Origin of the sequence: Massilia sp. (assembly GCF_046293535.1) — a bacterium.
Classification (GTDB): Bacteria; Pseudomonadota; Gammaproteobacteria; order Burkholderiales; family Burkholderiaceae_D; genus Telluria.
Window position 1 is genome coordinate 1 of sequence record NZ_JBKBOV010000040.1, and the last position, 51904, is coordinate 51904.

Annotated in this window: 43 protein-coding genes and 3 pseudogenes; 27 read left to right on the forward strand and 19 right to left on the reverse strand. The window is 61.7% G+C overall.

Annotation, left to right across the window (positions count from 1 at the left end; all coding sequences use genetic code 11):
- Nucleotides 1-107 precede the first annotated feature (107 nt).
- The 7 genes from ACK4S9_RS18275 (at nucleotide 108) to ACK4S9_RS18305 (ending at nucleotide 6759) form a co-directional block, all read left to right on the forward strand.
- Nucleotides 108-524, forward strand: coding sequence for a GlcG/HbpS family heme-binding protein (locus tag ACK4S9_RS18275; protein WP_409728629.1), 417 nt, complete (start codon nucleotides 108-110; stop codon nucleotides 522-524).
- A gap of 43 nt (nucleotides 525-567) precedes the next feature.
- Complete coding sequence (locus ACK4S9_RS18280) at nucleotides 568-1566, forward strand: MBL fold metallo-hydrolase (RefSeq protein ID WP_273161518.1); 999 nt, start codon at nucleotides 568-570, stop codon at nucleotides 1564-1566.
- A 27-nt stretch (nucleotides 1567-1593) separates the two neighbouring features.
- Nucleotides 1594-2016 (forward strand): DsrE family protein, encoded by a 423-nt coding sequence (locus ACK4S9_RS18285; protein ID WP_273161517.1) that lies wholly within the window; start codon nucleotides 1594-1596, stop codon nucleotides 2014-2016.
- Nucleotides 2017-2185: 169 nt separating this feature from the next.
- On the forward strand, nucleotides 2186-3919 hold the full coding sequence (locus ACK4S9_RS18290) for a bifunctional metallophosphatase/5'-nucleotidase (RefSeq protein WP_273161516.1): 1734 nt from the start codon (nucleotides 2186-2188) through the stop codon (nucleotides 3917-3919).
- 331 nt (nucleotides 3920-4250) lie between these two features.
- Nucleotides 4251-5630, forward strand: a complete 1380-nt coding sequence (locus ACK4S9_RS18295) for an MBL fold metallo-hydrolase (RefSeq protein ID WP_273161515.1) — start codon at nucleotides 4251-4253, stop codon at nucleotides 5628-5630.
- Between the two features lie 18 nt (nucleotides 5631-5648).
- Nucleotides 5649-6155, forward strand: coding sequence for a YeeE/YedE thiosulfate transporter family protein (locus ACK4S9_RS18300; protein WP_409728634.1), 507 nt, complete (start codon nucleotides 5649-5651; stop codon nucleotides 6153-6155).
- Nucleotides 6148-6759 (forward strand): YeeE/YedE thiosulfate transporter family protein, encoded by a 612-nt coding sequence (locus ACK4S9_RS18305; protein WP_273161513.1) that lies wholly within the window; start codon nucleotides 6148-6150, stop codon nucleotides 6757-6759. Before ACK4S9_RS18300 ends, ACK4S9_RS18305 begins: the two co-directional genes overlap by 8 nt.
- Nucleotides 6760-6764: 5 nt before the next feature.
- Here ACK4S9_RS18305 and ACK4S9_RS18310 read toward each other — a convergent pair whose 3' ends face one another.
- A complete protein-coding gene (locus ACK4S9_RS18310; protein ID WP_370660072.1) occupies nucleotides 6765-7964 on the reverse strand; it encodes a cation:proton antiporter in 1200 nt (399 codons plus the stop codon).
- 279 nt (nucleotides 7965-8243) lie between these two features.
- On the opposite strand from ACK4S9_RS18310, the gene ACK4S9_RS18315 reads away from it, so the two are divergent.
- From ACK4S9_RS18315 to ACK4S9_RS18335, 5 genes are all read left to right on the forward strand, one after another.
- Nucleotides 8244-8933, forward strand: coding sequence for a response regulator transcription factor (locus ACK4S9_RS18315; protein WP_273161511.1), 690 nt, complete (start codon nucleotides 8244-8246; stop codon nucleotides 8931-8933).
- Nucleotides 8920-10161 carry a sensor histidine kinase gene (locus ACK4S9_RS18320; RefSeq protein ID WP_273161524.1) on the forward strand — a complete coding sequence of 414 codons (1242 nt, stop codon included), beginning with the start codon at nucleotides 8920-8922 and terminating at the stop codon, nucleotides 10159-10161. Before ACK4S9_RS18315 ends, ACK4S9_RS18320 begins: the two co-directional genes overlap by 14 nt.
- Before the next feature lie 85 nt (nucleotides 10162-10246).
- On the forward strand, nucleotides 10247-11887 hold the full coding sequence (locus ACK4S9_RS18325; RefSeq protein ID WP_273161510.1) for a phosphoethanolamine transferase: 1641 nt from the start codon (nucleotides 10247-10249) through the stop codon (nucleotides 11885-11887).
- 86 nt (nucleotides 11888-11973) lie between these two features.
- Nucleotides 11974-12696, forward strand: a complete 723-nt coding sequence (locus tag ACK4S9_RS18330) for a phosphatase PAP2 family protein (RefSeq protein WP_290419602.1) — start codon at nucleotides 11974-11976, stop codon at nucleotides 12694-12696.
- Nucleotides 12697-12751: 55 nt separating this feature from the next.
- Nucleotides 12752-13150, forward strand: coding sequence for a diacylglycerol kinase (locus ACK4S9_RS18335; RefSeq protein WP_273161508.1), 399 nt, complete (start codon nucleotides 12752-12754; stop codon nucleotides 13148-13150).
- 48 nt (nucleotides 13151-13198) lie between these two features.
- Here ACK4S9_RS18335 and ACK4S9_RS18340 read toward each other — a convergent pair whose 3' ends face one another.
- The 4 genes from ACK4S9_RS18340 to ACK4S9_RS18355 all read right to left on the reverse strand — a co-directional run bounded on the left by ACK4S9_RS18340 (nucleotide 13199) and on the right by ACK4S9_RS18355 (nucleotide 18669).
- The gene (locus ACK4S9_RS18340; protein ID WP_273161507.1) at nucleotides 13199-15205 is read right to left on the reverse strand and encodes an LTA synthase family protein; all 2007 of its coding nucleotides are present in this window, start codon (nucleotides 15203-15205) and stop codon (nucleotides 13199-13201) included.
- Nucleotides 15206-15504: 299 nt separating this feature from the next.
- A complete protein-coding gene (locus ACK4S9_RS18345; protein WP_273161506.1) occupies nucleotides 15505-17232 on the reverse strand; it encodes an ArnT family glycosyltransferase in 1728 nt (575 codons plus the stop codon).
- A complete protein-coding gene (locus tag ACK4S9_RS18350; RefSeq protein ID WP_027867978.1) occupies nucleotides 17204-17908 on the reverse strand; it encodes a TVP38/TMEM64 family protein in 705 nt (234 codons plus the stop codon). Before ACK4S9_RS18350 ends, ACK4S9_RS18345 begins: the two co-directional genes overlap by 29 nt.
- Nucleotides 17905-18669, reverse strand: a complete 765-nt coding sequence (locus ACK4S9_RS18355; RefSeq protein ID WP_156923908.1) for a glycosyltransferase family 2 protein — start codon at nucleotides 18667-18669, stop codon at nucleotides 17905-17907. The genes ACK4S9_RS18350 and ACK4S9_RS18355 overlap by 4 nt, the downstream gene beginning before the upstream one ends.
- 374 nt (nucleotides 18670-19043) lie before the next feature.
- Between ACK4S9_RS18355 and ACK4S9_RS18360 the strand changes: the two genes are divergently transcribed.
- The 5 genes from ACK4S9_RS18360 to ACK4S9_RS18380 are packed head-to-tail and all read left to right on the forward strand — an operon-like array spanning nucleotide 19044 to nucleotide 25569.
- Complete coding sequence (locus ACK4S9_RS18360) at nucleotides 19044-20651, forward strand: cbb3-type cytochrome c oxidase subunit I (RefSeq protein WP_027867976.1); 1608 nt, start codon at nucleotides 19044-19046, stop codon at nucleotides 20649-20651.
- A gap of 3 nt (nucleotides 20652-20654) precedes the next feature.
- Nucleotides 20655-21287 carry a cbb3-type cytochrome c oxidase subunit II gene (locus tag ACK4S9_RS18365; RefSeq protein WP_027867975.1) on the forward strand — a complete coding sequence of 211 codons (633 nt, stop codon included), beginning with the start codon at nucleotides 20655-20657 and terminating at the stop codon, nucleotides 21285-21287.
- Entirely contained in the window at nucleotides 21284-22165 is an 882-nt protein-coding gene (locus ACK4S9_RS18370; RefSeq protein WP_273161505.1) for a c-type cytochrome, read from the forward strand. The genes ACK4S9_RS18365 and ACK4S9_RS18370 overlap by 4 nt, the downstream gene beginning before the upstream one ends.
- Nucleotides 22166-22190: 25 nt before the next feature.
- Complete coding sequence (locus ACK4S9_RS18375) at nucleotides 22191-23348, forward strand: c-type cytochrome (RefSeq protein ID WP_027867974.1); 1158 nt, start codon at nucleotides 22191-22193, stop codon at nucleotides 23346-23348.
- Between the two features lie 25 nt (nucleotides 23349-23373).
- A complete protein-coding gene (locus ACK4S9_RS18380; protein ID WP_273161504.1) occupies nucleotides 23374-25569 on the forward strand; it encodes a heavy metal translocating P-type ATPase in 2196 nt (731 codons plus the stop codon).
- Nucleotides 25570-26189: 620 nt separating this feature from the next.
- On the opposite strand, the gene ACK4S9_RS18385 is transcribed toward ACK4S9_RS18380, so the two are convergent.
- The gene (locus ACK4S9_RS18385) at nucleotides 26190-26399 is read right to left on the reverse strand and encodes a DUF6640 family protein (protein ID WP_369094361.1); all 210 of its coding nucleotides are present in this window, start codon (nucleotides 26397-26399) and stop codon (nucleotides 26190-26192) included.
- 192 nt (nucleotides 26400-26591) lie between these two features.
- Between ACK4S9_RS18385 and ACK4S9_RS18390 the strand changes: the two genes are divergently transcribed.
- Genes ACK4S9_RS18390 through ACK4S9_RS18405 form a run of 4 tightly spaced genes read left to right on the forward strand, consistent with a single transcriptional unit; the run spans nucleotide 26592 to nucleotide 30311 of the window.
- Nucleotides 26592-26897 carry a hypothetical protein gene (locus tag ACK4S9_RS18390; protein ID WP_036216188.1) on the forward strand — a complete coding sequence of 102 codons (306 nt, stop codon included), beginning with the start codon at nucleotides 26592-26594 and terminating at the stop codon, nucleotides 26895-26897.
- Nucleotides 26894-28351, forward strand: coding sequence for an MDR family MFS transporter (locus ACK4S9_RS18395; protein ID WP_036216186.1), 1458 nt, complete (start codon nucleotides 26894-26896; stop codon nucleotides 28349-28351). Before ACK4S9_RS18390 ends, ACK4S9_RS18395 begins: the two co-directional genes overlap by 4 nt.
- Nucleotides 28352-28411: 60 nt before the next feature.
- Nucleotides 28412-28705, forward strand: a complete 294-nt coding sequence (locus ACK4S9_RS18400; RefSeq protein WP_156923906.1) for a hypothetical protein — start codon at nucleotides 28412-28414, stop codon at nucleotides 28703-28705.
- Nucleotides 28698-30311, forward strand: a complete 1614-nt coding sequence (locus ACK4S9_RS18405) for an ABC1 kinase family protein (RefSeq protein ID WP_027867973.1) — start codon at nucleotides 28698-28700, stop codon at nucleotides 30309-30311. The genes ACK4S9_RS18400 and ACK4S9_RS18405 overlap by 8 nt, the downstream gene beginning before the upstream one ends.
- A gap of 59 nt (nucleotides 30312-30370) precedes the next feature.
- On the opposite strand, the gene ACK4S9_RS18410 is transcribed toward ACK4S9_RS18405, so the two are convergent.
- The 5 genes from ACK4S9_RS18410 to ACK4S9_RS18430 all read right to left on the reverse strand — a co-directional run bounded on the left by ACK4S9_RS18410 (nucleotide 30371) and on the right by ACK4S9_RS18430 (nucleotide 36198).
- Entirely contained in the window at nucleotides 30371-31180 is an 810-nt protein-coding gene (locus ACK4S9_RS18410; protein ID WP_051306776.1) for an SDR family NAD(P)-dependent oxidoreductase, read from the reverse strand.
- A gap of 5 nt (nucleotides 31181-31185) precedes the next feature.
- Nucleotides 31186-32172, reverse strand: a complete 987-nt coding sequence (locus ACK4S9_RS18415; RefSeq protein ID WP_027867972.1) for an aldo/keto reductase — start codon at nucleotides 32170-32172, stop codon at nucleotides 31186-31188.
- A 197-nt stretch (nucleotides 32173-32369) separates the two neighbouring features.
- Complete coding sequence (locus ACK4S9_RS18420) at nucleotides 32370-33860, reverse strand: ArnT family glycosyltransferase (RefSeq protein WP_084416612.1); 1491 nt, start codon at nucleotides 33858-33860, stop codon at nucleotides 32370-32372.
- Nucleotides 33833-34834, reverse strand: coding sequence for an NAD-dependent epimerase/dehydratase family protein (locus tag ACK4S9_RS18425; RefSeq protein ID WP_273162121.1), 1002 nt, complete (start codon nucleotides 34832-34834; stop codon nucleotides 33833-33835). Before ACK4S9_RS18425 ends, ACK4S9_RS18420 begins: the two co-directional genes overlap by 28 nt.
- Nucleotides 34831-36198, reverse strand: a complete 1368-nt coding sequence (locus ACK4S9_RS18430; protein ID WP_273036606.1) for a UDP-glucose dehydrogenase family protein — start codon at nucleotides 36196-36198, stop codon at nucleotides 34831-34833. The genes ACK4S9_RS18425 and ACK4S9_RS18430 overlap by 4 nt, the downstream gene beginning before the upstream one ends.
- 528 nt (nucleotides 36199-36726) lie before the next feature.
- Here ACK4S9_RS18430 and ACK4S9_RS18435 point away from each other — a divergent pair.
- Nucleotides 36727-37101: an STAS/SEC14 domain-containing protein gene (locus tag ACK4S9_RS18435; protein ID WP_349680687.1), complete on the forward strand. Its 375-nt coding sequence runs from the start codon at nucleotides 36727-36729 to the stop codon at nucleotides 37099-37101.
- A 206-nt stretch (nucleotides 37102-37307) separates the two neighbouring features.
- On the opposite strand, the gene ACK4S9_RS18440 is transcribed toward ACK4S9_RS18435, so the two are convergent.
- Both ACK4S9_RS18440 and ACK4S9_RS18445 read right to left on the reverse strand, forming a co-directional pair.
- A complete protein-coding gene (locus ACK4S9_RS18440; protein WP_273036603.1) occupies nucleotides 37308-38630 on the reverse strand; it encodes an ATP-binding protein in 1323 nt (440 codons plus the stop codon).
- Entirely contained in the window at nucleotides 38627-39292 is a 666-nt protein-coding gene (locus ACK4S9_RS18445; protein ID WP_027868050.1) for a response regulator, read from the reverse strand. Before ACK4S9_RS18445 ends, ACK4S9_RS18440 begins: the two co-directional genes overlap by 4 nt.
- A gap of 206 nt (nucleotides 39293-39498) precedes the next feature.
- Between ACK4S9_RS18445 and ACK4S9_RS18450 the strand changes: the two genes are divergently transcribed.
- From ACK4S9_RS18450 to ACK4S9_RS18465, 4 genes are all read left to right on the forward strand, one after another.
- The gene (locus ACK4S9_RS18450; protein WP_027868051.1) at nucleotides 39499-40305 is read left to right on the forward strand and encodes a TlpA disulfide reductase family protein; all 807 of its coding nucleotides are present in this window, start codon (nucleotides 39499-39501) and stop codon (nucleotides 40303-40305) included.
- Nucleotides 40306-40382: 77 nt separating this feature from the next.
- Complete coding sequence (dsbD, locus tag ACK4S9_RS18455) at nucleotides 40383-42164, forward strand: protein-disulfide reductase DsbD (RefSeq protein ID WP_156923918.1); 1782 nt, start codon at nucleotides 40383-40385, stop codon at nucleotides 42162-42164.
- 26 nt (nucleotides 42165-42190) lie between these two features.
- Nucleotides 42191-43006 carry a thiol:disulfide interchange protein DsbG gene (dsbG, locus tag ACK4S9_RS18460; protein WP_409728652.1) on the forward strand — a complete coding sequence of 272 codons (816 nt, stop codon included), beginning with the start codon at nucleotides 42191-42193 and terminating at the stop codon, nucleotides 43004-43006.
- Nucleotides 43007-43288: 282 nt separating this feature from the next.
- The gene (locus tag ACK4S9_RS18465; RefSeq protein ID WP_084416611.1) at nucleotides 43289-44902 is read left to right on the forward strand and encodes a methyl-accepting chemotaxis protein; all 1614 of its coding nucleotides are present in this window, start codon (nucleotides 43289-43291) and stop codon (nucleotides 44900-44902) included.
- Between the two features lie 28 nt (nucleotides 44903-44930).
- Here the strand turns inward: ACK4S9_RS18465 and ACK4S9_RS18470 are convergent, their stop codons facing one another.
- A complete protein-coding gene (locus ACK4S9_RS18470) occupies nucleotides 44931-45740 on the reverse strand; it encodes a TlpA disulfide reductase family protein (RefSeq protein ID WP_036216129.1) in 810 nt (269 codons plus the stop codon).
- Nucleotides 45741-46267: 527 nt separating this feature from the next.
- On the opposite strand from ACK4S9_RS18470, the gene ACK4S9_RS18475 reads away from it, so the two are divergent.
- Entirely contained in the window at nucleotides 46268-46783 is a 516-nt protein-coding gene (locus ACK4S9_RS18475) for a hypothetical protein (protein ID WP_156923866.1), read from the forward strand.
- Between the two features lie 242 nt (nucleotides 46784-47025).
- Here the strand turns inward: ACK4S9_RS18475 and ACK4S9_RS18480 are convergent.
- From ACK4S9_RS18480 to ACK4S9_RS18500, 5 genes and pseudogenes are all read right to left on the reverse strand, one after another.
- A pseudogene (locus ACK4S9_RS18480) lies at nucleotides 47026-48283 on the reverse strand (IS3 family transposase).
- Nucleotides 48284-48350: 67 nt separating this feature from the next.
- Nucleotides 48351-48812 (reverse strand): annotated as a pseudogene (locus ACK4S9_RS18485) (transposase); the annotation flags it as partial.
- 182 nt (nucleotides 48813-48994) lie between these two features.
- Nucleotides 48995-49453 (reverse strand): hypothetical protein, encoded by a 459-nt coding sequence (locus ACK4S9_RS18490; protein ID WP_156923867.1) that lies wholly within the window; start codon nucleotides 49451-49453, stop codon nucleotides 48995-48997.
- Nucleotides 49454-49897: 444 nt separating this feature from the next.
- Nucleotides 49898-50077, reverse strand: a pseudogene (locus ACK4S9_RS18495) (transposase); the annotation flags it as partial.
- Nucleotides 50078-50680: 603 nt separating this feature from the next.
- Entirely contained in the window at nucleotides 50681-51580 is a 900-nt protein-coding gene (locus ACK4S9_RS18500; protein ID WP_273027678.1) for a hypothetical protein, read from the reverse strand.
- Nucleotides 51581-51904: the final 324 nt, after the last annotated feature.

Here is a 51904-nt window from a genome sequence, read left to right on the forward strand (position 1 = left end):
TGCCGCCATCCTCAATCGCTTCACGCGCTTGGGCACGCCCACGACCGTAGCGGTGACCATGCCGTAAATCCGTCTGGGGTTTGGGGTACTACGCGCTCAATTGATTTATGCAACAAAGCCGTCCCGAACTGGCCCTGCGCATGGCCCAGGCCGCGCTGGCTGCATGCCGCCAGGCCGGCTACCAGGTGGCGGTGGCGGTGGCCGACCGCGGCGGCCAAGTGCAGGTAGTGCTTCGCGACCGCCTGGCGGGAAGCCATACGGTGGACGCAGCGGCCGACAAGGCCTGGACCGCAGCCAGTTTCAAGATGGGCACCACGGCGCTCGCGCTGTCCACCAAGGAGGGCGCCGAGGCCAGCGGGATCCGGCACATCCGCCGCGTGCTGGCCGTCGGCGGCGGCATTCCCGTCGAGGCCAACGGTGCATTGGTGGGCGCGATTGGCGTCTCCGGCGCTCCTGGTGGCGCCGCCGACGACACCTGCGCACGCGCGGGAATCGCGGCGGTGGCCGAGGACCTGAATTTCTGACCCGTTTCTTGACATGCGCCACCGTGCGCAGAAGGACCTGAACATGCAGTCGATTCGTATCGCGGCGGCACTCCCGCACAGGGTGTGGCGCCTCCTGCTGGTGTTGTCCGCCGTGTCCTGGCTGGCGGCCGGCGCCGCCGCGGCGCCGCTTCCGGTGCTGCAGCCCATCAAGGTCAGCGCACACGCGTACATGTTCAGGGGGCACTCCGGCATGGCCGACAACGCCAACGCCGGCTTCATGTCGAACGCCGGTTTCGTGGTTACCGGGGATGGCGTGGTCGTCTTCGACGCGCTCGGCACGCCGGCCCTGGGCGAGGCGATGGTGCTGGCCATTCGCGGCGTGACGAAACAGCCGATCCGCCGCGTCATCGTTAGCCACTACCATGCTGATCATTTCTACGGACTGCAGGCATTCAAGGCGGCGGGTGCCGAGATCTGGGCGCACGAGCAGGGCCGCGCCTACCTGGCCTCGGACACGGCCGCACTGCGCCTGGCGCAGCGCAAAGAAGCTCTCAAGCCGTGGGTCGATGGCCGCACGCGCCTGCTGCCGGCGGACCGCTGGCTCTCTTTCCCGCGAGGCAAGCCGATCGCGTTTGAGATGGGCGGACTGCACTTCCAAGTGATCGACACCAGCGGCGCCCATGCACCGGACGACATCATGTTGGCCGTCGTCGAAGACCGCTTGCTCTTCGCGGGCGACCTGTTCTTCACCGGGCGGCTGCCCTTCGTGGGCGATGCCGACAGCCGCGTGTGGCTGGGCGCACTCGAGCGCATGCTGGCGCTGGCCCCGGCCGTGGTAGTGCCCGGCCACGGCGATGTGTCGCGCGATCCGGGCAAGGACCTCGCGCTGACTCGCTCCTACCTGATTTTCCTGCGCAAGGTGATGGGCGAGGCGGTCGCGGAGCTGGCGACCTTCGACGAAGCCTATGCGAAGGTCGACTGGAGCGCGTACGCAGGCTATCCTGCATTTGCGCAGGCCAACCGCATCAACGCCTACGGGACCTTCCTGCTCATGGAGCGGGAGAGCCTGCAGCAGAAGTAACGCCGCTTACCAATCAAAGGAGACGATATGAAACTGTTCCGTGTAATCGCTGCCATGCTGTTCCTGAGCCTTGCCGTGAGCGCCGGCGCCGCTGGGCGGCCTGAGAAAGTCGTGTACCACATCAGCGACGCGAGCAACGCCATGCAGGCGCTCGGCAATATCCGTAACCACTTGAACGCCAGTCCGAACGCCAGCATCGTCGTGGTCACCCATGGCGCCGGGATCGACTTCCTGCTCGAGGACGCCAAGGACAAGAACGGCAATCCCTACGACGCGGTGGTCCAGGAACTCGCGAACCGCAAGGTCCAGTTCCGGGTATGCAATAACACCCTCGAGGGGCGCAAGATCGATCGCAAGCGGGTGCTTCCGGAAGCGACCGTGGTGCCGTCCGGTGTTGCGGAAGTGGCGCGACTGCAGTCACAGGAGGGGTACGCCTACATCAAGCCTTGAAGCCCGCCGCCTCCATGGTAGTGGACACTGCCCAGTGCAGGACTGCGTTGCCGGCATATCCGTACTGCCGATAACGCTGCCTTAATCGCGGCCGCTTACGATTGGGCAGCGCTCCAGCGCAGGTCCTCATTGACCGTTGCGCGGGGCAGTGCCACTCAAGGAGCTTCGAATGAAATTGCATAAAGCAGCGACGTTTGCCCTCGCGGGCCTGGTCTTCGGCATGGGAGCGCAGGCGAGCGCCTCGGACCGTACGGGCGAGGTAACCCTGATCCACATGGGCGACCTTCACGGCCACCTGGTGCCACACGCAAGCGTGCGCAGCGACGCGGCGGGCAAGACGGAAGGCGGCGTTGCGCGCATCTACACGCTGGTGGAACAGATCCGCCACGCCAATCCCGAAAAGACCTTACTGGTCAATACAGGCGACACCTTGCATGGCGGGGCCGAAGCACTGTTCACCAAGGGGGAAGCGATGATCGAGGTGCTCAACGCCTTCCGCTTCGACGCCTATGCGCCCGGCAACTGGGATTATGTCTACGGGGCAGACAAATTCCTGTCGTACTTTACCGGTCCAAACCCGAAAGCGCGCTGGAACCCGGTGATCGCGAACCTGTACTACGATAACTATCCCGGTCTGAAAGCAAAGAATGGACAGACCGTAGCTCCTCCTTACCTCATCAAGCAGGTCGGCGGCCTTCGGGTTGGCATCATAGGCTTTACTTCGGACCGCGGCCCGCAGGCGGGTGACCAGAAGGTCACGGCAGGCCTGCGTTTCACCGATGGCAAGGAAGAATATGCGAAGTACGTACAACAAGTGCGCGCGCAGGATGTCGACCTGCTCGTCGTTATCTCGGAGCTGGGCCTGCACGGCAACCTGACGCTGGCCGATGCCATTCCTGGCGTCGATGTGATCCTTTCGTCGGACAAGCATGAGATCACGCCGAAGCCGGTAGTGTCCCGCAATGGCACCCTGATCGTGGAACAGGGCATGGACGGCCAGGTGGTGGGCGAACTGCAGGTGCGCGTGCACAAGGGCGTGGTCGCCGACAGGCGCTACGTGTCGCACAGGATCACGGAGCAGCTGGCCGAAGACAAGCGTATTGCCGCCATGGTCGCGCAGGTGCGGGCGCCGCTGGTCAGCGGCCCTGCGTTCAAACCGGGCGCCATTGCCAACCCGTTCAGCGGCGCCTTGCTGCGCTACCCGATCGACACCGTGGTCGGACAGACGGAAGTACCGCTGCACCGCAGTAACTTCAGCAACGAGCGCATGCCGGCGGTGATCGAGGGTTCGTCGCACGACTTCCTGACCGATGCCTTCCGCCGGCAGAGCGGGGCGCAGCTCGGCATGATCACGGGCTTTCGCTATGGCACGGCGGTAGCGCCCGGGCCGATCAAGCTCGAGGATCTGTACCACTTCCTGCCGATGGGAGCCCAGATCGCACGCGGCGAGCTGACCGGGATCCAGATCAAGAAAGCACTCGAGGGCAATCCCCAGAACACGCAGGCCCGGTCCGGTGAATGGATCAATGGCTGGACCGCGGGCATCAGCGGACTGACGGCGGATTTCAACCCGCAGGCGCCGCAGGGTTCGCGTGTGAGCAATATGCGCATCAATGGCAAGCCGATGCGCATGGACGCGACCTATACCGTGGCCGGACTTTGGTACAAGGAGATTCCGGCCCTCGTCAACAGGCTGCCGGCCAAAGGGGTCGTGGTGGTAAAGGACGAGAAGGGCGCACCGCTGGACGGCACCGACGTCGTGAAGATGTACCTCGACTCTTTGCCGGGGAAGAGCCTGACGAAAGGCGGGCTGGAGCTGGACCGCATCCGCTTGGTCAAGCCGCTTCCGGCCGCGCACCACGGTATCGTCGAGGTACAGCCGCTCGGCGCCGTCGCCCGGTAAGCACCAGAGGGCGGCAGGGAAAATCTGGCGGCACGACCATTTCCCGCTCGCGCCCGTTAACGTGCAGCTAATCCTGGGTGGCGACACTAGGTCAAGGGCCCATGAAGATAACGACGAAGCACTGCCCGGCCATCTTGCAGATCAGTGATCTGCACGGTTATATGGAGCCCGATTTGAGACTCGTGCGCATCGGCGACGGCGAACGATTCCACACGCACGGAGGCCCTGCGCATCGCAACATGTGCGCTGCTCGGCAGCGCATTGTGCGACAGTAAGGACGGCAATCACAGCCGTCCCGCAGGCATGACTGACTCAACGAAAGGAGCGGAACATGTTTTTTCAACGGGTTAAAACGCAGGGATTAGGCCACAACGCCTATGTGCTCGGATGCGGCAACGGGCTTGCAGTGGTCGTCGATCCGCGGCGGGACGTGGCAGAGTATCTGCAACTGGCACGCGACAATGACTTGAGCATTGCCTATTGCATCGAAACGCATCGCCAAGAGGATTTCGAGTTCGGGTCCGCAAGCCTGGCAGAACTCACCGGCGCCAAGATTCTGGCGGGCAAACATCCCCTGTTCGGCCGCGTCGATGTGCAGGTAGCGGATGGCGAGGAATTCACGGTGGGAACGACGCGCTTCGTCGCGCTGGCTACCCCAGGACACACGCCCGAGAGCATGTCCTATGCGGTCTATCCCAATGACGCCGGCGACCAGTGCTGGGGCGTGTTTACCGGAGATGCCCTGTTCGTGGGTGATACCGGAAGGACTGACCTTTCGGACCCGGAAAAAACCGCAGAAAATGCGGGACTGCTCTACGATTCGGTGCACCAGAAACTGGCACCGCTTGGTGACCAGGCGATCCTCTTGCCGGCGCACGGCGCGGGATCTGCATGTGGGGGGAACATTTCCGAGCGCGACGAGTCAACGCTGGGCATCGAACGTGCGACCAATCCTGTATTCAAGAAAACCCGCGCGGAATTCATGGCGCAGAAGGACGGTGAACATCTGCCGCGGCCACCGTATTTCTCGCACATGGAAGTGGTCAACCTGGAGGCAGGACGGCCCGTGCCCTCATCCCCCGCCGATCGCGTGCTGTTGCCAAAGGCATTCCAGGAGCGCGCCAGGGACGGGGTAGTGATCGATACCCGATCGCCTGATGCCTTCGCAGGCGCACACATTCCGGGCTCGTACAACGTATGGCTGGAGGGGCTGTCCACCTTCGGCGGCTGGCTCGCAGACGAACAGACACCGATCTTCCTGATCGTGGAACATCCCTCCAAGGCGCCTGTAGCAATCGCACAGCTTGCACGCATCGGCCTCGACCGCGTCGAGGGAGTGCTTGTGAACGGGGTCGAGGCATGGCGCGAAGCGGGCCTGCCCATCGAAGCATCGGGCACGACGAGCGCCAGCGAGGCTGCGCGCTGGAACGAGGAAGGGGACCTGACTATCCTGGACGTGCGCGACGACATGGAGTGGAAGGAGAAACACATACCGGGCGCGCACCATAGCTTCGTGGGCCATCTCGAAGAAAACCTTCCCGCGATTCCCAAGGATCGCCGGATCGTCGCCCACTGCAGCGTGGGGCATCGCTCCGGGCTTGCGGTCAGTATCCTTCGGCGTAACGAGTATACGAACGTCTTTAACATGCTTGGCGGTATAACGGCATGGGACAAGCTCGGACTGCCATTAAACAGGAATCAGGTCGAATAACGCGCGAAGGAGACGGACATGAACACGGCTGGCGGCGCATGGAATCCGTATGTGGTCGGCGCCCTTATCGGCGTCCTCTCGATGGCGACATTTTACTTTTCTAGCAAACCGCTGGGCGTGTCGACTGCTTTCGCACGCATGGCCGGCCTGCTGGGCTACCTGGTCGCCAGGGAACACACCGACTCCCTGGCGTTTTATCAGGATAAGACTCCCAAAATCGAGTGGGAAGTCATGCTCGCATTCGGCATTGTCGTCGGGGCATTCTTCGCCGCCTTGTCGGGTGGCGAATTCCATGCCAGCGTTATCCCCCCGCTGTGGGAGGCGCATTTCGGAGACTCTGTACCGCTGCGTCTGTCTGTCGCTTTCGTTGGCGGAGTGATCATGGCGTTCGGGGCGCGGGTTGCAGGCGGGTGCACAAGTGGCCATGGAATCAGCGGCGCACTGCAATTGTCGGTCGGGTCGTGGATTGCGCTGGCATGCTTCTTCGCAGGCGGTTCCCTGGTAGCGCAGGTGATGTATGGATAACACATCCGCAAAGCCCGGCGTTGACCACGGCAAGCCACCAGGAAGCACGGATGGCGGGGCCGGGAAAAGCGACGCGCCAAGGCAGCTCGCATTGGGTCTATTCTTCGGGATTATCTTCGGTTTCCTGTTGCAGAAAGGCGGCGTTGCCAAGTACGAGGTTCTGCTTGGGGCGCTTCTGCTGACCGATTTCACGGTCATGAAAATCATGCTGGCGGCTATTCTTGTCGGGATGATCGGCATTTTCGCCATGCACGCTCTCGGACTCGTCAAGCTGCAGCTCAAACCCACGAAGTATGCGGCCAATGTGCTTGGCGGCCTGGTCTTCGGAGCAGGGTTTGCCTTGATCGGATATTGCCCAGGAACAGGCGCCGCAGCCTTGGGACAAGGGAATCTGGATGCCGTCGCCGGGATCGCCGGACTCCTGGCGGGCAGCTATCTCTACGCCGAATTGTCCAGAAGCCTCAGCTCGAACGTGCTGGCCTGGGGTGACCGCGGGTGCATCCAGCTGCCCGATCTGATAGGAGTGCGCACCACGCCCTTCCTGATCGTGTTCGCGCCCTTGCTGGGCGTGGCATTGTGGCTGCTGTACCTGTATTTTCCGTAGCAAATTCAGCTGGCTTTGAACACCAGGGCGGCAACGCGCCGCAGCCTTGGGTAGACCATGGGAACGGTGAGCATGGTACTGCCCACGGCCATCAGGAGCAGGGCCGTGAAGGTTTCGCTGGTGATGATCCCCTTGTCCAGCAGGATATTGACGAAGATGATCATGATCAGTGCCTTGGTCTGCAACAGCCAGCCGATGATGGATGCCTCGCCCCCACCCCACTTGAGGATCTTCCCGGCGATGTGGGTGCCGGCCAACTTGCCGCTCACCGAGGCGAGCAGGAGCACGGCGGCGACAAGGAACACGGCCGGTCCACCCATCGCCCAGTTGGTGCGCAAGCCGGTGGACAGGAAGAACACCGGCATGAAGGCCAGCAGCACATGGTGACGCATCAGATCCATCTTCTTCTGGTCGAACCAGTGCGCGTCCATTACCGCACCGGCCAGGAAGGCGCCAACCATGTAGTGCAGGCCGGCCCAGTCGGCTGCGAAGGAACAGGCCGCCAACCAGACCAGGCTGACGTACCAGCGGTCGGTCTCCTGCAATTTGGCCATCAGCTTGCGGAACAACACGGTGGCCAGTGCGAACACCGCCAGGAACCCGAGCTGACGTCCGACACGGTCCCAATCGAGCAGGATCAGGGCCAGCACACCCCAGATCGCAATATCGTCCAGGCTGGCATAGCGCAGGATGCGCTGCCCGATCGGCTGGCGCAGGATCTCCAGTTTCTCCATTAGCAATATCAGGATAGGCAAGGCCGTGACAGCGCAGGCCATGCCTACGGCCAGTACGAATTGCCAGCTCTCGGCCTTCGGACCGATCCAGCCGGCATAGCCCAGCATGCCGAGCGCGGCGATACAGCCAAACACCAGCGGCGTCCCCAGCGCGAGCGACGCGGTGATCATGCTCTCGCGGCGGTGCGCCCAGGCCGCTTTCAGGTCGAGTTCGATGCCCGCGACCATTACGAAGATCATCACGGCCCACCAAGCAATGCCGTTGAGCGACTGGATTACCTCGGGATTGAACACGAAGCCATAGTATTCCGGATAAACGCTGCCGAGAATGCCTGGTCCGAGCAGGATGCCGGTAATAATCTGCACTACCACCAGCGGGGCGTAATAGTCCGTGTCGCCCAAGCGCCAGATCAGGTAGGGAATACTGAAAATGATCGCCATGGCGATCAGGAAAATCTCGGTCGTGCCCATTGCTGCGTGCATATCGTCTCTGCGTGATCTTGTATCTCGAATACGTGAGCGGCGAGTATCGCCCGACTGTTCAAATGCTTGCAAGAACAATTGCACTGGTGGGCGAGCGCAATGCCGTACAGCTACGGCCAGGGCGGGTCGAGGGGCCCGTGCGTCCGGGCCGGCGTCACGTCTGCTGCTGCCGTACGCGCACTGCATGGCGTTCGTCATGCCTTCCTGCAACAAATTTAGCGGGCCGGACCCTGCTCGACAAGGACTGTTTCGCCTTACAATGCATGGATGCGTATCCTCATCGTAGAAGACAATCCGGATATCCTGGCAAATTTGTACGGCTTCCTGGAACCAAAGGGATATACGGTCGATTCCGCCCGCAACGGCTACGGCGGGCTTGCCCTGGCTTCCGAAAGCCTGTATGACGTGATCATCCTGGACGTGATGCTTCCCGGCTTGAATGGCCTGGAACTGTGCCGGAAACTGCGCTCCGAGCTCCGTGCACCGACACCGGTCCTGATGCTGACGGCGCGCGACAGCCTGCCCGACAAGGTTGCCGGCTTCGACAGCGGCGCGGACGACTACCTGGTCAAGCCTTATTCCCTGGTGGAGCTCGAGGTCCGGCTGAGAGCCCTGGTGCGTCGTTCCGGCGGATCGGTGCTGGTGGGGCGCGCGCTGCGCTTTGGCGGACTGGTCTTCGATCCCGATGTGCTCGATGCTTCCCGCGACGGCAAGAAAGTCGTGCTTACCAGGACAGGCTATGTCTTGCTGCGCTGCCTGATGAGTGCCGCTCCGCGGATCGTCCCGCGCGATGACCTCGAGCAGGCTGTCTGGGGCGATGACCGACCTGACAGCGATGCTTTGCGTACGCACATCCACGCGCTTCGCCAGGCGCTCGACAAACCTTTTGCCCTCCCCATGGTCCATACTGTTCCCGGCGTTGGCTACCGGCTTGTTCTTCCCGATGCGCCAGGCTGATTCCTTGAGCCGGCCGATCGTCGCCGCCTTCCTCCTATTCGGCATCGTCCTGTCCGTATTCTTTGCGGTGCTGGCTGCATTGGCTGTCGAAGGAATCGAGGTCTACCTGGTCGACAACCGGCTGGCCGAAGTCGAGAATTGGGCGCGTCCACGAGAAGCTGCGGGGCTGGCGGCGGACCTGCCGGCTGGCTTGCGTTTCCACCGTGGCGAAGAGATCCCGTTATCGCTGCGCGGGCTGCCAGCCGGCGTGTCGGACGCAATCGTGGATGGCATCGGCCTGCATGTGCTGTCGGGTGCGGACGCGCGTGGCCCCTATGTCGTCGTCGATCATGAAAGCGACTACGAGAAGGTCGAGCTGCTGGTGTATTCGGTATTTGCGGGATTTTTTGCAGGTTTTGTGCTGCTGGCGGTCTTCCTTGGCCGTTTTGTCGGGCGCAGGATCGTTGGGCCGGTTCGCGCGCTCGTCGAAGCGGTCGAGCGCGGAGCGTCGACCTTGCCGCTCACCGAACGCCGGGACGAGCTTGGCGTACTTGCGCGGGCGCTGGCCGCACATACGACCGAGTTGCGGGAGGTTCTCGACCGGGAGCGCTTCTTTACGGGCGACGTCAGTCACGAGTTGCGTACGCCCCTCACCGTGATCATGGGGGCGGCCGAGATCCTGCTGGAAGCAAGCCAGGACACGGCAATCCAGGCACCGGCACAGCGCATCTATCGCGCGGCACAAGAGGCCACGGAATGCGTCGGTGTCATGCTCATGCTGGCCCGTGCACCGGAAGTCGGCTTGCTCGCACCAGTGTCCGTGAGCGAGATTGCGCGACGCGAGGTTGAACGTTACCAGCCCATGCTGGCACACAAGCCTGTCAAGCTGCTGTGTGTGGGTAGTGCTGAGATCAGCGTGCGTGCGCCTTCTGAATTATGCAAGTCTGCAATAGCGAACCTGATACGCAATGCATGCCAGTACACGGAGCAGGGTTCGGTAACGGTCGTGCTCGAGCCCGGGCGCGTGATCGTGGAAGATACCGGACCGGGATTGCCGGATGCGGTGCGACAAACCTTGGGGCAGGGCGCCACTGCCATTCCCTCCAGTGGCTCGGCCGGGACAGGCCTTGGCTTGTCGCTGGTGAGACGTATTTGCGGATACCTGGGTGCATCGCTCGACTACGCGAACCGTCCGGACGGCGGCAGCCGCTTCTCGATCATCTTTCCTCCCGGTTTCACGCAAACCTAACGCGACCTTGACGATGCCCTCATAGGCGCGTCTCTATCCTTCAAGCAAGCTGCCCTGTGGGCGGCAGCTTTGAATGGATACGAGAGTGGAAAAACTATTTGCACGGCGGGTTGATGCGCCGGTTCTCACGCTGGCGGTTGCACTGTTGCTGGCAAGCGCCAGCAACCAGACATTCTGGTCGACCTTTACACAGGCTACAGGCGGCGCCTCGCTGGACAGGCTGCCCTTGCTGACAGGGGCATTCCTCATGCTTGTCCTGTTCTTCAACGCGTGCCTGACCATGGCGAGCTTCCGCTATGTCGCGAAACCGGTATTGATCGCATTGATACTGACGGCATCGGCTGCCAGCTATTTCATGGCGTCCTATGGGATCGTCATCGATAAGGCCATGGTCCAGAATGTCTTCGAGACGGATGCGCGCGAAGCGATGGAGCTGATCAGCTGGCATTTGGCGGCGACGGTCTGCCTGCTCGGCGTGCTGCCGTCGCTGCTGATTGCGCGTGCCAGGATCCATTTCCCGCAAGGACCAAAGGGACTCATGCAGCGCTTCGGCATTGCGGCGGGATCGCTGGCGCTGGCGGCCTTGCTGCTCATCCTGTGTTTCAAGAGCCTGGCGCCAGTACTGCGCGAGCATCGGGAGCTGCGTTTTCTCGTGACTCCCACCAATTTTATCCAGGCGACGCATGGCTATCTGCGCAAGCGATTGGCTGCCAGCCTCGTCGTGGCTCCCCTTGGCCGCGACGCGGTCAAGGGCGCGACCTGGACCGGCCAGGAGCGCAGAACGCTCACCGTCATCGTGGTCGGCGAAACGGCACGTGCCGCGAACTTTTCGCTCAACGGATATGCTCGCGAGACAAATCCCTTGTTGGCGCGGCAAGCGGGGCTGATCAATTTTTCGAACGTGCGTTCTTGCGGTACAGCGACCGCGGTGTCAGTACCGTGCGTGTTTTCGGCACTCGGCCGGGATGGGTACAGCCAGTCGAAGGCCACCAGCCAGGAAGGATTGCTCGACGTACTCACGCACGCCGGCTTCGACGTCATCTGGCGCGATAACAACTCCGGATGCAAGGGTGTGTGCGCCCGTGTGAAGTACGAAGATCTGTCGAAGCCGGCGGGGCCTGACAGCCATTGTGGCGCTAAGGAGTGCTACGACGAGCGTTTGCTCGAAGGTTTGCCTGAGCTGATCCGCAACAGCACCAGGGATCTCGTCATTGTGCTGCACCAGAAGGGGAGCCACGGCCCTGCTTATGCGAACCGTTACCCACGCGAGTTCTCAAGGTTCGGGCCGGTGTGCACGTCCAACCGGTTCGAAGAGTGTTCGCGTGAATCCATCCAGGCCGCGTATGACAACACGATCGTCTACACCGATTACTTTCTGAGCAAGACCATCGATATGTTGCGCGGCATCGCGGGACGCGGGGGCATCGATACGGCCATGCTGTATTTTTCCGACCATGGAGAGTCTCTTGGAGAAAACAACATGTACCTCCATGGCGCCCCGTATTTCCTGGCGCCGCGCGAGCAGACCGAAGTGCCCATGATGCTGTGGATGTCGCCGGGCTTCAGCGAGCGCTTTCGTGTCGATCGACGCTGCCTGAACGAACGGCGCCAGCAACCGCTCTCGCATGACAATGTGTTTCATTCCGTCCTCGGGATGCTCGATGTGAATACCGCAGTACTCAATCCACGGCTCGACATGTTCCATTCCTGTGTCAGGGGAGGCTGATGCGTCGGCCTGGTCACCTTGCTTGCCCGACACTGTTGGGCTATCGCGCGGCGCGAAGGATCGCTGTCGCACTCATCGCCGGAGCCGTGTCCACGCTGTGGATCGGACGTTACTCCGATATTGATCTGCTGCTCGCCGATGCGGTATTCGACGCCGCCAGCAATACTTTTCCCTGGCGCGATGCATGGCTCACCGAGACTTTCGGACACGTCATCTTGAAGCGGGTGCTGACGCTCGCGGCGCTGGCCTTTATCGGGTGTGCGGCGGTCGATGCGTTCCGGCCCTTGCCACGACTGTGTGTCCTGGGCCGGCTACGCCTGCGTATCGTCGCATCGTCCGCGATATTGGTCCCGGCCGTGATCAGCTTGCTGAAGCAGCTCAGTTCATCGCACTGCCCATGGGACCTTTCTCGTTACGGAGGGGAGCAGCCTTATGTCCGGATCTTCGACATACTGCCGGACGGCGCGATTCCTGGCCAATGCCTTCCTGCTGGCCACGCCTCGAGCGCACTGTGGCTGTTGTCGCTGGCGGTCTACTGGCTACCTGCTCAGGCTCGCGCAGCCCGGATAGCGGCCTTTTCGGGTATCGCTGCCGGCAGCTTTCTCGGGCTTTTGCAGCAACTGCGCGGTGCCCATTTCCTCACCCACAGCCTTTGGTCGATCTGGATCGCAAGCGCGACCGTGGTCCTCGTCATCCTTGTTCTTCAGGGGAGGCAAGCCGGCGCTGCCGTGATTTCCCCGTCGGCTTCCGCCGCAACGCAGAAGCGGCACAGGCTCGACCCTGAAACGGACATTTCCGAATCCAACTGATTAACCCGGCTCGCTTACAAATCGCGAAGCCGACTATTCCAAAAGGTCTACAACCATGCTTCAGGACAAGCAAGAGGTCAGTGAATTCAAGAGCACCAGCGGTCTGGCTCGCATCGTGGCCGCGTCAGCTTATTCCGCCCGGGGTCTCAGAATCGCGTGGAAGTACGAACACGCGTTCAGGCAGGAATTGCTCGTCTCGGTTCCGGCGCTGTTCGTCGCATTGCTCCTTCCCGTGTCGGTCTTGGAAAAGCTGGCCCTGGTACTGGTGCTGGCGCTGGTATTGATTGTCGAGCTGCTCAACTCCGCGATCGAAGCCGTCGTCGACCGCATTTCTCTGGAACGGCACCCTCTATCCAGGAACGCGAAGGATCTGGGCAGCGCGGCGGTATTCCTGTCGGTGGCCGTTGCGGCAGTCACCTGGACCGTGATCGTGGCGCCGGTTTTGCTGAAGTAAGCACAATGGTCCTCCGATGGAGGACCATTGCCATCGAGCGAGCGCTATTCAAGGCCCTCGTTCGGGCAAGGTGTACTTGCGCTCGCGGTAGAGTAGCGAGGGCAGAACAACGTGAGCCATTGCCTTGCTCACTTGCAGTTTGTCGGGCGCACCCGCCTGAAGATCCAGTTTTCCGCTCTGGGCATCATAGTTTCCAAGCAGTGGATGCTGGCGCGGACGCAGGATCGTCGCCGACCCGTCTTCGAGCCAGGCGAAATAATTATCGAACTGGAGCATGGCGCGGCCAGGGGTGCTGCTGTCTCTTGCAAAGTCCCGGCCGATCATCGGATGCATGCTCGAAACGCCCATCAATGACAGCAGGGTCGGTCCAAGATCGATCTGGCTGGCGATCGTTCCAATCCGTTTCGGTGCAATGTCCGCCCCCAGGATGAGTCCCGGGATATGGAACTTCTTGACGGGCACCAGACTATTGCCGTAGACGCGGTTGTCATGATCGGCAACGACGAGAAACAGGGTGTCTTTCCAGTACGCCTGCTTCTTCGCTTCGGCGATAAATTTCCCGAGCGAGTAGTCCGCATATTTGACGGCGTTGTTCACCGTTTGCTTGACCGGATCGTGAAGCGTAATTTTTCCGTCCGGAAATTCAAACGGTTCGTGATTCGATGAGGTGAAAATCAGGCTGAAGAACGGTTTCTCCTGGGCATGAAGTTCCTTCAGGCGTTCCAGCGACTTGTTGAACAAGTCCTCGTCGGACGCTCCCCAGCTTCCCGTGAAGGCCGGACGCATTTCCCGTATGTCGACCACGCGCTGGAATCCGTTCCCGGTGAAGAAGCTGCGCATATTGTCGAAATGCGCTTCGCCGCCATACACGAATTCAGTATGATAGCCCTGCTGTTTCAGTCCTGCCGCAATCGTGTAAAAGCCTTGCTGCGCGAGCGAGAGTTTGACCACGCTGCGGGCGGGCGTCGGTGCGTAGCCGGCCACGACCGCTTCGATGCCTCGCACCGAACGGGTGCCGGTCGCATAGAGCTGCTCGAACCACCAGCCTTCGCTCTTGAGCTTTTCCAGCTCCGGCGTCACTGGCAGTCCGCCCAGCGACTCGACGAAGGTCGCGCCCAGACTTTCTTGCAGGACGATTACCAGGTTAAGCGGCCGGTTTCGCGCGATGGCGGCTTGCTGGAAATGTAGAGTCGGAGTGTCGGTATTGCTGAACGTATAGCCGTGCAGCCAGGGCGCTGATTTAACTTCTCGAAAAACTTGTTCCCGCGGGAATGCCCCATAGATGTCGGAGGAGACTGCTTCTTTCTTCAGGGAGTTGAGCGCGTCCAGCACCGACCATGCCGAGTTGATGATGAGCGAATTGACCATCGCGTCACCGGTCAGCGCAAAGAAGGCCGGGTTGGCTGGGCGGTGCCCCGTGGTCGACCGGATCTGCATCAGTACGATCAGGCACAGAACCGGCCATACGAGCAGCAGTTTCCTTGCGGGCCACATGCTTATGCCGGGCGAAGCACGCCTGAGCAGATCGAAAATCAACAGGCCGAGGCCGATCGTCAATCCGACGCCGGTCACCACCGCGATGCGAAAACCATTCCACAGCGTCGCGAACACTTCCTTCGGGTAGGCAAGGTACTCGATGAACAGGCGGTTCGGCCTGACGTCGTATTGCATCAGGAATTGAGGCGAGGACAATTCCATAAACAAGATGAAAATAAGAGCAACAGTGCCCCAGGCAATGCTCACAGTCCTCCACACGCGTGCGAACGAGCGGTAGGCGAGCAAGGGGGCCAGCAACAGGGGAAGCACCTCGAAGTACCCCAGCAGGATCAGGTCCGCGCGCAGGCCCTGGACGAACAGCGAAGCCGGGATCGCGGCCGCTTCGACGCGGTCCCACTGCCATGCGACCAGCGCGAACCTGGATAGCGACAGGATGACCAGGCCGATGAGCAGCATCTGGAGCGTGCCGGCAAAGGGGCCTGCCCAGCTGCTTGACCGTGCAAGACGGTGCGCACAGTGATGAAAGATCGAGGTTTTACCAGGCAATGCATTGCTCATAGATATTTGCGGATGGGGTTGTCAGTCGCTCAAAAATACTGCCGCACTCCAGGCAGGCGCGGTTGACGTGGACCGCCGCTAAGACAGGAAGTCTCCCATCGCAGGGGAAGCGAATAGTGCATAGGGGAAAGTGGAGGGCGATCTTAGGACAAGCGCCGTTAGGACGGCGTTAAGGCGCCGTTAAGATCGCGTTAAACCAAATCGAATGCAAGCGGCCGATAGCGTCTAATTATCCCAGCAGCCGATGAAGCCTGGCGGCGCCGTCGACCAGCACCCGGCACCCGTCGTTCCGCCCTGATTCACTGAAGGATATCCTTCTTCACCGGTACGTAGCGGTAGGGGGCGTGATCGGCAGCCGCATCGCAGCTTTCACGTGCGGACGAGGCATCGAGCAGAACCCAGTTGCGGCGATGGGCTTCGCCAAGAACGCGTTTCTTCGCCAGGTCGAAGCAGCGCAAGGCCAGGCCATCGGGGAGGAGGAGCACGCGCGTCGGGTCTGCGCGCATCCAGCGCCAGGCATTCCATTCCTGCCGCGGCAGCGGCGCCAGATAGCTGAAGTGGACCAGAGGCCGGTCTGCGAACAACAGGAACTGTTCCTTGAACTCGAGCATGCCCACTTCCGCTTCCGGGGCAAGGCGTCGTTCGAGTTCCTGCATGATGGCGCGCGGCGTCCGAAGTGGGTTGAGGATGGGCCATAGCCAGAAAGAGACGAACAGCCAGGTCAGCACGCTGGCCAGGGCGAGCTGTTCGAACAATGCGCGTTTGCGCAACAGCCAGACAATGCCCGACAGCGCCAGTCCGAGGACGAGCAAGCCCGGAGCCAGCGCCGCGACGGCGTCGGCATAGTCGTCCGCCCGGGACGGGAGGTGCTCGGGGGCAAACAGCGCGACCGCCGCAAGCAGGATCAGCAGCAGCCCCATGATCGCGAGCGCCGCACGCAACACGACAGCCGTGCCGCGGCGCCCTTCTGCCGGCGCCTGTTCCCAGACGTAGGCGAGCGCCAGGGCGAACATCGGCAGCGCGGGCAGGATGTAGACCTCGCGCTTGCCGGGGCTGATGGAAAAGAAGAGCAACACCAGTGCAACCCAGCTCAGCAGTACGCGCAGCGCGGCGCTGGAGGGCCACAGCTTCCTGATGCTGCGCAGCCGCAGCAGGAACAGCACGGCCAGCGGAAACCACATGCTCGGCAGCGCAATCGTCAGGTAGTAGTGCCAGGGCTTGATGTGATGCCAGGCATTGGCATAGCGTTCAGCGGTTTGCCTGAGCAGGATGTTGTCGCGGTAGGCCAGCAGTTCCGGACTCTGGATGCGTTCGACCGCGATCCACATCGGCACCAGCCACAGCGCCAGTGTGCCCAGCAACAGGGCCGGTCCCCACCACGCGCGCATGGACCAGACCTGCCGCCCGGACGCGGTGGCGGGGCGGCCCCAGATCGCCAGCGGTATCAGCATCAGTGCGGGAAGGAAACCGACGCCCTTGGTCACGATGCCCAGGGCCATCGCCACCCAACTGGCGGCATACCAGCCCCAGGCCGGACCGAGCAGAAAGTGACGGAGCAGTCCGTAGCAGCCGAGGGTGATCCAGAAGCAGACCAGCGCATCGATTTGCGCGCCCTTGGCCTGCAGCAGGAACTGCGGCGTGAACGCGAGCGCAAGCACAGCCGAACGCGCGACCTTCTCTCCCCACAGGCGCCGCCCGAGGTCGAATACCAGCCACAGCGTCCCCAGGCCCGCCAGCGCACTGGGCAGCAGAAATGCGATCTTCAGTTGTCCGGTCAGTTGGTAGAAGAGCGCGATGAGCCACATGAAGACGGGCGGCTTGTCCGGATAGAACTCGCCGCCGCGCGTGGGGAAGAGCCAACGGCCCGATTCCACCATTTCGCGGGCGACCTGGGCAAAGCGCGGCTCGTCGGCAGGCCAGGGGTCGCGCAGCCCGATGCCGGCGAACAGGACCACGATCAGCAGGGCAGCGATCCACGGCCACCAGCTTGCGTCTTGCCTAGCACTGGGATTGGATGGGAGTTGCATGCGTTTGTCCTCGGATTTCCTGTAGCCGCTGCTTGAAGCCATGATGGTAGAGATAGAGCACGAGCGCCGTGGACAGCACCAGCATCAGCAGGCTGATCCAGAGCTGCTGCTCGTCCTGCAAGGCCAGGCCTGCGCCGGCAAAGCTGAACAGCAGCATTTGCGGCAGGTAGCCCAGCAGGCTGCCCCAGAACACCGCCGGTATGCTCAGCCTGGCAAGCGCCACCGCGATATTGGTCGCCAGGTTGCTGCCGACCGGCATCAGGCGTACCGTGCAGATCCACAGCCAGGTGTCCTCCGCCAGCAGCCTGCGGATGAAGGCGACGCGTTCGCCATGGCGCCTGAGCATGCGCTCCATGCCGATATTGCGCACCCAGTAGATCGCCAGCAGGGCGCCGAATCCGGTAAGAAGGGTGCTCAGCAGCGCACCCGCCAAGCCCCCCATCAAGTAACCGCAACTGAAGGCGAGCAGCTGGCGCGGGCCCCCGAGCGCGGTGTACACGACGCCGATGATCACGAAAACAGGCCAGGCAATCGTCCAATGTCGTTCGAACAGCCGGTCCAGCAGGTCCATTTCGGTGAAGGATCCCCACCACTGGAAATGGAGGGAGGCAAAGCCCAGCGCCAGCAGGCAGCTCAGCAGCAGCGGCTTGAACAGCAGTTTCAGTTCGGCTTTCATTGCCGCACTTCCATGCGTTCGATCAGCGGCAGCTTGCTGCGCCGGATCAGCCAGCTGACCCCCCACATGTCGACGATGCCGACCCACAGCCGGTTCCAGGCGGTATATTTCGATACGCCGGCGGTACGGTGCCGATGGTGCACCGGCACTACCGCGATAACGCCGCCCAGGCGCTTGACCAGCGCCGGCACGAAGCGGTGCATGTGGTCGAAATAGGGCAGGCCAAGCCAGGTTTCGCGCGGCACCAGCTTGAGGCCGCAGCCGGTATCGGGTACGCCGTCGTCGAGTATGCTGCGGCGCACCGCATTGGCGATGCGCGACTGGAGTTTCTTCCAGCGCGTGTCGCGCCGGTTCTTGCGGAAGCCGGCAATGCAGAAATGCGGGTGCTTCTCTTCCAGGGTCAGCCCCTGTGCCACCAGTGCCGGAATGTCGGCCGGGTCGTTCTGGCCGTCACCGTCTATCGTGACGAAAAAACGCCCGGCGGCGTGGCGCGCGGCGGTCCACAGTGCCGTACTCTGCCCGGCACTGCGCGCATGGCGGATCAGCCGCGCCGGCGTGCCCGATTGCTGGCAATGCCGCAGGAACACAGCGCCGGTGTCGTCGCTGCTACCATCGTCGACCAGGACTACCTCATGCGAATAGCGGCCGGCGAGGGCGCGATGAACCTCGTCCACCAGGTTCCCGATGTTGCCGGCCTCGTCCTTTGCCGGAATCAGCACCGATACCAGGAATGCTTGCTTGTCGTTTGTTTCCTCAGACATGTTGTTCAATCATTTATGAAGACGTTTATTGTGGCGTTCGATGAGCGGACAGCGTGCACGACTTGATATGTCTTGCCCAACATCATTCTGCACCAGTCGACGTTAAATTCCCGTTAAACAATAATGCGGACGCAGGTCGTGGCAGCGCCCGCGCCATTCCCGGTCACGGACGACAGTCCGGTACGACGGCATTCCTTAATCCTGCCTTAATCGGCGCCGCGTAGCATCCCACTCCGCAACGAAGAATTGCCCGTAATCAATACACGGCACACGTCGATGACGTGACCTGTTCGACAATCAGCGCGGTTCCGAGTTTGCGAACCCGTGAACAGGGCAGTGTCCAGCCTGGCGCAGCCCGCTACCATTTCAAGGCCATGCCCATTACCATTGGACTACTGCTCGCGCTGAGCTTCGGCGCGTCGCTTGCCGCGCTCGGCTTCCTGATCTGGGCCATCGCCCGCCGCCAGTTCGCACTGTCGCAAAGCGATGCCTCCACGATCTTCGAGCCGGGCGAGACCGCCGCGCCCGACGACACCACCGCTTTCGGCCGTGCGCCGCAAGGCTCCCATGCCCACCGCTTCGACGTGATCCGTGAACGGATCGACGTCGCCGGGCGCCGCACCGTGTTGCTGATGGCGGCCGTGGCGGCGTTCTGGCTGGTGCTGGGCTCGGTGTTCGGCGTGATCGCTTCGCTCAAGCTGCACCTGCCGGACTGGCTCGTAGGCCACGCGCCGCTCACTTTCGGACGCATGCGCAGCATGCACCTGAACCTGGTCGCCTACGGCTGGCTGTCGGTCGCCGGCATCGCCTCGGCCTTGTGGATCGTACCGCGCATCTTCCACACGCCACTGCGTCACCCGGGCGTCGCCATGTTCGGCGCCATGGTCTGGACCATCGGCGTCGGCATGGGTGTGACTGCCATCGGCCTGGGCTACACCCAAGGCGTCGAATGGCTCGAGATCCCCTGGCAGATCGGCTTGCTGCTCGCGGTGGGCGGTGCCTGCCTGGCCTTCCCGCTGGTGATGACGGCACGCCACCGCAAGTCGCACCACATCTACGTGTCGGGCTGGTACTTCCTGGGCGGCCTGGTGTGGTTCCCGGTGCTGTACCTCATCGCCAACCTGCCTGGCCTGCATGCCGGGGTGCAGCACGCCACGGTGAACTGGTGGTTCGCGCACAACGTGCTCGGCCTGTGGCTGACCCCGCTCGGCGTGGGAACCGCCTATTACATGATCCCGAAGATCGTGGGCCAGCCGGTCTATTCGTACAGCCTGTCGCTGCTCGGCTTCTGGGGCCTGGCGCTGTTCTACAGCCAGGTCGGCATCCATCACCTGATCGGCGCCCCGGTGCCGACCTGGCTGGTGACGCTGTCGATCGTCCATAGCGTGATGATGTTCATCCCGGTGATCGCGGTCGCGATCAACCAGCACACCACGGTTGCCCGCAACGCCTGGGCCTTGAAGCAGTCGGTGGCCTTGCGCTTCGTGGCCTTGGGCGCGCTGATGTACACGCTGTCCTCGTTCCAGGGCTCGCTACAGGCGCTGCGCCCGGTGAACTCGGTCACCCACTTCACGCACTATACGGTCGGCCATGCCCATCTGGGTGCCTACGGATTCACCAGCATGGTGCTGTTCGGCGCCTTCTACTACATGCTGCCCTACCTGACCGGGCGCGACTGGCCATGGCCGCGCCTGCTCAAGCTGCATTTCTGGCTGGTGGTCGGCGGCTTCGCGGTGTATTTCCTGGCGGTCTCCGCGGGCGGATGGCTGCAGGGCGTGGGGCTGCTCGACACGGGCCGTTCGTTCGAGTCCGTCACACGGGCGACCATCCCCTACCTGCAGGCGCGCTCGCTTGGCGGCAGCCTGATGACACTGGGCCACCTGGTGTTCGCCTTCCACATCGCCGCCCTGTTGATGGGCAAGGGCACCCTGCGCACGGCCATCGCCGGCGAGGCGCCCGCCGCTGCCAACGCTGGAGCCTGATCCATGAACCGCCTCATTCCGATTTTCGTCGGCGCCATCGCCATCCTCGCTTTCGCGACCCTGATGCTGGTGGTGATCCCCGGCGCCCAGATCCGTGACCAGGCGCCGGCGCCCGGCCTGGCCGACTACACGCCGCAGCAACTGGCGGGACGCCAGCAGTACATCAACCAGGGCTGCGTCTATTGCCACAGCCAGCAGCCGCGCGCGGCGGGGCAGACCCTGGCCGACCTGTCGAAAGGCTGGGGGCGGCCTCCGACCGCGGCCGACTTCGCCCATGACCGCCCGCACCAGCTGGGCACCATGCGAACCGGTCCCGACCTTCTCAATGTCGGCGCGCGCCTGCCGAGCCGCGACTGGCACCTGACCCACCTGTACCAGCCGCGTGCGATCTTCGACTGGAGCATCATGCCCGCCTACCCCTACCTGTTCGAGCGCAAGAAGCACGCCGCGCCGGGCGATGTCGTCGTCAAGCTGCCCCCAGAGTTCCAGCCGAAGGGCGAGGTCGTGGTGGCGCGCCAGGAAGCGCTCGACCTGGCGGCCTACCTGCAGGGACTGAACCGAACCTATCCGGCGGCGCCGGCGGGCGAAGCCGTCCGCGACGAAGGCTACGCCTTGTCCAAGGGAGAACAGCGATGAACGAGAACGATCCAGGCAAGCGCCCGGCAGCGCCGCAAGTTGACGAGGCCTTCGATCCATGGGAGCGCACGCGCCCGGTTCCCCTGTTCGTGGTGGCGCTCGTGTTCGCGCTGGCCTTCTGGGGCCTGCTGACCTATGTGTCCGAGTACCAGGCGCAGCGGCGGGCGCTGCAGGCCAAACAACAGCAGGCCCCGGCCGCGGTGCGGGCTGCGCTTGCGCCGCCGGCAGCGGCACGCGGCCTGGGCGAGGCCGATGCGGCAACGCTGCAGATCGTCGCCGCCGGCAAGGGCCAGGCCTGGAGCTGCGCCTCCTGCCACGGTGCGGCCGGCGAGGGAAGCCTCAGCACGCCGCGCCTGGCCGGCCAGCCGGCCGCCTACCTGGCCAAGCAGCTGGAGGACTTCCGTTCGGGCCTGCGCCACAACGAGTCGATGGCCTTCGTGGCACGCGCACTGACCGATCAGGATATCGAGAAGCTGGCGCGCTATTACGCCGGCATCGAGCTGCGCACCACGCTGGCGCCCAGCCTGGGCGGCAACCTGGAACGCGGCAGGCTGATCGCCGAAAAAGGCGACTGGAAATCCAACGTCCCGGCCTGCTTCTCTTGCCACGGCATGAGCGGCGAGGGCGTCGCGCCCGGCTTCCCGGCCTTGGCCGGCCAACAGCCCGACTACATCTTCGCCCAGCTGGCGGCATGGCATGCGGGCGAGCGCAAGAACTCGCCGCAGAAGCTGATGGATGACATCGCGCGCCGCATGAACCCCGACGACATGCGCGCCGTTGCGGACTACCTCGGCTCGATGCCGCCGGCCGCGATACCTCCCGCCACGCCGCCCGCCACGGTGGCGCAAGGCGCTGCGCGCTCCGCCTCCACGCTGTGATGCCAACGCTTGAACCCGACAGAATATGAACGACCCGAAAAAAACCACGACGCAGTCTCCCTACGCCCTGGGCAGTACCGCCCGCCGCCTGGCCGCCGCGGCCGGCGGCGGCCTGGTGCTGTTCGCCTTTGGCGCCCTGGTGGTCCAGACCGGCGCCTGGCGCAGTTTCCAGACCGCTGCGGGCTTCACGCCCGAGACGCCGGCGCCGGCCGTTTCGCGCGAAGCCGCGGGGGCGGAAGCGCGCAAGGCGATGCTCGCCGCGCGTGCCGAGCGCAAGAAGGACAAGGAAGGCAAGGTGGCCGCGCCGCTGCAGCCGACCGGCCCGGACGGCTACTTCGTGCCGCCATCCGAGAGCGAGATGCCCGACGGTGCGGAAGGCGACGCGATCCGGCGCGGCCGCGACATCTTCATCCACACGCCGCAGTATGCCCAGCGCTATGTCGGCAACAGCATGGCCTGTGCCCAGTGCCACCTCGACGCGGGACGGCGCGAGAATTCGGCGCCGATGTGGGCGGCCTACGTGCAGTACCCGAAATACCGGGCCAAGAACAACAAGGTCAATACGCTGGAAGAGCGGATCAACGGCTGCTTCAACTATTCGATGAACGCGCAGGCTTCCGAGGCCGGCAAGGCGCCGCCGCCGGGCGACGACATCTACAAGGACCTGATGATCTACATGTACTGGCTTGCCGATGGCGCGCCTACCGGCGAGAAGATGCGCGGCGGCGGCTACATCAAGGTCAAGGAAACGCCGCAGGGCTACGACCACGCGCGCGGCGCCAGGGTCTACGCGCAGAATTGCGCACTGTGCCACGGCGCCGACGGCCAGGGCCGCAAGGACGAGAGCGGCAAGCTGCGCTTCCCGCCGCTGTGGGGGCCGGAAGCCTACAACTGGGGCGCCGGCATGTCGCGCATCGATACCGCGGCGGGCTTTATCAAGGCCAACATGCCGCTCGGTAAGCCGTACAGCCTGTCGGACCAGGACGCCTGGGACGCGGCGGCCTACATCAACAGCCACGAGCGGCCGAAGGATCCGCGCCAGACCGGGACGATCGAGGAGGCGCGGGTGCGTTTCCACAACAAGGAAAAGAGCTACTACGGCAAGGAAGTGAACGGCAGGATCCTCGGCGTCGGCGTGGCCCGCGCCACCTCGGCCAGCGCGGCCAGTCCGGCCAAGGGTTAAGCAGGTGGAGGCGGCCTTCGCCGGCATGGACCGCGAGGCGCTGCGCCGCGCCGGGCGCATGGTGGTCAGCATCGAGGGCATGTGGTGCGCCAGTTGCGCGCTGGCCGTCGAGCGCACGATCGCGCGCGCGCCCGGCGTGACCGCGGCCAGCACCAGTTTTGCGGGCGGTTCGGCGCTGGTGCGCTGGGACCCGGAGCGCGTCGACCTCGATGAAGTCTTCTCACGCGTCGAGCGGCTCGGCTACGGCATCGTCCCGCTGGTCGAATCCCAGGAACTGGAGCGGCAGATCGATGCCCAGGCGCGCGCGGTCTGGATGCGGCTGGCGGTGGCCGGCTTTTTCGGGATGTGGAGCATGCTCGGATCGGTGGCGCTGTACCTGGACGCCGGGCTGGCCGCCTCGCCCCAGGGTTGGTGGGTCGCGCTCGCCGCCTGCCTGGCCGCGCTGCCAGTGGTGAGCTGGTCGGCCCTGTCCTTCTATCGCGCCGGCTGGCGCACCCTGCGCGCCGGCGTGCCCGGCATGGATGCGCTGGTGTCGACCGGCGTGCTGGCGTCCTGCCTGCTCTCGGCATGGTCGCTGCTGCGCGGCAGCGCCGATGTGTACGCGGACACCGCGACGATGCTCGTGAGTTTTCTGCTGTGCGGCCGCCTGATCGAACTGCACGCACGGCGGCGCAACTCGGTGGCGGTGAATGCGTTGCGCCAGGCGGTGCCGGAAACGGTACGCCGGATCGGCGCCGACGGCGTCCCGACGGAGGAAGCCGCGGACCGGGTCGGTCCGGGCGACCTGGTGCTGGTGCACGCGGGCGAGCGCGTCGCGGTCGATGGCACGGTCGTCGAAGGTGAAGGCGAGGTCGATGCGGCGATCGTGAACGGCGAGTCGGCTCCCTTGCCGGTCGCGCCCGGCGACAGCATCGTTGCCGGCTCCATCAACGTGTCGTCGCGGCTGGTACTGCGCGTCGAGCAGCCCTGGGGCCAACGTTTCATCGACCGCATCGGCGTGCGCATGCTCGAATTGCTCGGTACGAAAAGCGCCGCCGCCATGCAGGCGGAACGGTTCGCGCGCTGGCTGGTGCCGGGTGCGCTGGTGCTGGCGGCGGCCAGTTTCGCACTGGCCTGGGGCGCGAGCGGAGATCCGGTGCAGGCGGCGCTGCGTGCCCTGTCGGTATTGGTAGCGGCCTGTCCTTGTGCAGTCGGGCTGGCGCTGCCGCTGGCGTATGCCGCGTCGACCGCAAGTGGGGCGCGCCAGGGTATCCTGCTGCGCGATCCTGCTTCGCTCGAAGCGCTTGCCGGTGCGCGCGAAATCCTGTTCGACAAGACCGGCACGCTGACCGAAGGCATGCTTGAAGTACGCGAGGTGATCGGTTCGCAGCGCGCCGCTTCCGCCGAGGTACTGGCCCTGGCGGCGCGGGCGGAAGCTGACATTGCGCACCCGGTGGCGCGCGCGATCCGCACGGCGGCCGAGGCCGCAGGCATGGGCAGCGCCGGGGAGGGGCTGGCGCAACGCCATTCGCGCGGCTGCACCTGGCGCAGCAAGGACGGAAATCAGACGGTACTCGTGGGCAGCGCGGGTTTTGTCGAAGAGCAGGGCGTGGCCCTGCCGGCAAGTGCGCCGCCAGGCTGCACCAGGGTCGAAGTCGCGCGGAACGGAACATGGATCGGCGCCATCCTGTTGCAGGACCGCATACGGGAAAGCGCCGCCGAGGCCCTGCGCACGTTTGCAGATGCGGGCATCCGCACCCGCCTGGTCACCGGCGACAGTGCGGCCGCCGCGGCCCAGGTTGCGCAAGCCGTCGGTCTTGGGCCTGAGCATGTCCACGCGCACTGTCTGCCCGAGGACAAGGTGAAGGTCCTCGAACGGGCCGGCAGACCCGCGGTGTTCGTCGGCGACGGTGTCAATGACGCGCTTGCCCTGGCCGCAGCCGACTGCGGCATCGCGGTTCAGGGTGCCGCGCCAGCGGCGGTCGCCACGGCAGGGGTGGTCATCGCGAGCGGCGGCGTCGAGCAGGTTGCCGCCGCCTGGCGGCATGCACGGCGCACCGTCCGGGTGGTGCGCCAGAACCTGGCGTTCTCCATGGTCTATAACGTGGCCGTGCTGGGGCTGGCCTCCAGCGGCATGGTGACCCCGGTTGCCGCTGCCTGCGCCATGCTGGCCAGCAGTCTGAGCGTGGTGCTGAATTCGGGAAGGCTGCTGTCCGGAATGAGCGCGGAGCATCGCGTCTGAACGCGACTGTACAGGTCACGCGCTATACTGCGATAGCCGACGCAGGCCCATTCGTTGCGGTTGCGTACGAGCCGGCCTGTTTCCTGATCCAATGGGAGGTCCTTTTTGGCGCCATGGCAAATAGGCGTACCATGGCCGGGTTCTCCTTACGTTCGCAATTTTTTTTAGCAGGTCGCCTTGGCGCATGCCGCCTCGGGGCGAGTCGCTGCGGACGGGAATCACGCCGAGTCGGATCTACGTGATGTGCGACGCGCCGCCGCGCGGCGCGGAGGTCGTCTTGGAGCCTCCCGAACGCGTATCCCCGCAGATGCGCGGCTCGATAAGGCAGGACAATGTTTCGGCAACAAAACTGGTTCCGGCGGCACACCGATATCCGAGCTAGCCGCGACTTTTTATGGTCAAGAAATAACCGATGCCTGGTAGTGCGAGCCCGAGGAGCGCAACTGGCAGCTCATTCTTCCGGACGCCCGCGACTTCGGGTGCCATCGTGGGGTTTTCAGTTCCAACCCCTTTTCACCAGAATAGAGAAAAGCAGTTGCCTGCGCGCCAAAGATTATCGCAGGCAATAAGGCAGCGATCGCAGTATTGACGCGGTGATCGAACGGCCGACCTGCCAGGGACTAAAGACCGGATACGCCCGCCAAACTTGCGGCACTGATTGACATAGCATCGTGGAACTTCGCGTGCGGCGTCCACTTCGGATTGAACATGTGGGTCTTGTTCATATCGGCTATCCAACCGCCTGTCATTGCGGCGATGTTAGCGACATAAAGTATTTTAACCCCAAGGTTGGGTCTTTTTTTCGACGAGGCCGATATACTTGAGCTCATGGTTCCTCCATATAACTAGGTACAATGTGCACGCCCGCTCCACAATCGATTCGCTGTGCTGGTATAGGCCATAGACGGGTACATAACCATCTTGTCTGAGGATTCGGCGTGAGCGTTTGCCTAGACAGCGAACCGAAGTAACAAAAAATTCTGATTTGTAGTCGTGAGAATAAGGATCGATTACTTAACGCGATGCTTGCGCACGTTTGCGGCGTGCTTCGCCTCAGCGTTGCTGGGTTCGGCACAGCAGCGACGCACGCGGTAGCTTTGCGGAAGCTGCAAGGCTGGGCTATCATAGTTGCTGGGCTGACCAATTCATCAAACATGAGTGTTCATACCGCCGGCAACGACGACAACATTGCAGAATCAGCCTCGGAACTGCTGCATGGCATTGGCCTGCAAGCAGGCATTGACACCCCCAAGCTGGCGCCGTATGCCGCAGTGACTACGCCAGTCCCCGTGCGGGCATTCCTCTTTCTCGCCGCGATCTGTAAATGACGCGGCACTCCCCGGAAACTGGAGCCGGAACCGAGTCCGCGACGTCATCGAAACAGATCGGCGCGATCTATTTTGCCTTGGTCACGATGATGGCGCTTGCAGGGCTGGACCAAAGCATCGTTGCCACTGCCTTGCCGCGTATCGGCGCAGAGTTCGGCAACATGTCGGACCTGGCGTGGGTGGTGACGGCCTATGCTTTGGCTTCGACCGCGGTCATGCCTCTTTACGGCAAGCTCAGCGACCAGTACGGACGCAAGCCGCTGCTCTATTTCGCGATCATCAGCTTTTTGATCGGATCGATCCTGTGCGGCCTGGCGCAAGACCTGCCGCAGCTGATCGGATTTCGTGCGATCCAGGGCATTGGCGCGGGCGGCTTCCTGCCGCTGGCACAAATCGTCATTGGGGATTTGGTGCCGCCTGCCGAGCGCGGACGGCGCCATGGGCGCATCGTGGCGATCTACGCTTCCACGACCGTCATCGGTCCCGTGTTGGGCGGGATCTTGACGGACCTGCTATCCTGGCACTGGATTTTCTATATCAATATGCCGGTCGGCGTGCTTGCGCTGTTTCTCATCGCTAGGGCGATGCCCGCGGCTACCCGGACCATCCGGCACAGTATCGACTACCTCGGCTCCGTTTTGCTGATCGGTTCGGTGACCTCAGCACTGCTCGTACTGGCTCTCGGGGGGAGTGAGTGGCCATGGGAGTCTCCGCCGGTAGCTTACCTGACGCTCGCGGCGATCGGCATGCTTGCGCTGCTGATGTTCCACGTGCATCGCGTGCCAGAGCCGGTCCTGCCGCCGGACCTTTTTCACAGCCGGGTATTCAACGTCGGCAGTGTGGTCATGGCCTTCACCTTTGTCGGCATGATGGGCGCGAGCATGTTTTTCCCGATACTTTTTCAGCTGGTTATGGGGGCCAGTCCGGCCAATTCCGGATTGCTCACGATGCCGCTGATGGTAGGCATGGTGCTCGCGTCGTTGGTCAACGGACGCCTGATGAGCCGCGACAGCTTCGACTACAAGCGAATGCAGGTCATCGGACTGGGCATGGCGCTCGCCGCGTTCGCTGTTCTTTCATGGGCGATCGCGCAGTCGCTTGGCTTCATCGTTATCGAACCCGCCATGTTCGTGCTCGGGGCGGGCCTGGGGTTGGTGTCGCCCAATATGACCATTCTGGTTCAGACCGCATTGGCGGCGCCGCGCCGCGGTATTGGAACGGCAATGCTGAGTTTTTTCCGCTCCCTAGGTGGCCTGGTCGGCGTCGCCGGTTCCGGCGCCATCCTGGCGCAGCACCTGCATGGTCGGGCACCGACCCCGGTCATCTACCGGCAAGCGATTGCCGACATGTTCATAGCGGGTACCATCATGGTCGCGATCGCGTTGGCCGTCATGATGTTCATGCCGTCGAGCGTTGGGGAGAAGGCGAAAGAAGGGGATCGGGTGCGCGCTTGATGTTCTGGTTCACTCGACCCCAACCATTTGGCCACGGATACTATTGGTTCGGCTAACCCTATGGCCACAGAAAACCCAAATAATTTCCCGATGCCCGAACGCTACCTGCAAATGTATCCGTTGCACTGCCACATCGCCGACGAATTCATCAAGGGTCTCTGGGCGCACCCCGGACAGGCACCTTCCTCGGCACCCGCATCGACAATCAAGGTGCAGCGCTTGTCGGAAGCGGCCAGTTCAATGGCTGTTGCGCTTCCCCGGCGGCGCCAGCGTGACCGCCGCACTGAGACCGAAGAGCCCGCCGGATTGTGGAGCGCTCGTTTTGTTACCTCAAGAAAGAAGAACCATGGCTGATCCAGTACTGAACGACGGCTCCGAGGTCGCCGCGTTGAAAGAGCGCGAGCGGTTTGCGCAAATCCTCGTCCTGTTCGGACGACATGGCCTGAAGGGACTGTCTGCCAGGCTCGGCCTAGGAAGCGGCGGAGACGAGACGCTCGACAGCGCCCGCCCGGAGGCGGTCGTCGCGCTGTTGCGCGACATCGGCCCGGTTGCCGTCAAGTTCGGCCAGATCCTTGCGATGCGCAGCGATCTGCTTGATCCGGAATGGATCGAGGCGCTCACCAGCCTGCAGGACCGGGTTCCACCGCTTCCTTTCCAGACCATGCGGCCGCTGATCGAAGACGCCATTGGCGGGTCGATCGAGAGCTGTTTCAGCAGTTTCGACGAGAAAGCGATCGCAGCCGGGTCCATCGCCCAGGTCCACGCCGCGACCTTGCTCGACGGCCGTGACGTCATCGTCAAGGTCCGTCGTCCCGGGATCGAGCGGATCGTCGACGCCGACCTGCGGATTCTGCGGCGCCTGGCCCGTATCGCCGAGCGCACCATACCGGAAGTCGCACGGCTCAAGCCGGACGAGTTGCTGCGCTACTTCGCCGAAAGCCTCGACCGCGAAATGGATCTCGGGGCGGAAGCGCGCGCCAGCAATGCGATCGGCGCCTTCCTCAAGGATCTCGGTGTTCGAACCGCCCGGTTCGACTGGGAGCTTTCCGGCAGGCGGGTAAATATCCAGGAGCGGCTGCGCGGCATTCCGGCGAGCGACCTGGAGACGGCGCGCCGGAGCCAGCTCGATCTCAGTGCGCTGGCCAGCACCTATGCACAGGCGGTGCTGCGCATGATCCTTATCAACGGTCACTTCCATGCCGACCCGCACCCCGGGAACGTATTTTTCCTCGAGGACGGAACGCTTGGGCTCATCGATTTTGGCGCGGTCGGGACGCTCCTGCCGAAGCGCCGGGAGGAACTGGTTCGGCTCGGTCTCGCGATTGCGTCGCAGGACACGGGCGGCGTGGTCGACATTCTCATGCTATGGGCCGGGGAGCCCAGTGTCGACCGGACCAGGCTGGAAGAGGCGCTGGCCGACCTGATCGACCGCTTCAGCAACGTCCTGCTCGAGCAGATCGACCTTGGCGACATCTTCCAGCGCGTCTTTGCCCTATTGCGCGAATTCCATCTCACCCTTCCACCCGATCTGGCCCTGGTGCTCCGGACGCTGCTCACGGCCGAGGGTTTTGTTCGACGGATCGATCCCTATTTCAACATCGCCAGCGAACTGGCTCCGATCGCCAAGGATTTGATTCGGGAGCGCATCCGACCCGCACGACTGCGCGGCGAAGCGGGCAAGCTGCTGGCATCGCTGGGAAGGGCGGTGCTATCGACCCCGAACTTGGTCAGGCAAATCGAGAAGGTAGCCCGAACCGGGGCGATCACAGTCAGCATCGCCCCCGCGGACCTTGAGCGACTGCGCGACAAGGCGCGTGGCGGCGCGGCCACTCCCCCGGTTTATCCCGCTGCGCTCGCTGTCTGCGCCGCGATCGTCTCCTCCTCCGAACCGCAGCTGGCGGCCCTGCTGGCGTTGCTTTCCGTGGCACTGGCCATTGTGGGCTGGCTAAAGCAGCGATGACGCTGGCATCTGGCAGCCTGAACTCGCGGAAGCACGGGCGCACGTTCGCTTTGTCCGGGTCAGGAGCGCGGCCATCCGGCGTCCTCGATCGCAAGCGCCGGATCGGCACCGTCCCAGCGGTTGGCGAGCAGGCGGCGGCCATTGATGCCATCCGCATCGGCCGAGACCAGCCACAATAGCGGCGCCACGATGATTTCCGGTTCCAGCAGCGTGGCGCGCACCGCATCGGGCAGGCCCGGCGGGATCATGCCGGTCGCGGTCGCTCCTCCCGGAAGCAGCGCATTGACCGTTACACCAGTGCCTTCCAGGTCCTGCGCCCAGATGATGGTTTCGGATTCCAGCGCGGCCTTCGACGGACCATAAGGCGAGAAGCCCCGCCGGCGCATGGTGTCGTGGTTCATCGAGATGTTGACGATGCGCCCCCGGCCTGCCCGGAGCAGGTGTGGAACGGCGGCGCGCGCCATCAGGAAAGGGCCGTTGACGTTGGTATCCATGACCATGCGCCAGGTCTCCGGCTCCACTTCCCAGAACCTGGGGGGCTCGACAAGAAAACGCTCGCTGGCGTACTTCATGCCGCGTCCGGCATTGTTCACCAGAATGTCGAGTCGCTGCCACTGCGCCAGCGCGGCGTTCACGACCCGTTCGCAATCTTCGGCATTGCGCACATCCGCCATCAGCGGCAGCACACGCTGCTCGCCGCACTCTGCATGCATCTCGGCGGCCACCTGTTCCAATTCCGCGCTTTCCCGTGCGGCCGTGGCGATTACACGCGCTCCCGCCCGCGCTAGCCCCAGGGTCATCGCACGTCCCAGTCCGCGTCCACCGCCGGTGACGATCGCGACGCGCCCGTCCAATGTTTTCCAATCCATGGCGCTCAACCGTTCAAGGCCTGCATCTGCGAATCGTCATACCGCTCCCCAGCGGCAGCGCCGGGTGGCAGGATGCGATCGATACGGGCAAGGTCCTCGTCGCTCAGCCGGACATCCAGCGCACGGACGTTGTCCTCCAGATGCGGCCGTCTCTTGCTGCCGGGGATCGCCACGATATCCTCGCCCTGCGCCAAGACCCAGGCCAGCGCAAGCTGGGCCGGGGTACAGCCCTTCTCTGCGGCGATGCGCCCGACTTCGGTGACCAGGTCCAGATTGCGCTGGAAGTTCTCCCCCTGGAAGCGCGGCGAATGGCGCCGGTAGTCACGCTCTTCGAGGTCCTCGATCCGCTTGATCTGGCCGGTCAGGAACCCGCGTCCGAGCGGACTGTACGCGACATAGCCGATGCCGAGTTCGCGCACGGCAGGCAGGATGGCGTGCTCGGGATCGCGGCTCCAGAGCGAATACTCGGTCTGCAGCGCACTGATGGGATGAACTTGATGGGCGCGCCGGATCGTTTCCGGCGCGGCTTCAGACATGCCGAGAAAGCGCACCTTGCCGGCACGCACCAGGTCCGCCATTGCACCAATGGTTTCCTCGATCGGCACGCCGGGATCGACCCGATGCTGGTAATACAGGTCAATATGGTCGACACCCAGCCGCTGCAGGGAGGCATCGCAGGCCTGCCTCACATACTCCGGATCGCCGCGTACCCCGAGAAACTCTCCGTTGTCGCCGCGCACGTTGGCGAATTTCGTTGCCAGGATCACCTGATCGCGCCGGTCGCGGATCGCCTTGCCGACCAGTTTCTCATTGGTGAACGGCCCGTACATGTCGGCCGTATCGAGCAAGTTGATCCCGCATTCCAGGGCGCGGTGAATGGTGGCGATTGACTCTGCTTCGTCAGGCTGGCCATAGAATTCCGACATGCCCATGCAGCCCAGGCCGAGCGCGGAAACCGTCAAGCCTTGTTGCCCTAATGTTCGCATCTTCATGTGAATTCTCCCGTGGTTCGTAGTTAAGAAATGCTATCGACGTCGCGGCGATTCCGGGCAGCTGCCGACAATGATTAAAAAAGAGGAAAATCATCGTAAGCGTTCATAAGCCTGTCACCAATAGGACGATCCTATTTCGATATGTAGGATGTTTCCGTCCGTCGGAAACCTGTTGCGAATGGCAGGCGATATCGCATTTACTCTTTCCTTATCGCTACAAGTGCATATTCCACTGACATCGCGCCTTGCCGCTCCTGCGGGTTTCCGACCGCGAGTCGTCCCCGCTCGAGGACGGCGCTCGACGGATACGCACGAAGAAATTTATGCATCCAATCGGATTGACCGCTGTCGGAATCGATCAGCAGGACCTTGCCGCCGATGTCCGGCCGTTGTTGTAAAGTATTGGACAGCAGCATTGTTGGCCGTGTTGGATTCTGCAGATACAGGTTTCCGGCATCCGTCAGTTCGTTAGCGATCAGGGTTTTTGCTTCCGGAAAGCAATGCAGGAGCGTGGCCGACAGTTCGACATACGGTGCGCGCGTGTTCTTGCCAAGGTAAGCGCGTGCCGACAGTCCCACCAGAACGATCATGGCAAACATGCCCGCTATTTGAAGTATCTCCCGGCACACTGTCCGACGTGCGAGCGAGGGAAAGATGACGAAGCATGCAAGCGGCAGCAGGAACAGGATCGGCTGCATCCAGCGATCCTTGAAGCTCGTTAGCTCGCCGCTGAGCACCAGGGCCGTGATGCCGCCGTAGGCCGCCAGGTAAAACCGGAGAAAAAAACGGGCATGCGGGTCATCGACCTTTGCCTCGGCCTGGGCACGGCGCCGCCAGAAGACCCAGGCGTACACCATCCACAACGGTGTCACGAACAGAAATGTCGCGCTCACCATACTGCCGAGGCCACGCACGACATTGCCGATATAGCCGGCATCACTGCCATTCATTTTCTCCAGAGTAGAGCGGGTGGCCGCATCCAGATGGTTAAGCAGCCATAACCCGTGTGGAGCAACGGCAATTGCTATCACTGCAAGTGAAATCCAGGCCCTGCGACTCCACAGTCGCTCACGGTGTTCCCGAACCAGCAGGCTGGCCATCGTCAGGGCGAGCGCAAACAGGGCAAAGTTATATTTCGATTGCAGCCCGAGCCCGATCAGCAGACCGAAGAGCGCATGGCGCATCTTGCCCGGATGATGAAGCAAAGCGAAGTAGCACCATAGCGTGAGCGCCGCCATGCAGGTCATTAACACCGAGTGCGTCAGATCGCGCTGCGATTCCCAGCCAATCTGCGGGAACAGCACCAGCGAGGCGGCGACGATGATGCCACCGGTAATGCCGACGAGCGACCTGGCTGCATGAAACATCGCCAGGTAGGTACCGAACAGCAGCAGATTCTTGAGAAAGGAGAGGGCAAAACGATTGACGCCAAACACCGAGAACATGAGCCATTGCAGCCAGGCATACAAGGGCGGCTGGCTGCCATAGCCCAGCTGCAGGTGCTGGAACGCCAGCACCTGTTCCGATTCGTCCAGGTCGAGCACTGCTGGCGAACTTGTCCGCAGGATGATCTGCAGCACGAAGTAAGCCCCGAGCGCCAGGAGGAAATTGGTGCCGGCGCGCTTCGGGTACGCACTCGCGATCCCATCGTTCTGCATGGCTAATTCATCTTGTTGTGCTCCATCCATCCAGCCAGCCACTCCCGGAAACAAAGCAGCCCCTCGCGAAGCGGCGTTGCAGGTGCGAACTCGACCCAGTCCCGCAATTTGCTGGTATCGGCATACGTGATCGTCACGTCACCCGGCTGCATCGGCAAGAATTGCATCTTTGCCTTGACGCCCAGAGCTTCTTCCAGGGCTGCAATAAAATCCAGTACCCGCACGGGTTGGTGATTACCGATATTAAATACCATGTGCGGGGCCGCGCCGGCGCCCGCGTCGGCAGGCTTCGCCAACACCCGCACGATACCTTCAACGATGTCATCGATATAGGTAAAGTCCCGTTTCAGTTCACCTTGCGCGAAGACGGGAATCGCCTCGCCTTTTAGCATTTTTTGCGCGAAACTGAAATACGCCATGTCGGGGCGGCCCCACGGACCATATACGGTGAAAAAGCGCAAACCGGACGCCGGCAGTCCAAACAGGTGACTATAGGAATATGCCATTGCCTCGTTCGCTTTCTTGGTCGCCGCGTAGAAGGAGACAGGCTCATCGGTTATATCTCTCTCCTTGAAGGGAGCTTTCTGGCTTGCACCGTAGACGCTGCTGCTGCTCGCATAGACCAGATGGCGTGGCTTGAATTGCCGGCAAGCTTCTAGGATATTGGCGAACGCGACCAGGTTCGACTGCACGTAGGCGGCAGGATCCTCGATCGAATAACGCACGCCCGCCTGCGCCGCAAGGTGGACGACAAAGGCGGGTCGAACGCGTTCGAACAACTGCCTGACTTGCAGCGCATCGGCAAGCTCTACCGCTTCGCACCTGATTCCCTGCGGTGCAAGCAAGGCCTCGACGCGTGCGTGCTTCAAATCGGTCGAGTAATAGCCATTGAAGTTGTCGCACGCGGTAACGGCCATGCCCATCCGGGCAAGGCGCGACGCGACGAAACTCCCGATGAAGCCGGCGGCGCCAGTGACCAGGACAGGCGAGTTGGCAGGAATCATCGCTGCGCCACCAGTACGGGTCTGCCGATGCTGAAATAGCTCAGCCCGAACGACGCAACAAGCTCCGGAGCATACAGGTTGCGGCCATCAAAGATCGCCCGGTGCCGAAGCGATGCAGCCAGGTAGCCGAAGTCAGGCGAGCGAAACTCCTTCCACTCCGTCGCGATGGCGAGCACATCGGCGCCTTCCACTGCGGCTACTGCGGAATCAACGATGTTGAGCAGCTCATGGCAACGTGCTTCGCCATGCTCGCTGATCAGCACGTTTTTTGCCTCTTCGCTGGCGGCCGGGTCGTATGCCTGGACCCGGCAATTCGCAGCAAAAAGCGCCCTGATCAGTGCAAGACTCGGCGCCTCGCGCACATCATCCGTGTTGGGCTTGAAAGACAAGCCCCAAAGTGCGACGGTTTTTCCTGCCAGCCTGTCGGTCCCATTGAAGTACTGCGCAATTTTTTTGAACAGAATATTTTTTTGCGTCGCATTCACCGCTTCAATGGCAGCCAGGATGCGCAGTTTCTGCCCATGGTCGGCCGACGTTTTTAAGAGCGCCCGGACATCCTTGGGGAAGCAGGAGCCGCCATAGCCTATTCCCGGATACAAAAAATCCGGGCCAATGCGCGGGTCCGAGCCTATGCCGCGCCGCACCAGCTCGATGTCGGCGCCCAGCGTCTCCGCCAGGTTCGCTAGTTCGTTCATGAAGCTGATGCGCGTTGCCAGCATGGCATTGGCGCCGTATTTCGTCAGCTCGGCGCTGCGCGCATCCATCTCCAGCAGCTTTTCATGATTACGGCTGAACGGTGCATAAAGGTTCCGCATGATTTTCGTCGCCTGCGGATTGTCGCTGCCCACGATGATCCGGGCGGGGCGCATGAAATCCTCGATTGCCGCCCCCTCCTTGAGAAACTCGGGATTGCTGACGACAGAAAAGTCGATACAGACACCGCGGGCCCGGAGTTGTTCGGCAATCACGCTTCTTACCCGGTCGGCAGTGCCCACCGGGACGGTAGATTTGTTGACCAGGGTAATCGGCCGTTGCATGAGCTGGCCGATGCTGTGCGCCGCCGAAAGAACGTGCGTCAGGTCGGCACTGCCATCTTCATCCGGCGGCGTACCCACGGCCAGGAAAATGATGTCTGCATCCGCGACCGCTTCGTCATAATTCGTGGTGAAAAGCAATCTGCGGGCCGCCGTGTTATGGGCGATCAGGGCATCAAGGCCTGGCTCGAAGATAGGGCTCCGGCCAGCGTTGAGCATCGCGATTTTGTGTTGGTCCAGGTCCATACACAGGACGGTATTGCCGACATCGGCAAAGCACGCGCCTGAAACTAGTCCGACGTAACCGGTGCCAATAACTGATATTTTCATGTGCAGTAAAATGTATAAAAAAGAACCAAATCGGGACAATATAAAGTGACCCGTCGGTGAGACAATTCTTCGGGGTTAAGGCTGCGGTGTTTTCTGTCACTGCAGTTGGCCGGCGTTGGCCCAGCACTTGCGTACTGTCTATTTGCCGACCATCAGCGCGCCACTGCCACTGCCACTGCCACTGCCACTGCCACTGCCACTACGCTTGCCGCTCGCTGGCTCATTGTAATTGAGCGCCTGTTACGTGTTGGCGAAAGCGGCCAGATATACGTCCTCCTGTTTGACATTGCGCCACTGGCGTTCGGCCAAGATATTGCCTTGAGCCCGATCGCTCCTATCCATGAATGCTTGGCAAACCGGGGGGGAATCCATAGACGCCAGAAAAAACCGTCCTTGTGCTGATAGCAACAAGACCGTACACTTGTCGGTCCCGACCTCTGCCATCGGATCAGAGGGCACAGTCAAGTATCGGTGGCCTCGGGTGATTGTAGCCAACATATAGGTTTCAAACTATTTTAACTGTATAAGATGCCGAATACTCAACTGTGGATCGAACCTCTCGGCCATGTCATAGTGGCGCGATTGAGAGGTGAATTAAGCGAAAGCATGCTTGAGGAAACCCACAAGCGGGTCGTCCAGCTGCTACAGGATACCGGACACACGCGCGTTCTCTACGACGGCTTGGAAATCGAGTCGCCCAATGTCGAGCATGCACTGTTGCAGGAAAAACTCGAAAAAGAAGCCAGTCAACTGTTCCACGACCGGCCCCTGCGTAAAGCCATTTTGGTGGCGAATACTCGGTTGGCCTACTTTGCACGGATCGCATTCGGACAATTTGGTGAAGGCGAATACCGTGTTTTCTATAACGACCTTAGCCAGGCCTTGCACTGGCTTGAAGAGTAAAAGCAACGTCCGCTTTTCGTGTCAGCGGCCCTGCATGACCGCAGTCCGGACGCTAAAGTTGTCTGGCAGAGCGCCCGTGACGGAGTCCCGCAGCGGCGCATCGAATACGACTGCGCGCGCCAGCAGAAAACCGGTGGCGGCGCTGCACGTACGCATAGGCAGGTGCCTTTACCAAGGCACCGACGGCGAGGCATGTCGTTCGAAGCTCATGCGGCAGGGAAGGCCAGGTGTGCGGCCAGCCCGCCTCCCGCGCGGCGTTCGAGCTTCCAGCTGCCGTCGTAGCGCGCGACGATCGCCATGACGATCGAGAGGCCGAGGCCGCTGCCCTGGCCGCCGCCCTTGCGCCAGAAGCGCTGCCCGGCCTTGCCGATGTCCGCATCGCTCATGCCGCTGCCCTGGTCTTCCACCGTAAAGCCCGCCGTCCCGCCATGCTGCACGATCCGCAGCACGACAGTGGCCTCGGCATCGCTGTAGCGCAGCGCATTGTCGAGGATATTGCGCAGCGCCGTCACGGCGAGGGATGCGGGTATGCGGAGAACGCGTGCTGCGCCGCCTTCGTCGTGAACGCACACCCTGGCGGCCTGCTGCGCCGGAAGGTGCATGAGGACCTGCTCCGCGATTGCGGCTGCGTGCAGGCGCTCGTCATCCTCGAATGCCATCGAACCCTCGACGCGCGCCAGCATCAGGAGCTGGTTGATGATGCCCTGCAGGCGTCCTACCCCGCGTTCGGCCTGCTGGAGAGCTACCGCCGTGTCCGGCCCATCGCCACTCATGCGGGCGACCTGGAGATGGGTCTTGACGGCGGTGAGTGGTGTGCGCAATTCGTGCGCGGCGTCGCCGGTGAAGCGCCGTTCACGCTCGATGGTGCGTTCGATCCTGGCCAGCAGGCCGTTGACGGTCGTGACCAGCGGGGCGATCTCGCGCGGCAGGTCCTCCTCGGGCAGCGGGTGGAGCGCACCGGGTTCGCGGGCTTCGAGGGCAACGCGGATCCGTTCCAGTGGCCGCAGGCCATGGCGTACGGCGAACCATAGCGCGATCAGGGTCGCCGCCATGGCGACAAGGAAGGGCACGAAGGTGGCGAAGGCGATATTGCGGAACAGCTGCTGGCGGCGCTCGGTCTTGTCGGCGGTGGTGATGCGCATACCGTTGTGCTCGATGGTGTAGCTGCGCCAGGTAACGCCGTCGATGACGCGGGTGCGGTAGCCGGGTGACACCAGGCCGAGGCGTTCCGGGCTGTTCTCGGTGCGGCCCACGATGCCGCCCCGCACCAGCCGGATCTCGCAGGCCACGTTGTCGGTGCGTACCAGGTAGGGGATCGGGCTGGCCCCGCGCGAACCCGGCTGCACCGAAAGATGGGGCGAGTCGGCAATCAGCGCGGCGACCATGCGCGCCGATGCCGCCAGCCGTTCGTCGAGTGCGTCGCGGAACTCGTCGCGCAGGTCGACCAGCGTCCACAGCGACGACAGGGTCCAGAACAGTGCGAACGAGGCGCCGATGGTGACCAACAGGCGCAGGCGCAGCGTCTTCATGCCCCCGCCTTGCCAAGCCGGTACCCGAGGCCACGCACGGTTTCGACGATATTCGGCCCGAGCTTGCGACGCAGGTGGTGGATGTGGACGTTCAGGGCATTGCTTTCGACGCCGTCGCCCAGCCCATACAGGCTATCCTTGACCTGGTCGGTGCTGAGGATGCGCTGGCCGCTGTTGAGCAATGCCTGGAGCAGGGCCAGTTCGCGCCGCGACAGCTCGACCGGGTTCCCATCCAGCGTCACCACCTGGGTGGCGGGATCGAAGGCGAGCGGACCATGCTCGATGCGGTCGACGCTGCGGCCGGCACTACGCCGTTGCAAGGCATGCAGCCGTGCTACCAGTTCGTCGAGTTCGAAGGGTTTCACCAGATAATCGTCGGCGCCGCTGCGCAGGCCAGCCACCTTGTCCTGCACGTCGTCGCGCGCTGTCAGGACCAGTACCGGCCAGTCCTTGCCGGCGCCGCGCCAGCGCCTGAGAAGCGTGAGCCCGTCGGTGTCCGGCAGGCCGAGATCGAGGAGGAGGACGTCGAAGCGGCCGGTCTGCACGGCCATTTCCGCTTGCGAGGCATTGGCGACATGGTCGGCCCCGATTCCGGACAGGCGCAGGCCGGCAAGAATGCCGCTGGCGACCAGTTCGTCGTCTTCGATGACGAGTACACGCATGGCTAACCCGAGTAGTAGATGCAGGAAGCGCGATCTTACCGCTTTACGGTTATCCCGTGATTAACGGCGGCGGCGAAACCGGTGCCTCCCGGTAATTCGACAGAATTCTTAATGTGGTGCTAATCGTCAGGCAATAGGATGGCTGTATTCGCCAGGCGTCGAACCGGCCCGTCGGGCCGGCGCCATGCGCAGGAAAGCACACCACCATGATTGTCACACTCGGCCCGCTTGCCTTGCCCGCGCAACTGCTGGTCGCATTCGCAACGATCATCCTCGGTTCCGCCATCGGCAATAGGGTGGCGGCCAGGCGCGGCGTGAAGGCCGAGGGCTCGCTCTGGCTGATCATCGCCGGGGCGATCCTGGTGGCGCGCATCGTCTTTGTCGCCCGTTACTGGCCGCTGTACGCGGAAGAACCCTGGCGGCTGCCGGACCTGCGCGACGGCGGGCTGGCGCCGGTCGCGGGCTTCACGGCCGCTGTCATCATCGGCGCCATCCTGGCATGGCGCAGGGCCGAGCAGCGCGCCGCGATCGTCATTGCCTTATGGGCCGGCATCTTCATCTGGATCGCCGGGAACGGGCTGATCCGCATGGCCACCGAGCGCCAGGCCCTGCCCGAGGTGATGCTGACGGATCTTGACGGACGCGCCGTTCCATTGTCCGCATTTGCCGGCAAGCCCATGGTGGTCAACCTGTGGGCCAGTTGGTGCCCGCCTTGCAGGAGAGAAATGCCCGCCCTTGGCAAGGCGCAGCGCGAAGCGAACGACCTGAACTTCGTATTCGTCAACCAGGGCGAGGACAGCGCCACGGTACGTGCCTACCTGAAGGCCGAGGGCCTGCCGCTGCGGAACGTGGTGCTCGACCCCGGCGGAGCATTGGCCAAGGCAGCCGGCGCCCCGGGCCTGCCGACCACGCTGTTTGTCGACGCGAACGGAATACTCGTCGACAAGCGGATGGGCGAGGTATCGAGCGCCACGCTGGCCGAACACCTGGCGGTCCTGCGCAGCAAGCGCTGAACCGGAAACGCGAGAGAGCGACATTAATGAAAGACAGGAGAGAGCGTATGGTCTTCTTATCACGAACGCTACCCGGAATGGGCCGGTGGCTGCTTGCGCTGCTGCTGGTTCCGCTTGCCGCGGTGCTGCTTGCAGCATCCGGCAACGCGGCGGCCGCTGAAGACGATTTCCTGCCGCCCGAGCAGGCGTTCCGCTTCGCCGCCTACATGGTCGACGGACAGACCGCTGAAGTGCGCTTTGACATTGCGCCCGGCTATTACATGTACCGCGAGCGCTTCGCATTCGAAGCCGGGGAGACCCGGCTCGGACAGCCTGTGTTCCCGGCTGGCGAGAAGCATTTCGACGAGACCTTCCAGAAGGAAATGGAAACCTATCGCGGCGTGGTCAGGGTGCGCATTCCCGTGGACGGGACGGGAAGCTTCACATTGAAGACCACCTCGCAGGGCTGCTCCGACAAGGGCTTGTGCTATCCGCCGATGGCATCGAGCGCGGTCCTGGAGGCCGCCGGGCCATCGGGGCTGCGCCCGGCCGCTGCTGCGCAACCGGCAGCAGCCGCCCTCGAAGGTACGCTGACCGACGACAACGATAGTGGACGCATCGAACGGGCCTTGAGCAGCCGCGAGCTGGCGGTCATCGTCCCGATGTTCCTGCTGCTGGGTCTGGGCCTCTCGTTCACGCCCTGCGTGCTGCCGATGCTGCCGATCCTCTCCTCGATCATCGTCGGCGACAAGGGTTCCGCGTCGCGCTTGCGGGGCCTTGCCCTGTCGGTGTCGTATTCGCTCGGCATGGCGATCGTGTATACCGCGATGGGCGTGGCGGCCGGCCTGGCGGGCGAAGGACTGGCAGCGGCGCTGCAGAACGCCTGGGTGCTGGGCGCGTTCGCCCTCTTGATGGTCGTGCTGGCGCTACCGATGTTCGGCGTGTTCGAGCTGCAGGTGCCGGCGGCGATCCAGTCGCGCCTGGCGGGAGCCTCCAACCGGCAGGGGACAGGCACGCACGCGGGGGTGTTTGCAATGGGAGCCATCTCGGCACTGATCGTCGGTCCCTGCGTCGCCGCACCGCTCGCGGGCGCGCTCGTGTACATCAGCCAGACCAAGGATGCCTTCATCGGCGGCAGCGCATTGTTCGCGATGGCCGCCGGAATGAGCGTGCCGCTGCTGCTGGTCGGCGCCTCGGCGGGCACCCTGCTGCCGCGCGCGGGCGCCTGGATGACGGGTGTCAAGCGCTTCTTCGGCGTGCTGATGCTGGGCACCGCATTGTGGATCGCGGCGCCGGTCCTGCCGCCCCAGGCGCTGATGCTGGGCTGGGGCTTGCTGGGAACGGGCTATGCCGCGTCGCTACTGCTGCCGCGTCCACGCCGGCCGCTTGGTGTGGCCGCCGGCCTCGTCGTCGGGGTGCTGGGCGCGGCGCAGCTGGCCGGCCTGGCCGCTGGCGGGACCGATCCGCTGGCGCCTTTCGCCACGGCGGAGGCGCACCAGGAGACCCGGTTCCAGAGAATCCGCTCGATCGAGGAGCTCGATGCCGTCCTGGCCCGGAGCCCGGGCAAGACCGTCATGCTCGACTTCTACGCGGACTGGTGCGTGTCATGCAAGGAAATGGAGCGTTTCACGTTCTCCGATCCGCGCGTACAGTCACGCTTCGACCAGATGCTGCTGCTCCAGGCCGACGTCACTGCCAACAACGCGGCCGACCAGGCCTTGCTCAAGCGCTTTGGCCTGTTCGGCCCACCCGGGATCATCTTTTTCGGCGCCGACGGCCGTGAACTCGGCGGCACACGAGTCATCGGCTACGAGGATGCCGATTCCTTCCTCGCTTCGCTTCGCAAGGCGGAAGCCGCGCAACCCCCCCCCCAATCTTAATCAACGCCTTCACTATCGGAGTCGACATGCAGGCTTTCAAATACGCGGTGCCAACCGCACTCGCAGCAGCACTCATCAATACGGCCGCCTTCGCCACCGAGCAGACCCCACCGGTCCTGGAGCGCGCCGTAAGCGCCGGCGTCAAGGTGGTCAGGCAGTTCCCGGCCGGCTCGGGGCTCACCGGCTGGGTGCTTTCCCAGGGGGGGCGCCATTCGCTGGTATACACCACGGCGGACGGAAAGACGCTGGTGGCGGGAGCGCTGATCGATGAACGTGGCCAGAACCTCTCGGCCCAGCACGAAGACATGTACATCCCCAAGCCGGATTTCGCAGCCGCATTCGCGCAGCTCGAGAAATCGGCATTCATCGCCGAGGGAAGCACCAAGAATCCGAAAAGCATCATCTACGCCTTCGTCGATCCGAACTGCCCTTATTGCCACTTCATGTGGCGTGCAGTCCAGCCGTACGAGGCGGCTGGACTGCAGGTGCGCTGGATCCCCGTCGCAACGCTTGGCCCGACCAGCATGCCGAAAGCGATCGAGGTGCTGGCAGCGCCGGACAAGACCGCGGCGTTCCGGCGCATGGAGCAGAACCATGGGAAGCCGTGGAAGCCACAAGCTGGCAAGACCGAGCAGAACCAGCCCGTAGTGGCGTCGTCGATCCGCACGAATGGCGAGCTGATGGAGCAGTTCGGCATCGCCGGTACTCCTGGCGTGGTCTGGCGCGACACCCAGGGCAAGGTCCAGGTGAAAAGCGGCATGCCGCGTCTGTCGGAACTGCCGGCCATGACTGGCCTGCCTGAGCAACGGATCACTGATCCGGCGCTGGCCAAATTCAAGTGATGAGATTGATGGCGCCGAGTGACACGTGTCGCGAACGAGAGCAGGGGCGTTACATGAGCTAAGCCATCCCCATGCAGTAGCCGATGCCTCATCGGCCGGTTCAGCCTGTTTCTTCTGATGAAGACACGGGCTGAATGCGTTCGCCAGTGCATGTGAAGGAGCGTTGCGCAGCAGCGACACACCTTAGGCCATCAGCCCGGGATTTAGCAAAATTTCCGCTTGGAATCATTTATTTCTTTAGATAATCTCTGCTTCGATCCCTGCGATTTTTGAAAGAAACAAATGAAATTACGAAACAAGATGGCCTGGTGCATGGCCATTGTCTTTGTGTTGTTCACGGTAGCATTGGCTGTCGCCCTGTCGGGCATGCGCGATGCAAGCGCGCGCTTCGGCAGCTTCGTGGACCACGACCAGGCCTTCCTGGGTGATGCGAACACCATGTATTCGCAGGGCCTGCAGATGGGGCAGGCCCTGCGCAACATCATCCTCGCGCCGGACAACGGGATCGGCTACAAGAACCTGGCGGCGGCCCGCAAGGATTTCGACGAGGCCCTCAAGTCCGCCCGTACACTTGCGGCCGCCGATCCCGCAACGCAGGCGGCACTGGGGAGGCTGGAAACCCTGCAGCGGCGCCGCGCCGCGGTACAGGACCGGATCCTTGAGCTGGTGAAGTCCGGTACCGATACCGCATCCAGCGGGACCGTCCTGAACGCCGAGGAAACCCCGGTATGGCGCGACATGCGCGCTGAGTTGCTGAAGATACTGAAGGAGAAGAAGGCGCTGGCTGAGCAGGACAAGACGGAGCTGATCGCCCGTACCCAGACCATGCTGGCGCTGAGCCTGACTGTCGGCGCCTTCGCCATCGTCGCCGGCGGCGCCGTCGCGTTCTGGCTCACCCGCAGCATCACCCGCCAGCTTGGCGGCGAGCCTGCCTATGCGGCGAGCATCGCCGGTGCGATCGCGGCAGGGGACCTCACCGTGCAGATCGACCTCGACGACGAGCGCAACCAGGCCAGCCTGATGTTTGCCATGCGCCAGATGCAGCGCAGCCTGGCAACGCTGGTGCACAAGGTACGTGTCGGCACCGATACGATCACGACCGCGTCAAGCGAGATCGCAGCGGGCAATCTCGACTTGTCTGCGCGTACCGAGGAGCAGGCGAGCTCGCTCGAGGAGACCGCTGCGTCAATGGAAGAGCTGACCAGCACGGTGCAGCAGAATTCGGAAAGCGTCCGTCATGCCAACATGCTGGCTGGAAGCGCATCGGAAGTTGCGCTGAAGGGCGGCCAGGTGGTCGAGGAGGTCGTCGGGACCATGGGCGCGATCAGCGAGGCTGCAAGGCGTATCGCCGACATCATCGGCGTCATCGACGGTATCGCGTTCCAGACCAATATCCTGGCCCTGAATGCGGCGGTTGAAGCGGCACGCGCGGGGGAGCAGGGGCGTGGCTTCGCTGTCGTGGCGTCCGAAGTCCGCAACCTTGCGCAGCGCAGCGCCGCCGCGGCCAAGGAAATCAAGACCTTGATTGGCGACTCCGTAGGCAAGGTCGAGGCAGGCAGCAAGCTTGTCAACGTGGCCGGAGAAACGATGACCGAGGTCGTCGCCAGCGTGAAGCGCGTCACCGACATCATGGCCGGAATCGCACTTGCCGGGCAGGAGCAGAGCGCCGGGATCGCCCAGGTGAACCAGGCCATCGCACAGATGGACCAGGTTACGCAGCAGAATGCGGCGCTCGTCGAAGAGGCCGCTGCTGCGGCCGATTCCATGCAGGCGCAAGCTCAGGAGCTATTGGCAGTGGTCAGCACTTTCAAGCTCGCGTCGGCGCAGGTCGCGCATCGGCCGCGTATACAGGATGCCCAGGCGCTTCGTCGCGCGCTGCCAGCGGCCGTCAGTTAAGCCGATTCGGCGAGGTCCTTTTGGATGTTCAGCGCTTGAATCCGGTTGCCGGCGCCGCCAGCATCTCGAGGCGCCTGTCGAGGCCATCACGGTCGAGCTCCCCCATGTGACGCAGGAAGAGGCGTCCATCCCTGCCGTAGAACAAGGTTGTCGGCATGGCAAACGATCCGGTCCGGCGTCCCACTTCCCGGGCACGGTCGGTAAATACATTGTCGAGTTTGAGTTTTTGCTGCGCCATGAAGGCATGAATTGTCGCCGCGTCCTCACCCTGGTTGACGAAGACAAAGGTGATGCCGGGGTGGCGCCGCTGGGCTTCCTCAAGCGCTGGCATCTCGCGTCGGCATGGTGGACACCACGTCGCCCACAGGTTGACCACCATCGGCTTGTTCGTCAGGGTCCGCAACTGGACCGGCGTGCCATCAAGACGCCGTAGTTCGACCAGAGGTACTGGCGTACTGGGCGGCCCGAAATTGAGCGTGGCGATCGCGCCACTTATCCAGACGACGGCACCGGCTAGGATCGCGGCAAGGACCGGACGGCGCGGCGTGCCGGTCCGGGCCGTGAGGTGTGCGCCCAAAGCGAATGCCGTCAGGATGCCAGCGGTATCGGAGAAGCCGCCGTCGCTGAAGTTGACCATCAAGAGCGGGTCGGACGCATATTCCGGGGCATTCTGCAATACGAAGACGATGCGTGCCATCGCCAGGCTGCCGAGAATCGTTTTCCAAATCACTGGCCAGCTATGCCAGCCGCGCCTGTGCCGGTACCACCAGCTCACGGCAGCACTGGCGGAGATCGCCAGCGCCGGTATTGCCCATCTACCCACGTCAAATTCGTCCACTACGCGCTCCTAACGGACAGCCGACATGGCTGTCATCCACGGCAAGTCCGTTCTGCGGAGCCGCTTAGGAAAGAATGCTAAGGGACAGGGGTTAACGGAGTATTAGTACTGCGATAAGTTGGCCCGATGGACGGGTGTCAGCATAACCGAAGCTGACAAGGTACGCGCGGGCGCAGTCCTGCGCATGCGCCATTACTGCGTGAAGCCTTTGCAGCATCGCCTGGAATGGGTAGCTAGCTTGATCGGACATTATAGAAGTAATGTCATCTACGCAATTATTTTACCGAAATCGTTCGAAGGCCGCCGCCTAGAGAAGCCCAAAACCGCAAGCAAGTCCGCATAGCGCTATCCAAAAGCGCGGGCTGCGATGGCCGACAGCGCGCGAATAAAGGCATTTTGGACGATGGTAATCACGTGTTTGGTTTCTCCTGTAAAGTTAGGAGATTTTGGTATAAAACGTGAACGCGTAGAGCATACCGAAAGGTTATCGAAAAGAGCAAGTAGAGCTAAGGAAAAAGGAGGTATCGATGAGCACGGATAACGCTAAAAGCATCATGATGCAGACTCAAATTGAAGATGCATTCGAGCGCGCTGTTGTCAAGGCACGGGAACGCGTGTCACCGGTATACTCGACCCCTGAATCAATTCGGCAGGGCGAGGAGATCCTTGCGCAGGCTCGGATTGACGCCGCGAATAACCTTGCCAAACGCATCAAGAATGGCGATTTCATTTCCTTGGGACAGTTACGGGCAGCCTGGTCTGTAGAGCGCGCGGAGCTCGACGAAGCGCTAGTTGCCGACCGTATATTCGCCGTAACTGGTCCGTCAGGCGAAAACTATTATCCAGCCTTCTATACTGAACAGTCACTTGATCGATCTGCGATTGAGAAGGTGTCGAAAGCGTTAGGGTCCTTGCCGGGCGTAGTTAAACACTATTTCTTTACTACCAAGTCAACATTTTTAGGCGAGACCCCGCTTGAGGCGCTGCGGCGTCGAAAGGTCGAGCAAGTACTTGTTGCAGCAGCCGGCTACGCTGAGAGATAAAAAAGAGGAATTGAAAAATACGAAGTCATCTAGGAAACTATGAGTAACTAACAAAAACTGTTGGTGTTGCTACAACAGATGAGTGAGCAGGCAAGCAAGAGAAAGGCCTGGTGAGCGTCGGCGCGATGTTCATGACGGATGCGTAGCCTCCGAAAACGATGAAGCCATCCAAGTGTCCACTCAACAAGCCACGCCATCGACCGAGTAATCTTGCCCCGCTATTCCCGGACGCAGTCTGATGCTTAGTTAGCGTCAGTTTCCAGAGCCTGACACGGTCGCTCTTTTCTAAACATACGCGGCGATTTATAGCCCAGCGCCGAGTGAGGATGCACCTCGTTAAAATGCCGGAATGCGTCGGGCAGTTGGGCCAGTACGACGGTGCCGGTGCTGCGGTCCATGCTGCCCACGTAATCGCGTTTAAAGGTGTTCACGAAGCTCTCGGCCATGCCATTCGATTGCGGGCTGTTGACAGGCGTATGCACCGGCTTGATGCCCAGTTCATGGGCCAAGGCGTGCGTTTCGATTGCCCGGAAAGCGCCGCCATTGTCGCTCAGGAATTCAAGCGTAACCGCCCGCTCGTCCGTGCTTCCAAAGCGTGTTTCCACCGCCTCGATCATCATGTCGCGCACCGGTTCGCCGGGCAGCCCACGGCCGATCCAGGCACGCCAGGCGATGATCTCGCGGTCACAGCAATCCTTCATGAATACGCCCGTCACGACGTCGCCGTTGTCGCAGGCGATCTCGAAGCCGTCCGAGCACCAGCGCTGGTTCGATTCCTCGACGGCTACCTTGCCATCATGCGCGCGGCCGCTGTCCCGGCGCTTGGGCGACTTCGGCAGCAGCAAACCCAGGGCCTTCATCACGCGATACATGCGCTTGTGATTGACTGGTCGCAGGCCCATCAGGCTGCGCGTGCGGTTCACCAAGGCGCCGGCGCGGCGATAGCCGTACGTCGGCAATGCCGTGATCTCGGCACGCACGGCGTCGGCAATCATTGCGTCAGCGGCTGGATCAAGCCTGGCCAACGCACGACCATCGATCCAGTCTGCAGGACGCGCAAGGCGATCGATAACGTTCGAGCGCGCTACACCAAGGACAGCGCAGACTGGCTTCACTGGCCGTCCTTGTCCAATAAGGGTGAGCGCGCAATCCACTTTTTTTCGCGGGCTACCTCGATCGCTTCGCGCAAGATTTCCGCTTCCATCGTCTTCTTGCCGAGCATGCGCTGCAGTTGTGCGATCTGGGCGCGCGCGGCAGCCAGTTCGCTTGCCGGCACCACCGATTCGCCGGACTGGACGGCCACCAGGGCGTCTTCGCGCTCGAGCTTGCGCCAATTGAACAGCTGGCTGGCACTGATGCCGTGCTTGCGCGCTACCAGCGAAACGCTCATCCCCGGCTCGTACGTTTCCTTGACAGCGCAGCCTTTTCCTGCACTGACCAGCGACGGCGCCGCTCCTCCGACACCGTCACGACTTCGATGGTTTGCTTGTTCCTAGTCATATTCACAGTCGTATTCCTATCGGTAAGGATACCGCATCGACTGTGTTTGGTGAATCAGGGGGCTATCTTACGAGCCGTTTGCGTGACTCCACGTTGTAGCGTGCAATTCGTGCTGAGATTTCACGCCGGCGGAGCCAGGCCCGATGTGTTCGAGAAGCATATGCTCGATCAGCGTGCAGCTTCTGGACCTTTGCAGGCACGGCCTACCAGCACTTTTACTGCCGGGATTGACTCGACCAGCGGGATAACGAATCGAAGTCATGTACTTGTGCGTCAAGATCTGGGCCACTAGAGGAAGCCCACGCTCAGCCACCAGCAAATGATGTTTGCAGCCGAGTCGCGATTGGAGCCGTCGTAGCACCGCCTTGTGAATACGCGGCCAAATGCCGCCTCGCATCCATTCGTGAGGGCGACGCCAGCATGTTATATCACTGCCGCAGCCGAGTTCGCGCGGCAAGTACTCCAACAGTATTTCAGTTTTGAGAACAAACAGTATGCCGGTCAGGACTGCGCGATAATCGATCTGTGGCCGTCCGCCTTTCGGTGATCAACAATCGGCAGGAAGGTGAACTGCTATAAGCCTCTAGAGGCCTTTAGGAAGAAGTGCTCGGGTCATGGCACCAGTTCGTCTACTAATACGGACACCATTTTAGTGACCGAACTGAGCCTTCGCACGTCCACTATCGACCATTGCAAACCGTCACCGGATCGCTAAGTGCGACGCGCTACTGCCCATGCTGCTGCCAGGGCTCTTGCATCATCAAGAGCATGATGTCGACGAAGACCGCTTGCAAACGCTTTCTCACGAGTAAGTTCGAAAAGACCCTCACACGCAGCATCTTCAAAGGATGGAACCGCGAAGTCCCAATGCAGCCCGCTCGGTAGGAACGGGGTTAGCAACGTAATATCGTAACGTGGCGCATCACAAAAAAAGGTGACTTCAGGACCGCACAATGACAGGAAGGCAGCCAACCGTTCAGCACCTTCCATTGGTTTCAGCACAGGGCCGGTAAGCAGAGGTAGGACGTTGACCTGAACGAAAGGCGCACAAATTTCATATGACACTCCACCAAGTTCAAAATAAAGCTCATTTTCGCCAGCAACAAGACCAATCGATATTAGATATGGTTCTTCGAAGCTTGTAAACTCTGTGTCAAGAAAAATTATCAAGAATTGGCCTGGTTTCGAAAGACTAGTATGTGTAGTCTGTGATCGATGTCTAGAACTGGTTAGCTTAAGTGCACGGCGCCATAAAAACTATTAGCTTGAAGGCCTAATAATCTAGCGCATTGGTGAAAAAGTGCCTTCTCAGTTGAATCGTAGCAATATTCGGCAACGTCTCCTCTTGGCTTATTGTGTTGAAAAACTCCGTTCTAGTGTTAGCCTGAAAAGAAAGATCGGTAACTCGACTGTGCAGAACGGCCACCATGGCACGAACGCGGGTCAGTTGGACCTGCGATGCCAACGAAAACTGGCCATAAAAGCTGCTGCCCGACTTTTTCAACACATAGGCTGATTGCGGACGGTCGGCACGGCTAAGTGTACTCGCCTGTTGCCCACAAAGCACCTAGGCGGAATTGAATAATACAACGTCATCTAGGAAACTAAGAGCAACTAACAAAACCTCTTGATGCGCCTACAACAGATGAGTGAGCAGGCAAGCGAGAGAAAGGCTTGGTAAGCGTCGACGCGATGTTCATGACGAATGCGCAACCCTCGGAAACGATGAAACCATCCAAGTGTCCGCTCAACAATCCAACGCCACTGACCGAGCCGTTCGCGTGACTCCATACCTAGCGGAAAAACTGCGAAACCTAAAGCATTCTTTTTTCTCCGGAAGTATGTAACGACCAAAGTACTTCAAGCAATTTTGGGTCAAAAGTTCGCCTAGATATTTCAAATGAGATTGTACAAGCGCTGCTGCCGATATAATCGAAAACAGGCCAGCTTATACTAGGCCAATCTTCAGAATCGGATGAGTTCGCATCGATTACCTCTGCAATGGCAAGTGCTTTCCGAGCTTCGCTCAGCAAAGCTCGAAGCTGTAAGGTTGATAGCTCAGGAAGGTCTGACATTTGGCGAAGACAATCAATTGAGAGTGTATGACGCTTCGAGTTCGGCTTTTGGAGCGCATACGCTACTGCAGTTTTCAAAATGCGCAGTGCCGGCGCGGTCATACCATGAATGTCGAAACCAATATATAAAATTTCGCTTATCTTGTTCTCCAGACCTTGTAAGGAAGAAGGCTACAACACTTCAATTGTCTTCTAACTTTGGCTCAAATTAAAATCATACTCACAGATACTTTTGATCGAGCGAATACGTTATCAAAGAATTTGCTAACAAAGAATACTTAGCCTGGCCGGAGTGTTAATAGCTATCGACCATATAGCTGTGCTAGACCGCGGAATCGATAAAGTATTGAAGTTCTCGGGCCATTATCGATGTACTGCTTTTCGGATATTCATTGTCGTTGGCATCGTAGGCTATATCTGGCAGTGCCATACTTTGCATACGTTCTTCTATGGTCTCCGAAATTTTTTTACAAAATGTTTGTTCAGAGGCATGACGTAAGGCTCTCTTGAATGCACTACTCTCATGTGCAATTCCTTTAAGAACCTGAGTCAGTAATCTTGGTCGTGAGCCTATGTACTTTTCAATCATTATGAATAATTGGGCTATTTGAGCGTCGTTAGCAACTTCTTTAAAGCCACATGTCTCATTCAATAGCTTATGCGCGTATTCGTGGATGCGTAATAACGTATGGACAGGTGCCCATTCATCTCTTTTGCATCCTATGAGAGAAGTTCTTAAGTGAGTGCTAAGGTTTGCAATTGAGAATCCCAAGATGTCTCTCGTTAGACTCCAATGTACTCGACTGCTATCGAAAGTGATTGTTGCTGTTTCTTCGCTTGCAATATTAAAAGCTGATATAGGAGAGTGCAAATTTGGTATCAGCAATCGCTTTTTATGCAATTCAGAATAGACCTCTCGCGTCAAGACCATGGTCGGCGCTAACGGAACTTGCATCGATGCAGCACTTGGTAACTCAAAATCATCTTCGTCGTTTTCTGAGGCAACCAGCACGCAGTAAACATAAAACCGATCGGTTACGCTTAAGCTTAAGTAATTCGTTGGTTCGCAGTCGTTGCGAATCTGTTGAAGCGTTCGTTCTATGTGGTCAACACGGCGGTTTAGCAACTGTGCTGTCGCAACAAGATCGGTCGGCTTATCGCATCTCGTCAGTTCTTTCGACTGTGAGGAGGTAGTCAGAATATTTAAGCTCTTGCGCAACATAAGCTAATCAGTTTTCGAAAACTGTATCTTTCGATGATAAAATAAAGAAGGTGCAGGTGCAGGTGCAGGTGCAGGTGCAGGTGCAGGTGCAGGTGCAGGTGCAGGTAATCTAATTTTCCTACTCTCTTGTCGATATGGCGCAATCGAATCTAAATAGCCGTTTTGATTTCGATCTCACTTGCGATGCTTTGTGAATTGCGGAAGGCTTTGTTGCACAAATCGGCCCATCAGCGGCCGAGGCGCAGCACGGGTAAACTGACGGCATGATTGCTCCCGTAAAGCTGAAGTACCGAACGACCAACTGGAAAGACTACAACGCGGCAT

What these genes read in the sequence shown, in the direction of transcription:
- ACK4S9_RS18275 (WP_409728629.1), top strand. Translation starts at nt 108, where the DNA reads ATGCAACAAAGCCGTCCCGAACTGGCCCTGCGCATGGCCCAGGCCGCG.
- ACK4S9_RS18280 (WP_273161518.1), top strand. Translation starts at nt 568, where the DNA reads ATGCAGTCGATTCGTATCGCGGCGGCACTCCCGCACAGGGTGTGGCGC.
- ACK4S9_RS18285 (WP_273161517.1), top strand. Translation starts at nt 1,594, where the DNA reads ATGAAACTGTTCCGTGTAATCGCTGCCATGCTGTTCCTGAGCCTTGCC.
- ACK4S9_RS18290 (WP_273161516.1), top strand. Translation starts at nt 2,186, where the DNA reads ATGAAATTGCATAAAGCAGCGACGTTTGCCCTCGCGGGCCTGGTCTTC.
- ACK4S9_RS18295 (WP_273161515.1), top strand. Translation starts at nt 4,251, where the DNA reads ATGTTTTTTCAACGGGTTAAAACGCAGGGATTAGGCCACAACGCCTAT.
- ACK4S9_RS18300 (WP_409728634.1), top strand. Translation starts at nt 5,649, where the DNA reads ATGAACACGGCTGGCGGCGCATGGAATCCGTATGTGGTCGGCGCCCTT.
- ACK4S9_RS18305 (WP_273161513.1), top strand. Translation starts at nt 6,148, where the DNA reads ATGGATAACACATCCGCAAAGCCCGGCGTTGACCACGGCAAGCCACCA.
- ACK4S9_RS18310 (WP_370660072.1), bottom strand. Translation starts at nt 7,964, where the DNA reads ATGGGCACGACCGAGATTTTCCTGATCGCCATGGCGATCATTTTCAGT.
- ACK4S9_RS18315 (WP_273161511.1), top strand. Translation starts at nt 8,244, where the DNA reads ATGCGTATCCTCATCGTAGAAGACAATCCGGATATCCTGGCAAATTTG.
- ACK4S9_RS18320 (WP_273161524.1), top strand. Translation starts at nt 8,920, where the DNA reads ATGCGCCAGGCTGATTCCTTGAGCCGGCCGATCGTCGCCGCCTTCCTC.
- ACK4S9_RS18335 (WP_273161508.1), top strand. Translation starts at nt 12,752, where the DNA reads ATGCTTCAGGACAAGCAAGAGGTCAGTGAATTCAAGAGCACCAGCGGT.
- ACK4S9_RS18340 (WP_273161507.1), bottom strand. Translation starts at nt 15,205, where the DNA reads ATGAGCAATGCATTGCCTGGTAAAACCTCGATCTTTCATCACTGTGCG.
- ACK4S9_RS18345 (WP_273161506.1), bottom strand. Translation starts at nt 17,232, where the DNA reads ATGCAACTCCCATCCAATCCCAGTGCTAGGCAAGACGCAAGCTGGTGG.
- ACK4S9_RS18350 (WP_027867978.1), bottom strand. Translation starts at nt 17,908, where the DNA reads ATGAAAGCCGAACTGAAACTGCTGTTCAAGCCGCTGCTGCTGAGCTGC.
- ACK4S9_RS18355 (WP_156923908.1), bottom strand. Translation starts at nt 18,669, where the DNA reads ATGTCTGAGGAAACAAACGACAAGCAAGCATTCCTGGTATCGGTGCTG.
- ACK4S9_RS18360 (WP_027867976.1), top strand. Translation starts at nt 19,044, where the DNA reads ATGCCCATTACCATTGGACTACTGCTCGCGCTGAGCTTCGGCGCGTCG.
- ACK4S9_RS18365 (WP_027867975.1), top strand. Translation starts at nt 20,655, where the DNA reads ATGAACCGCCTCATTCCGATTTTCGTCGGCGCCATCGCCATCCTCGCT.
- ACK4S9_RS18370 (WP_273161505.1), top strand. Translation starts at nt 21,284, where the DNA reads ATGAACGAGAACGATCCAGGCAAGCGCCCGGCAGCGCCGCAAGTTGAC.
- ACK4S9_RS18375 (WP_027867974.1), top strand. Translation starts at nt 22,191, where the DNA reads ATGAACGACCCGAAAAAAACCACGACGCAGTCTCCCTACGCCCTGGGC.
- ACK4S9_RS18380 (WP_273161504.1), top strand. Translation starts at nt 23,374, where the DNA reads ATGGACCGCGAGGCGCTGCGCCGCGCCGGGCGCATGGTGGTCAGCATC.
- ACK4S9_RS18385 (WP_369094361.1), bottom strand. Translation starts at nt 26,399, where the DNA reads ATGAGCTCAAGTATATCGGCCTCGTCGAAAAAAAGACCCAACCTTGGG.
- ACK4S9_RS18390 (WP_036216188.1), top strand. Translation starts at nt 26,592, where the DNA reads ATGCTTGCGCACGTTTGCGGCGTGCTTCGCCTCAGCGTTGCTGGGTTC.
- ACK4S9_RS18395 (WP_036216186.1), top strand. Translation starts at nt 26,894, where the DNA reads ATGACGCGGCACTCCCCGGAAACTGGAGCCGGAACCGAGTCCGCGACG.
- ACK4S9_RS18400 (WP_156923906.1), top strand. Translation starts at nt 28,412, where the DNA reads ATGGCCACAGAAAACCCAAATAATTTCCCGATGCCCGAACGCTACCTG.
- ACK4S9_RS18405 (WP_027867973.1), top strand. Translation starts at nt 28,698, where the DNA reads ATGGCTGATCCAGTACTGAACGACGGCTCCGAGGTCGCCGCGTTGAAA.
- ACK4S9_RS18410 (WP_051306776.1), bottom strand. Translation starts at nt 31,180, where the DNA reads ATGGATTGGAAAACATTGGACGGGCGCGTCGCGATCGTCACCGGCGGT.
- ACK4S9_RS18415 (WP_027867972.1), bottom strand. Translation starts at nt 32,172, where the DNA reads ATGAAGATGCGAACATTAGGGCAACAAGGCTTGACGGTTTCCGCGCTC.
- ACK4S9_RS18420 (WP_084416612.1), bottom strand. Translation starts at nt 33,860, where the DNA reads ATGGATGGAGCACAACAAGATGAATTAGCCATGCAGAACGATGGGATC.
- ACK4S9_RS18425 (WP_273162121.1), bottom strand. Translation starts at nt 34,834, where the DNA reads ATGATTCCTGCCAACTCGCCTGTCCTGGTCACTGGCGCCGCCGGCTTC.
- ACK4S9_RS18430 (WP_273036606.1), bottom strand. Translation starts at nt 36,198, where the DNA reads ATGAAAATATCAGTTATTGGCACCGGTTACGTCGGACTAGTTTCAGGC.
- ACK4S9_RS18435 (WP_349680687.1), top strand. Translation starts at nt 36,727, where the DNA reads ATGCCGAATACTCAACTGTGGATCGAACCTCTCGGCCATGTCATAGTG.
- ACK4S9_RS18440 (WP_273036603.1), bottom strand. Translation starts at nt 38,630, where the DNA reads ATGAAGACGCTGCGCCTGCGCCTGTTGGTCACCATCGGCGCCTCGTTC.
- ACK4S9_RS18445 (WP_027868050.1), bottom strand. Translation starts at nt 39,292, where the DNA reads ATGCGTGTACTCGTCATCGAAGACGACGAACTGGTCGCCAGCGGCATT.
- ACK4S9_RS18450 (WP_027868051.1), top strand. Translation starts at nt 39,499, where the DNA reads ATGATTGTCACACTCGGCCCGCTTGCCTTGCCCGCGCAACTGCTGGTC.
- dsbD (WP_156923918.1), top strand. Translation starts at nt 40,383, where the DNA reads ATGGGCCGGTGGCTGCTTGCGCTGCTGCTGGTTCCGCTTGCCGCGGTG.
- dsbG (WP_409728652.1), top strand. Translation starts at nt 42,191, where the DNA reads ATGCAGGCTTTCAAATACGCGGTGCCAACCGCACTCGCAGCAGCACTC.
- ACK4S9_RS18465 (WP_084416611.1), top strand. Translation starts at nt 43,289, where the DNA reads ATGAAATTACGAAACAAGATGGCCTGGTGCATGGCCATTGTCTTTGTG.
- ACK4S9_RS18475 (WP_156923866.1), top strand. Translation starts at nt 46,268, where the DNA reads ATGAGCACGGATAACGCTAAAAGCATCATGATGCAGACTCAAATTGAA.
- ACK4S9_RS18500 (WP_273027678.1), bottom strand. Translation starts at nt 51,580, where the DNA reads ATGTTGCGCAAGAGCTTAAATATTCTGACTACCTCCTCACAGTCGAAA.